Raw genomic sequence first — 49,065 nt, forward strand, 5'->3', positions numbered from 1 at the left:
ACGCTGTACTGGTTTTTGTTAATTCACTATAAAATCCAAGCTGCAGCCCACACCCAACCGACACTCCATGAACCTCCCCATCCCCTTCCGCCACTCCATCCAGCTGCGCCTGGCCGCCGCGCTCAGTGCTGCCCTGCTGCTCGCCGCTCTGCTGGCCGGCGGCTTTGCCTTTTACGACAGCTACCGCAGCACCAACAAACTGCAAGACGACCTCCTGCGCCAAATCGCCGCCCACATAGACCCCAACAGGCTACCTGAAAACACCAAAAGCCAGCGCGACGCCCACATCCGCATCCAAACCCCCGCCGGCGACCGTGCTAGAGCCCACGATGACGATGACGACGATGATGACGACCACATCACCCTCCCCGCCAACCTGCCCGAAGGCCTGCACACCTTCCGAGAGCCCGATGGCAATGACACCTACCGCGCCTACATCCGCCACACCCCCCAGGGGCCCGTTGCCGTGCTCCAAGAAAACGACTTCCGCGAAGACATGGCCGAACACGCCGCCTGGAACAGCGCCATGCCGCTCATCCTGCTCGCCCCCCTCAGCATCCTGCTCACCATCTTCATCGTCCGCCGCACCATGCAGCCCGTGCACCGCCTTTCCCAAAGCATCGAAGCGCGCCGCAGCAGCGACCTCGCCCCGCTGAGCACCGAAAACATCCCCAATGAAATCCGCGGCTTCATCCAAGCCATCAACCGCCTGCTTGAGCGCACCCACCAAGCCATGCAGCAGCAACAGCGCTTCATCGCTGATGCCGCCCACGAACTGCGCAGCCCCATGACCGCCCTCTCCCTGCAAGCCGAACGCCTGGCCGCCAACAGCCTGCCCGAACCCGCTGCCGGCCAGCTCGCCAGCCTCCTGCAAGGTATCCACCGCAACCGCCGCCTGCTCGAGCAACTCCTCTCCCTCTCCCGCGCCCAAGCCCCCGAAGCCCAGCGCCCCCAAGAGCGCCTGTCCAGCCAAGACCTCTTCCGCAGCGTAATCGAAGACCTCCTGCCCCTGGCTGAAGCCAAAGAGCAAGACCTCGGCGTATCCAGCCCCGCCAACCCCGTCTTCCACGCCAACGAAGCCGACCTCTACACCCTTGTCAAAACCCTGGCCGACAACGCCATCCGCTACACTCCACCCGGCAGCCAAATCGACTTGAGTGCCGAAGAAACACCCAGCCATATCATCTTCCGCATCGAAGACAACGGCCCCGGCATCCCACCCGCCGAACGCAGCCGCGTGTTCGACCCCTTCTACCGAATCCTCGGCAGCGGCCAGGAAGGCACCGGCCTCGGCCTCTCCATCGCCCGCACCATCGCCGAACGCCACGGCGGCCGCATCGAACTGGCCCAAAGCCCACACCACCCCAGCGGCCTGCTCGTGAGCGTGTATCTGAGCAAACAATATTTGTAGCGTTTTTCAGGTAGCCTTGTTCATTAAAGGCTACCTGAAAAACGATAATTGCCGGATTTTTGCAGAATAGGCGTTTATGCCCACGCAGTTTTTAACTTCGTTGAAGCGGTGCTTTCAGGTAGCCTGAACGAGAGTATGTGGGCATAACTACCCACCCGATGCTGGCTGTAATTCGGTTTAGCCAAAAATACAAGGCCGTCTGAAAAACTCAGACGGCCTTTTGTTCTTGGCATCAATTATGTAGAGACTGAACCGGCTAAGACAGCACTCCTGCCGTGCCATAAGCCAAAACTTCAACCGTACCTACCACACCGCCTTGTTGCGGTTGATAGATGTTGTCCAAAGAGGCCGTTTCCAATTTGAAGTTCAACACGGCATTTGCCCCTTTCGCTGCAGCCTGTTCTTTTAGGCGCAGTACGGCTTCGCGCCGCGCACGGTCGAGCAAGGTTTCGTAGCTGCGGATATTGCCGCCGAAAAAATTGCGAAACGCTGCCAGCATACGGCGGAAATAATCACTGGAAACCACAACTCCCGCATAAACCAATTCCCCGCCGCTGAAATCCTGCGGCGGTTTTTTAACGGCAATGACCATGATATGCCGCAGCGCAGCTTCCCGCGCCTCTATATCGGCATAATGCTTCCGCTCAATATGGCGGCCGGGGAAATAGGTGATCAGCAGCAGCCAAATCGGCCACAGGTACACCAGCAGCAGGATAATGGAGAACCCATCGTTGTCGTTCGACATCGCAGCCCCCCTATTCCAAAACCACAGCTGTACCGTAGGCAAAGATTTCGGCAGCCCCTGCCGCTACGGATGCGGTGGAAAAACGCACATTTACCACGGCATTGGCTCCGGCCTGACGCGCCTGTTCAATCATGCGGGCAATCGCCTCATCACGGGCTTCGTTTAAAAGCTCGGTGTAGCCCTTCAGTTCACCGCCAACCAAGTTTTTCAAACCCGCCATAAAATCCCGGCCAACATGCTTGGCGCGCACGGTCGAACCCTGAACCAATCCCAAATGGCGGACGATGGTGCGGCCGGGAACGGTTTCAATATTGCTCAGTAACATCATATTTTTCCTTTTCATTACATTGATATTTTATGCAAGCTGACTTGGCAGAAACCTGCGGCAGCTCCGTTATGAACAACGGCTACACATCATATCATTTCCGCCAACGCGCAAACAATTCGGCCACCATCCTTGCTTCTTCTGTGCAGACTTCTCCGTTGAGCTGGGCAACTGCTTACCCACGCGGATCATCAATACCTCCTATCTGCACCCCAACGTATTTTTCAGGTAGCCTCCGACTCCTCCATAAAGCTCTCCTGCAAGATCCGCAACACGGCAGCGGTGCGGGCGGCTTGAACGCGGTGGGGCGTTACGGCATAGAGGGTAACGGCAGGCAGCTGCCACTCGGGCAGGAGGATTTGCAGCCGACCTTGGGCAACGGCATCACGGGTTTCGCCGGCAATAATCAGGGCAAGGCCGAGGCCGGCCTCGCACAAGTGGCGCACGGCGGCCAGCTGGTTGCACACCGTGCCGTGATCAATACTGAGCAGGTAGCGTTCGCTGCCGCGTGAGAGCTCAATGTGCGGCAGCAGGTGGTACACCCAAGGGTGGGCGGCTAAATCGGCAGGATGGGTAATGGCGGGAGCGGCTTTCAGGCAGCCCGGAGCAGCGCAAATTTGCCAGCGCCATTCAACCAACTTGCGGGCCACCAAGTCTGGCTCGTCCAAGGCGCGGTCGCCACCGCGCAGGGCGATGTCGATACTGCCTTCGCGCAGTTCGGCAACGGCTTCTCCAAAGTGCAATTCCAGACTAAGGGCGGGATGTTCGCGGCGGATGCGCCGCAAGGCGTGCTGAAAAGCGGCAGCATTCACTAAACCGGTGGGCGCGGCCAGGCGCACGCTGCCGGCAACATCGGTTTTCAGTCCGTCGAGCGCGGTGTGGGTATCTTGCACGGTGGCGAGCAGGCGGCAGCAATGCGCGGCTAGGGCTTGGCCGGCATCGGTGGGGGCCAGGCGGCGGGTGCTGCGGTGCAATAATTTCACGCCGTGTAGCTTTTCCAGCCGGCTGATGTGCTGGCTCACCGCAGACGGGGTCATACCCAAGGCTTTCGCGGCGGCGTTCATACTGCCGTGTTCGAGCACGGCGGCGAAAGCGAGCAGGGGTTTGAGATCATCCATAACAGTTTATTTAAACAAATTTTTTGTCTTCACCGCATAAGCGCTGCCTTCAAACACGCGTATTTCAAACTCAAGCTGTGTGCAGATGCTTTCCAAGGGACGGCGTTTTTTAGCACTGAGCGTGAGGCTGTCTTGCTCTGCAGCGAGCTCGACATTTTTGATATTTTCCTCCCGCATGATGCGGCGGATGATTTTGGCCAGCTCATGGCCGGTTGGGGCGTATTGCGAGAAAAAGCAGTGTTCATGGCCGCCTAAACCGGCAAACGACAGGCTGAAGCGGTTGCCGGCCTGAACAATTTGATTGTGCATGGTTTATGCGCCCAACAGTTGGTCGAGCAGCTCATCGCTCAGCAGGCGGTTGGGCTCGCACAGCCAATCACCGCTAGCCTCGGGAAAGGCGTTGCGGCAGTAGCCGGCATGGGCGGCAAAATCGAACACGGCGTGGATATAGCCGTTGATATCAAGCGCGACCAGGCCGAGGTCTTCGCTCCATAGGATGCTGATTTCGGATGGGATATGGCGGTCTGCCACGTCTTCCACGTTATAAATATGCAGCGCATCGAGGATACCTTCCTCTTGGTGCACGGCATAGAAATAGCCGGTGCCGCAATCGTCTTCAAACACCACGCCGTAGGGGCTTTGTTCGAAAAAAGATTCCAACACCAGCTCTTGGCCGGGGGTGAATTGCTCGGGCTCGCGGCCTAAATACAGGTTTTTTTGTGTCATGACGGCCTCCATTGTTTAGCTGAGCTTCATAGCGTAAACAGTTTACAGCGGATTATCAAGCGAAATGAACGCATTTAGAATGCGCTCCATCGTAATTAATCAACAAAACTTAAGGAGCTAAATATGAAATTCGCTGTAATCGGTGCAACTGGTTATGTGGGCAACGCCGTGGTGCGCGAGCTGGCCGAGCGCGGGCATGAGGTAACCGCCTTTGTGCGCAACACAGGTAAGGCGTTGGCCGCGCCAAATGTAACAGCCGTGCAGGCCGATGTGCATGCGGCCGATTTTGCCGCACAGCTCTCCGGCTTTGATGCGGTGGTGAGCGCGTTCAACCCGGGCTGGACCAATCCGAACATCGGCCGCGATTTCACCGCCGGCTACGCAGCCATCCTAGCGGCAGCCAAAGTGGCAAAAGTGCCCTATCTTTTGGCGGTGGGCGGCGCAGGCAGCCTGTTCGTGGCGCCCGGTGTGCAGCTGATTGATACGCCGGAATTCCCGAAAGAAATTTTCGACGGCGCCAACGCCGCACGCAACCTACTGCGCGACTTGCAAACCCAACACGCCGATGTGAATTGGGCGATGATTTCCCCACCCGCCCGACTCGGCGCCGACGGCGGCTTCAGTGAAGAGCGCACCGGCCAATACCGCCTGGGCGGCGATGAACTCCTGATGGCGGGCGAGATGCCGGCCGGCATCAGCGTGGCAGATTTGGCCATTGCGATTGCCGATGATGTGGAGCAGAAAGCGCATCTGCACCAACGCTTCACCGCCGCAGCCGTATAAATAATGCATACTAAAAGGCTACCTGAAAACCATATAGTTTTTCAGGTAGCCTTTATTTCATTCGATAAGTCTGGCACTCGCTGCCCGCACAAATGCTTTTCAGGTAGCCTTTGTCATAGCCGCCAGCCTCAACGCAGCCACTGCCAAGTGCTGTCCGGCGGCACGTGCGCCTGATGCAGCATGGTTTTGAAGTCCAGGCCGTATTGCTCGCTCAGCTTGGCAGCTTTTTTCTGCAGTGCCGCCAGCGGCTGGGGCGCTTGGTTTTGGAAGGCGAGCACGGCCACGTTGCCGTGGGTTTCGGCGGGCACGCACAACACGCGCTGTTCAAACACCTGCGCAAGCCGTTGCAGGAAAAGCGGATAGCGTCTGTCGCCGCTCCACCAGTTGGTGACGAAAATGCCGTTGTCGCTCAGGGCGGTGCGGCAGTCGGCAAAAAACGGCTCGGCCACCAGGGCATCGATAATCTGCACGCCGTCGAAGCCGTCCACCAGCAAAATATCCGTGCCGCCGCGCAGGGTTTTGATGTATTCCGCGCCGTCGGCCTCGATGATTTCAAATTTTTCGCCCTCAAACGGCAATTCAAACAGGCCGCGCGCCACGCTGATTACCTGCGGGTTGATTTCCACCGCCGTTTGCGCCACCTCGGGCAGGTGGGCATCGATCCAGCGCACAAACGAGCCGCCGCCCAGCCCGATTTGCGTGATGTGGCGCACGTTTTCGGCAAACAGGAGCCAGGCCATCATGGCGCGGCTGTAGGAGAGCACCAGCTCGGCGGGGTAATCCACATTCATCGAGCTTTGCACCGTTTCGCTGCCCAAATGCAGCGAGCGGATGTTGCCATGTTCGGAAATGCCCACTTCGGGCAGGGCGAAACGTGCCGAACGCAGGCGGCGGTAGGGATGACGTGCCATATCAACAAGCCTTTGGCCAAAATGCGAAAGGCGGGCATTCTAGCACGGTTTTCAGGTAGCCTTATACCGCCGCCCACCGCTATTGGGCAGAATACTGCACTCCGCCAAAGGCTACCTGAAAATATAGTGGATTAGAAATAAGAATGGGACAAGGCGGCAAACCGCAGACAGTACAGCAGTACGGCAAGGCAAACCAACGCTGTAGCGAAAGTTAAGTTGGTTTGCTCAGCCTTGCTGCCATTTTAAAGCTGCCGGCAAGCTGCCGGTGTTATACTATTGCTTTTAGCCAAAGCCGTTATTTATTCCTGCCAAGCGAGCCAATGCCGCAGGTATAGAGGAGCACCCCGGCTATATCGAGCAATCCAGCACAACGGAGGCAATCATGAGCATTTTGGTCACCGGCGCATCGGCCGGTTTCGGGCGGGCCATCTGCCGCACGCTCGCCGCAGCGGGCTACCGCGTGATCGGCGCGGCGCGGCGTGCCGACAAACTGGACGAACTGCGCGCGGAATTGGGCACCAACTTCCTGCCGCTGCAAATGGATGTGGGCGATACTGCCTCGGTAGATGCCGCGCTCAAAGGGCTACCTGAAAACTTTGCCCAGATCGACTGCCTGGTGAACAACGCCGGCCTGGCATTGGGTTTAGACCCGGCCCATCAAGCCGATTTTGCCGACTGGCAAACCATGATTCAAACCAACATCATCGGCCTCACCTACCTCACCCGCCAAGTGCTGCCCGGCATGGTGGCGCGCGGCAGTGGTTATATAATCAACCTCGGCTCGGTGGCCGGCACCTACCCCTACCCCGGCGGCAATGTGTATGGTGCCACCAAGGCCTATGTGCGCCAATTCAGCCTGAATCTGCGCGCCGATTTGGCCGGCACGGGCGTGCGCGTGAGCAACATCGAGCCCGGCCTGTGCGGCGACACCGAATTTTCCAACGTGCGCTTCAAAGGCGACGACCAACGCGCCGCTGATTTATATAAAAACGTGGACTACATCCGCCCCGAAGACATCGCCGACACCGTGCTGTGGCTCTACCAGCGCCCCGCGCACATGAACGTGAACAGCATCGAAATCATGCCGGTGGCGCAGAGCTTCAACCCGCTCGCCGTTGTGCGCCACCCCAGCCAATAATAATAGGAAGCAGCCATGACCAAGCACTCTGCACCCGACTACAAAACCGCCATCATCGCCCGCGCCCGCGAGCAAGGCCTGCAGATTACCGCCCTGCGCGAGCAGGTGTTGGATATCGTTTTGCGGCAAGAAGGCGTGATTAAGGCCTACACCGTGCTGGCGCAAATGCAGCAGCAGAGCAACGGTGTGGTGGCGCCGCCCACCGCCTACCGCGCGCTCGATTTCTGGGCCGAACACGGCGTGCTGCACAAAGTGGCCGCAGTAAACGGCTATGTTTTATGCAGCCATGCCCGCCACCATTGCGACGACCACTGCCACAGCAGCGACGAGCGGCAACACCACCATAGCGCCTTCATTTTGGTGTGCACCGAGTGCGGCAACACCGATGAGCAAACCCTCTCCCGCGAATGGCAGGCGCTGTGCGCCGGCGTGGCCGCAGGCGGGTTTAAACTAAAAGAAGAACATGTTGTTTTAACAGGAATATGCAAACAATGTCAGAAATAAAGAAAGCAAAAGTACATCTGTTTTCCGGCTTTTTGGGAACAGGCAAAACCACCGCCCTGCGCCACCTGATGGAGCAGAAAAGCCCCGATGAAAAATGGGTGATCGTGGTGAACGAATTCGGCGAAATCGGCATCGACGGCGCCGTGTTGAGCGACAACGGCATTCCCGTGGCCGAAATCGCCGGCGGCTGCCTGTGTTGCGTGGCCGGGGCGCAGATGGGCACCACCATCAACCGCATGGTGAGCGGCAACAAGCCCGACCGCATCATCATCGAAGCCAGCGGCCTGGCACACGCCGCCAGCGTAATCGACGAGCTGCGCGCCAAACCCTTCGACCAAATGCTGGATATCGGCGCCGTATTTACCCTGGTCGACCCGCGCCAATTCACCAACCCCGACTACGCCAACCAGCCGCTCTACCGCGACCAGGTGAGCGTGGCCGACGTGCTGATCGCCAACAAAACCGACGTGTGCAGCCCCGAAGAAATGGCCGCCTTCCGCAGCAAAGCCGCCCAGCTCTTCCCGCCCAAAGCCGCCGTGCTGGAAACCACCGATGCTTATTTAGACATCGCCCTGCTGGAAACCCCGGTGGTGGAAAAAAGCCGCTACCGCATCAAAGAGCTGCCCGACAACAGCATGGGCCTGCAATCGCAAGGCTACACCTTCCCCGCCGGCAGCAGCTTCGATGGCGAAAAGCTCACCAAATTCTTCAACGACCTGCCCAAACTGTGCGAAGGCCTCATCCGCGCCAAAGGCGTGTTCCAAGTGCTCGGCAGCTGGGTGTGGCTCAACTGGAGCGAAGGCCAATGGGGCGCCAACCAAGTGGCCTGGCGGCGCGACAGCCGCTTTGAAGTGATCGCCAAATCCTTCGACAGCGACGTGCTGGAACAGAGATTGCAAGCCGCGCTGGAGAAATAAAACGGAAAGGCTACCTGAAAAAGGTTTCAGGTAGCCTTTTATCGTATGTCTAATAAAACACGGATGCCCGTTCCCATTTCCCGTTCAAAAACCGATTTCAGGCAGCCCCAACATTCATTGAGGCTACCTAAAACCCCATTTTTCAGGTAGCCTTTCCACCTTTCTTGCCAGCCGCCACTCCATCATGCTCACCCCGCAAAGCTGCGACCTGTTCCAACGCCCGTTTTTCCAGTTCGCCCAAATCCGCCAATACCAGCCCGAAACCGAAGCGCAAACCAAGGCCGACTACAAAGCCGCGTGGCAAGTGTGGCGCACGTTGATTTTGCAGGTAGCCGCCGAATTGGGCGCAGGCTTTGCCCCGCCGCATATCGAACGCTGGTGCAACGGCTGGCAGGTGCGCGCCCACTTTTTCGCCTATTTCAAATATCAAACCCATGCCGATACGGCGGTCATCCTCTCGCTGCTGCTCAACCGCCGCCGGCTCACCGCCAGCCTCGAATGGCACGAATACCGCGCCGCCCGCTCCACCCTACCGCTGGCCTGCTACCAACAGGCTTTGGCCGATTTCCCGCATGCCGAATTTGCCGACTTCCAAATCTGGCATGGCAACGACAGCGAATACGCCGACTACCCCGCCATCGCCGCCGCCCCGCCCGAAGCCTTCGCCCTGCGCAGCCCGCAGGACTTCCTCTGCCTCGGCCGCCACTTGGAGCGCGACCAACTGGGGCAGGCCGACAGCACGGCCTGGCTAGTCGAAACCCTGCACCGCCTGCTGCCAGTGTACGAAGCCTGCCACAACGTGCGGCTGTGAGCGGAAGCAAGCGTTCCCCCCCGGCGGCCGTTAAGGCTACCTGAAATCTAAAAGAGACAAATAAAACGGCAGCGTCGCAACGCCGCCCTGCCCCATCATCAACGGAGAAACCCATGGAACTTCCCTTTATCCTGCTGCTCATCACCGGCTTTTTAGCCGGGCTGATGGATGCGGCCGTTGGCGGCGGCGGGCTGTTGCAGCTGCCCGCGCTGTTCGGCGTGCTGCCGCCCGCCACGCCCGTGCCCACCGTTCTGGGCACCAACAAGGCGGCTTCGTTCGCCGGCACCTTCACCGCCGCCGGCCAATTTGCCCGCCGCCTGAAGCTGCCGTGGAAAATGCTGCTGCCCGCCGGCGTGCTGGCCTTTGCCGCCTCGTTCGCCGGCGCAAAGCTGGTGGCCTATGTGCCGGTGCAATATATGAAACCGGGCATGCTGGTGATTATGGTGGCGATGTTTGTGTACACCTTCTTCCGCAAAGATTTGGGGCAAACCGAGCGCACCCACGCGCTCACGCGGGGCGAAATGCTGCTGGGCATGGCATTTGGTGCGGCCATCGGCTTTTATGACGGCCTGTTCGGCCCGGGCACGGGCAGCCTGCTGGCCTTCGTGTTCGTGCGCTTTTTTGCCTACGATTTCCTCACCGCCACCGCCTGCGCCAAGGTAATCAACCTGATGACCAACCTGGCCGCACTGAGCTTTTTCATCCCCAGCCAACATGTGCTGTGGCATTGGGCGCTGCCGCTGGCGGCAGCCAACCTAACCGGCGGCTTCTGCGGTGCAAAGCTGGCGGTGCTCGGTGGCAGCCGCTGGCTGCGTTATGGCTTTATGGCTTTGCTGTGCCTGCTGATTGGCAATTTTGCCCGCCAGCTTTGGTTATCTTAGGCAGCGGGTTTTCGGCGGCAGGCAAAAAGAGTATGCTTAAGGCCGTTTATCGCATTGTTTATTTGCTATCGTGTTTCCAACCGCACGAAAATTGCTTTTCAGGTAGCCTGATCAGGCAGAATTGAGGCTACCTGAAAACCCCATCCTCCCTATTCATTCACTTGGAAAAGACACCATGACCCAACCGCTTCATCCGCAAACCCTCGCCATCCGCGGCGCCAAAGAGCAAACCGACTACAACGAACACAACCAAGCCCTGTTCCTCACCAGCAGCTTCATGTTTGATTCCGCCGCCGACGGCGCCGATTTGTTTGCCCACAGAAAACCCGGCTTCACCTACTCGCGCACCGCCAACCCCACCGTTTCCGCCTTTGCCCGCCGCATCGCCCTGCTCGAAGGCGGCGAAGCCGGTATCGCCACCGGCACCGGCATGGCCGCCATCCAAGCCGCCCTGCTCACTTTCCTCTCCGCCGGCGACCACCTCGTCACCAGCCGCAGCCTGTTCGGCACCACCCTGGGCTTTATCCAAAACCACATCACCCGTTTCGGCATCGAAGTTACCCTCGTGCCGCAAACCGACCCCGCCGCCTGGCGCGCCGCCGTGAAGCCCAACACCAAAATGCTGTTTGTGGAAACCCCGTCCAACCCGCTCAACGAAGTTGCCGACATCGCCGCGCTGGCCGAAATCGCCCACAGCAACGGCGCCCTGCTCACTGTAGACAACTGCTTCTGCTCCCCCGCCCTGCAGCAGCCGCTCAAATTCGGCGCCGACTTGTCCGTGCAATCCGCCACCAAAGCCATCGACGGCCACGGCCGCGTGATGGGCGGCGTGGTGTGCGGCCGCGCAGAGCTGATGGAAAAAGTGGCGATGTACACCAACTCCGCCGGCCTTTTGCTCTCCCCGTTCAACGCCTGGGTGCTGCTCTCCGGCTGCGAAACCCTGCCGCTGCGGGTCGAAAAACAAAGCGCCCAGGCGCAGGCTGTGGCCGAATGGCTGGAAAAACGCAGCGAAGTGGCCAAAGTGTATTACAGCGGCCTGCCCAACCATCCTCAAGCCGCGCTTTCCGCCAAGCAGCAATCCGGCGGCGGCATCGTGGTGGCCTTCGAGCTCAAAGGCGGGCAGAGCGCCGCCTGGCAAGTGATCGACCGCGTTAAAGTCTTCTCCAAAACTGCCAACCTCGGCGACGTACGCTCCACCATCACCCACCCTTGGACTACCACCCACTGCCGCCTCGAGCCCCAAGCCAAACTCGAAGCCGGCATCCGCGAAGGCCTCATCCGCCTATCTATCGGCCTAGAAGACACCGCCGATCTGATTGCCGACTTGCAACAGGCATTGGAAAGCATCCGCTAAGCCCAACGCAGTGCAGCATACAAAAGGCTACCTGAAAACGAATAAAGATTTTCAGGTAGCCTTCAATCTGGCGGCTATCTATAGCCTGAATAATGATTTCTTCATCCCAAGCAGCGCACCGCAGCCAGCACGGCAAGTTAAGCCAACGCGATATGAAAACGAGGCATTTCAGCCATAGCCCGTCCGCTTCCCCGCCCGATCACACCTGTTCATCCCCCGCCATATCAGGCACAATAGCGCAGTTTTTCATCCATCCCGCCTCCTATAGCGGAAACACTTATTTCCATGCCGGGCAACAACCAACGGCGTAGGAAGTAAGCAGCATTTTCGATATAAAGGCTACCTGAAACCCTCCAAACACACATCATGACCACATTCACCCCGCCCCCCTTCGCCGGCCACAGCCCCCTGAGCTGGTATCAGGCCGCGTCCAAGCAGCCCGGCTTCATCCGCGATGCCGCCCAAGAAACCGCCATCCGCCGCCTCGACCAGCTCTGGCACGAGCTCAACGCCCACCGCCAACAGCGCGGCCGCCTGCTGGGCAAACTCTTCGGCAAAAAAGCCCAGCCGCCTAAAGGCCTCTATTTCTACGGCGGCGTCGGGCGCGGCAAAAGCTTCCTGATGGACGCCTTCCACGGCTGCCTGCCGCCCGGCACCGCCCGCCGCGTGCACTTCCACGCCTTCATGGCCGAAGCCCACCGCCGCATGCGCGAACACAAAAACCAAGCCAACCCCCTGCAAGCCGTGGCCCGCGACATCGCCCGCGATGCCCAAATCCTCTGCTTCGACGAATTCCACGTGAGCGACATCGCCGACGCCATGATTCTCGGCCGCCTGCTCGAAGGCCTGCTGGCCGAAGGCGTAGTGCTCGTCGCTACCTCCAACTACGAGCCGGCCGGGCTCTACCCGCAAGGCCAAAACCGCAGCAGCTTCCTGCCCACCATCGCCCTGCTCGAAAAAAGCCTCGACATCCTCAACGTGGACGGCGGCCAAGACTACCGCCAACGCAGCCTCAGCCCCGCCGACATCTTCTTCATCCCCGACGATGCCGCAAGCGAAGCCCAGCTCGCCGCCCTGTTCGAGCGCCACACCGGCCAAGCCCCCCTGCCCGGCAGCCTGCCCCTGCTCGGCCGCGAAATCCCCACCCAAGGCCAGGCCGACGGCGTATTGTGGTTCCATTTCGACGCCCTGTGCCGCGGCCCCCGCTCCCAAGCAGACTACCTCGCCCTGGCCGAAACCAGCCGCATGATTTTCGTCTCACACATCCCGCAGCTCAACGAAACCGAACGCGCCGAAGCCCGCCGCCTCACCTGGCTCATCGACGTACTCTACGACTACCGCGTCAAACTCAGCGCCAGCCTCGCCGTGCCGCCCGAACAAATCTATACCCACGGCGACTTCGCCAACGAATTCGTGCGCAGCGCCAGCCGCCTCACCGAAATGCAGTCCGAAGCCTACCTCGCCCTGCCGCACCTCACACTAGACAAAGAGGCTACCTGAAAGCGCAGCTTCAGCCACGCCAAAACAGCCCACTCTTTTTCAGGTAGCCTGAACCAACAAGGAAAACCCATGCCCATCAAACTCATCGTCGGCCTCGGCAACCCCGGCCCCGAATACGAAGACACCCGCCACAACGCCGGCTTCTGGCTGCTCGACCAACTCGCCCAGCAATGGCACAGCCATTGGCAAGACGACAGGAAATTCTTCGGCCACCTCATCCGCAGCACCCGCCCCAGCGGCGAAATCCGCCTGCTCAAGCCGCAAACCTATATGAACCTCTCCGGCCAATCCGTGCAGGCCGTTGCCTCGTTTTATAAAATCCAGCCGCAAGAAATCCTCGTCATCCACGACGAACTCGACCTCGAACCCGGCCGCATCAAATTCAAACTCGGCGGCGGCAACGGCGGCCACAACGGCCTCAAAGACATCCAAGCCCGCCTCGGCAGCCCCGACTTCTACCGCCTGCGCCTGGGCATCGGCCACCCCGGCGACCGTAACGAAGTCGTGAACTACGTGCTGAAAAAACCCCGCCGCGAAGAAAAGGAACTGATCGAAGACGCCATCGACAAATCCATCGCCACCCTGCCTGACATCCTCGCCGGCAAAATCGAAGCCGCCCAGCGGGTGTTGCACGGGAAATAGGCTATAAAGGCTACCTGAAACGCCATCCACATTTTCAGGTAGCCTTAAATTAGAAAGTAACCCAATGAAATACAAAGACCTACGCGACTTCATCGCCATGCTCGAGCAGCAGGGCAAACTCAAGCGCGTCGTGCATCCCGTTTCCCCGCATTTGGAAATGACCGAAATCGCCGACCGCGTGCTGCGTGCCGAAGGGCCGGCGTTGCTGTTTGAAAATCCGATTAAGCCCGACGGTACGCGCTACGATTATCCCGTGTTGGCGAACCTGTTCGGCACGCCCGAACGTGTGGCGATGGGCATGGGTGCGGACAGCGTGTCCAAGCTGCGCGAAATCGGGCAGACGCTGGCGTATTTGAAAGAACCCGAACCGCCCAAAGGCATTAAAGACGCGTTTTCCAAGCTGCCGCTGCTGAAAGACATTTGGAGCATGGCGCCGAACGTGGTGAAAAACGCGCCGTGTCAGGAAATCGTGTGGGAAGGTGAAAACGTTGATTTATATAAACTTCCTATTCAGCATTGCTGGCCGGAAGACGTTGCTCCGCTGGTAACATGGGGCTTGACCGTCACGCGCGGCCCGCACAAAAAACGCCAGAACCTCGGCATTTACCGCCAGCAACTCATCGGCAGAAACAAGCTGATTATGCGCTGGCTGTCGCATCGTGGCGGCGCGTTGGATTATCAGGAGTTCCGCAAACTCAATCCCGATACGCCGTATCCCGTCGCCGTCGTGCTCGGTTGCGACCCCGCCACCATTTTGGGCGCGGTAACGCCCGTTCCCGATACTTTGAGCGAATACCAGTTTGCCGGATTACTGCGCGGTTCACGGACGGAACTGGTGAAATGTATCGGCAACGATTTGCAAGTGCCTGCACGCGCTGAAATCGTGCTGGAAGGTGTCATCCATCCGAACGAAACCGCGTTGGAAGGCCCGTACGGCGACCACACGGGCTATTACAACGAGCAGGACCATTTCCCCATGTTCACGGTCGAACGCATCACCATGCGCGAAAACCCGATTTACCACTCCACCTACACGGGCAAACCGCCCGATGAACCTGCCGTTTTGGGCGTGGCGTTGAATGAAGTGTTCGTACCGCTCTTGCAAAAGCAGTTCCCCGAAATCACCGATTTCTACCTGCCGCCCGAAGGCTGTTCCTACCGCATGGCGGTGGTCAGCATGAAAAAACAGTACACCGGACACGCCAAGCGCGTGATGATGGGCTGCTGGTCGTTCCTGCGACAGTTTATGTACACCAAATTCATCATCGTGGTCGATGATGATGTGAACGTGCGCGACTGGAAAGAAGTCATCTGGGCTGTAACCACGCGCATGGACCCCGTGCGCGACACTGTGTTGGTGGAAAACACGCCCATCGACTATCTCGACTTCGCCAGCCCCGTCAGCGGACTCGGCGGCAAAATGGGCTTGGACGCAACCAACAAATGGCCGGGCGAAACCGACCGAGAATGGGGACGGGTAATCAAAAAAGACCCTGCGGTTACGGCTAAGATTGATGAGATTTGGAGGGAATTGGGGTTGTAAGGGACTGAATCTTGCCGGGCATTTGGGGACTTTTTAGGTAGACTTTGCCATGCTGAAGGATCGGCTTGGGAAATAAAATGAACAATAACGAATTGATTGAACAAATCAAAAATCCACAAACTCCGCTGCGGAACAAAATCCCACTGATTTTAGACCTTGCCGAACAACGCAATTGGGAAATCTACCCGTTGATTTTGGCCGCACTAAACAGTGCGGAATATGCCAAAGTTCGCGGTACGCTGATTTATGCATTGGCAAACTATCCGGCGAAGCCTTTGTTTGAGAAAGCCATCGGCTGGCTGATTGACGGCAATTTCGAAATGGCGCATGAAGCAGCGGGCATTCTCGATAAAATTGAAAAAATAGAAGGTGTACGCGCAGAAAAAGCATATACCGCCCTCACTGCCGCGCTGAATAATCCCGCCAACGAAATATGGCGCATTGAGCTGTTGGAAGAAGTGCTGAGGATGTTTGAATAGCAAAGAGAAATACGTCGATAAGCTCTCCATCGCCTGATAAAGGCTACCTGAAAACCTAAAAAGCAGCCTGCACTTGGTAAATTCAAAGTGCAGGCTGCTTTTCCACCTCCGCCTTCACGCCGCCATTCCTTGCCACATCCCCCAACCCCCTATACCATTCAATCCACTAACCATCAACACAGCCGAACATCATGCCCGCATCCCTCCCCTTCTCCCCCGCAGAACTCTGGCAAATGCTGCTCACACATTTATGGCTCTCCGGACTGGCTTTGCTCGCGGCAGTGGCCATTGCCGTGCCTGCCGCCGTGTTGTTTGCGCGCAGACAGCGGGCAGCGGAAGCGGTATTGCAGTTCACCAATATATTGCAAACCATCCCGTCTTTGGCGCTGCTGGGCTTGCTGATTCCATTTGTCGGCATCGGTTCGCCGCCCGTCTTGATTGCGCTCACGCTATACGCGCTGTTGCCGATTTTTCAAAATACCTATTTGGGGCTGACCCAAATCGACCAATCGATTCAAGATGCGTACACCGCATTCGGGCTGTCGCGTTGGCAGTCGCTGTGGCGGATTGAGCTGCCGATGGCTTTGCCTGCCATGATTTCGGGCATTCGCACGGCGGCGGTGCTGATTGTCGGCACAGCAACTCTTGCTGCGTTAATCGGCGCAGGCGGCTTGGGTAACCTGATTCTGCTCGGCATCGACCGAAACAACATGACGATGACGTTTACCGGCGCATTGCTCTCCGCGCTGCTGGCGGTCGGCGTGAGCGGCATCATTGGCCTGTTGCGGAAATCGCGGCGCAAGTTGCCGATGATTCTTGCATTGGCTGTGGGCTTTGGCGCACTCGGCCTGTCGCAGATTTCATTTACACCTGCCACAAAAAACGTAGTGATTGCCGGCAAAATGGGCAGCGAGCCTGATATTCTGATTAATATGTATAAATTATTGATTGAACGTGAAAATCCGAATATCAAGGTTACAGTCAAACCTAATTTCGGCAAAACCACGTTCCTGTTTAACGCACTGAATAGTGGTGAAATCGACATTTACCCTGAATTTACCGGCACGGTGCTGGAAACCTTGGTGCAAGTGCCGCCCGAGCAGAAAAACCGCCATCTGTCGCCAGATGAAACCTATCAACGGGGCAAACAATTATTGGCGGAACAATATCAGTTAGAGTTTCTACCACCAATGTCTTATCAGAACACTTATGCGTTGGCGGTCAAAGAAAGTTACGGCGCGGCGCACCAATTGAATGCCATCAGCGACTTAAAGCAGGCTGCACCCGATATCCGAGCAGGTTTTTCACTGGAGTTTACCGACCGGGCGGACGGCTACAAAGGCATGCAGGCAGCCGGTATCACGCTAAAACATATTGTCAGCTTGGAACCAGCCTTACGTTATACGGCATTGTTGAATGACAAAATCGACTTGGTGGAAGCCTTCTCCACCGACGCCGAATTGAAGCAATACCAGCTGCGCCTGCTGAAAGACGATATCGCCCTGTTCCCCGCCTATCAGGGCGCACCGCTGATGAAAGCGGAATTTGCCACGAAGAATCCGCAAATCGTGGCCGCGCTGAACCGCTTGGCCGGCAAAATCAGCGAAGCGGAAATGAGCGAAATGAACTACCGCGTGAAAGTGCAAGGCGAAAGTGCGGAAAATGTAGCTCGGGATTATTTGGAGAAGAATGGGTTGTTGGCGAATTGAAATGAGCGGCAGGCTACCTGAAAGCATCAGAAGCAGCCTGCAAGCTCTCTCCCAATAAAAACAACTTCTTAGGAAAACGTTATGAAAGCCGTAAAAATCTACCAAGCCGGCGGCCCGGAGCAACTGATTTATCAAGACGTGCCGACACCTGATATCAAAGAGGGTTGGTCACTGGTGAAAATCAAAGGCTTCGGCATCAACCATTCCGAGATTTTCACACGCGAAGGCAAATCGCCATCGGTCCAATTTCCGCGCATCTTGGGCATTGAATGTGTGGGCGAAGTGGCGCAAAGTTCCACGCCCGCGCTGGCGGTCGGACAAAAGGTCGTCTCTATTATGGGCGAAATGGGGCGCGCCTTTGACGGTAGCTACGCCGAATATGTGTTGCTGCCCAACGAGCAAATTTACCCCGTTCATACCGATTTGGATTGGACAACCCTTGCCGCAATTCCCGAGACCTACTACACCGCATTCGGCTCATTGCAGCAGCTTCGTATCGCGCCGCAAGATCGTGTGCTGGTGCGTGGTGCAGGCAGCGGCGTGGGCGTAGCCTTTGCACAGTTGCTCAAAGCGCAGTTTCCGCATGTCGTACTGCACGGTTCAACGCGTAATCCTGCCAAAGCTACCCGTTTGCAAGCAGTCGGATTTGACGAAGTGATTACTGAAGCCGATGGCAAAATACAAACCGACCAAAGCTATGACAAAATTCTGGAATTGGTCGGGCCGGCAACTTTGCGTGATTCCTTCTCCCACATCAACGAACACGGCATCGTTTGCAATACAGGGCAGCTTGGTAATATATGGTACGTGAACGATTTTGATCCGATTATCGAACTCAAAAACAACAGCTATCTCACCGCCTTTTATTCGGGCAATGTCTCGCAAGCTAAGCTGGATGCGATGTTTGACTATATCCGGCAGTTTAATGTGAAAATCTTCATTGAACGCGTGTTTGCATTGGAACAAGTTCCCGAAGCCCACCGTTTTTTGCAAAGCGCGGACGGATTTGGGAAAGTGGTGGTCATGAACGAATAGGCTACCTGAAACCCTACAGGCAGCCTGCACATGATTTGGTATCAATTTGGAAGCCATCATTAAGGCACAATATGCAAAATAATCTTGTCCCCTTTATCGAATTTCGCGGCACAGGCAAGCAATATGACGGCAAATATGCTGTGCACGATTTGGATTTGACCATTTATCAGGGTGAATTTTTCGTGTTGGTGGGCGGTTCGGGCAGCGGAAAATCCACCACGCTGCGCATGATTAACGCGCTGATTGAACCGACCGACGGCAACGTTTATCTGCACGGCAAACGGATTAAAGACTACGACATCCGCCAGCTCCGCCACCAAATTGGTTACGTATTGCAGCAAATCGCCCTGTTCCCCACTATGACTGTGGCGGAAAACATCGCGCTCATGCCCGACATTTTGGGCTGGCCGAAAGCAGAACGCAAAACGCGTGTGAATGAATTACTGGAGTTGGTGGAACTTGACCCTGCGCACTACCGCGACCGCTACCCGCACGAACTTTCCGGCGGCGAACAGCAGCGCATCGGCATTTTGCGCGCCATTGCCGCCAAACCCCAAGTACTGCTGATGGACGAACCGTTTTCCGCGCTCGACCCGCTGGTGCGCACCGTGCTGCAAGACCAAATCGCCATGATTCACCAGAAATTCGGCACCACCATCGTGTTTGTGACCCACGATATGCAGGAAGCCGCCAAACTCGCCTGCCGCATCGGCGTGATGCACAACGGCCAGCTGGTACAAATCGGCACGCCCGAAGCCATCAAAAAGCAGCCTGCAACCGATTACGTGCAATCGCTGTTTTCCGCCGCCGACGCACCCGATGCCCAACGCATCATCCACCAATTCCTGCGGCTGGACCAACGGGGACAGGAGGCGGTGAGACGGGCGTTGCTTTGATGCGTGTTTGAGGCTACCTGAAAACCTAAAAAGCAGCCTGCACTTTAATGTGCAGGCTGCTTTTTCATGTTCAGACCGTCTAAAACGCTCAAATATCCACAATCTGCCGTTCCATCCCCTTCACGGGCGGCAGCCACGGCGAGTTGGTCAGGCAGCGTTGCCACAGCGCATCGGGCAGGCGGTAGTGGTCGGCGTGGTCGGGGTCGAATTCGGTTTGGATGTCGGCATCACGGCCTTCGCGCACCAAGTCGGCCAAATCAGGGTTAATCATCACGGTTTTACCCAGCGCGATAAACTCCGCCCAACCCGTTTCAAACGCTTGGGCAATGTCGCTGCCGGTGTAAAGGTTGCCCACGCCGATTAAGGGCAGGCGGCCGGCGATGCGTTCGTGCAGCAGTTCCATGCGGGCGCGGTGGGTGTCTGCGCCGCGTCGGGCTTTTTTGTAGAAATCGTGCAGGGAAACATGCAGATATTGCAGCGGTTTTTGCACCAGCGCGTCCACAAGGGCGAAAGTTTCCGCCATAGTGATACCGTGTTCGCCCGGCTCTTCGGGCGAGAAGCGGTAGCCCAAGATGAAGTCGGGTTTGGCGTGTGCTTTGACGGCGGCGGCGACGGCATCAACCACGGCCAGCGGGAAGCGCAGGCGGTTTTGCAGGCTGCCGCCCCATTCGTCGGTGCGGCGGTTGGTTTGGGCGGACACGAATTGTTGCAGCAAATAGCCGTTTGCACCGTGGATTTCCACGCCATCAAACCCGGCCTGCACCGCGAGGGTGGCGGCATTGGCATAGGCGGCGATGAGCTGCTCGATTTCGGCGGCGGTCAGCTCGCGCGCGCCCGTGGCTTCATCGGCGGACGGGGCGACGATGTCGGCGGAAAGTTCGGCTTTCAGGCCGCCGTGGTGGATTTGCAGGATGGCTTTCGCGCCCTGTGCTTGGGCGATTCGTGCAACTTCGCGCAGGCTGGGCAGGTCGTCCTCGTTGATGGCATACGGTTGGCCGTGGAAAGTTTTGCCATCGGCCTGCACCAGCGTGGCGGCGGCGATAAACAGGCCGAAGCCGCGGAATCGGTTTTGCAAAAACGTGCGCTCTTGGTCGGTAATGTGTCCGTTTTCATCGGAAGCGAAGTGGGTCATAGGGGCGACGGCGAGGCGGTTGGGAACGGTGGCGCCGTTGTTGAAGGTGTAGGGCTGGAAGACGGGGTTCATGGGGATTCCTTTGCGGGATGAGGTTTTCAGGTAGACTGAAGCAGCAGGCGCATTCGGTATACACGCAATTACCGCATCAGCAGCACTTTGCTAGTTGGGCGGTTTGGCTTGGTTTTCAAGCAGACAGACTACCTGAAAACAGCACGAAGCAGCCGGCGTCCCCCTGATATAGCTGCTTTAACTATCCGGATGAGCCACTTTAGAGCTTTCAGGTAGCCTTTCACATCATCTCAAGCTGCTTATTCAGGTGTACAATCTCCTCTGTAAGATTCTCATTTCTATTTAGCCCAACAGGCTACCTGAAAGCAGAGCTGCAACCCAGTTTCTGTACAGCTCAAATCTTCATTTGAGGAAACGCCTGCAGGCAGCCCGGTTCAGGAGAGATGTCATGCTAAAAATCCAAAACGCCGTCAGCGAAACCCTGCTGATTCCGCTCTACATGAAATACCTCGACGCACAGCAAAGCCGGCCGATACTGAACGACCCCGCCGCCCTGCGCCTTGTGCCGCAAATCGACTACGACTTCACCCGATTCCGCTCCGCCCGTAACAGCCGTGTGGGCACAGCCCTGCGCGCCCGCTATTTCGACCAAGTGGCCGCCGATTTTATCCGCCGCCACCCCGAAGGCATCGTTGCCATTCTCGGCTGCGGGCTCGACGGCCGCCGCGAGCGGCTCGGCAGCGCCGCCGACCACACCCCCTTCTACCAGCTCGACCTGCCCGACGTCATCGCCCTGCGCGAAACACTGCTGCCGCCGCAAGCCAACGAAACCCTCGTCCCCGCCTCCGCATTCGACACCGGCTGGATGGAACGGCTGCGCCAAAGCCACCCCGCCGCCCCCGTGCTCTTTATCCTCGAAGGCGTGCTGATGTATTTTGCCGAAGTCCAAGTGCGCGAACTGTTCCAACAGCTTGCCCAACGCTTCCGCGGCGAAATCGCCTTCGACGTGGCCGGCACGTTTATGGTGAAACATTCCGACCAACACGACGCCCTCAAACACGCCCGCGCCCGCTTCGATTTCGCCTGCGACGACGACCGCCAAATGGAAAGCTGGGCCGCCAACCTCCATCTTGTGTCCGCCAAACACATGACCGATTTCCCCGAAGCCAAAGACATCGGCCTCAACTACTGGCTCATGCGCCTATTTCCCAAAATCCGCCATGCCTACCGATTACTGCACTACCGGATTGATTAGGGCAAACAGAACAAAGGCTACCTGAAATTTCAGGTAGCCTTTTCAGCCCGACAGGCAATGTCACAAATTCAGGCATCCGGGCATTGGCGTTTGAAAATTGACAGCCCAAACCTAGATGCCCGATAAAACCTTATAATCGAGCTACCAACTTTTCAACCAGTCTTATCCCAACACACCACAGAAAGCCCGCCATGCTCATCCTGCTCGACCAAGACAACGTGCTCGCCGACTTTGAAAGCGGATTCCGCCGCCATTGGCGCAGCCGCTTCGGCGAAGACGCACCAATAAAAGGCAAAGAACACCTTTTCTACATCCGTGACCGCCTGCCCGAGCACCTGCGCCCGCACGCGACCGAACTCTACGGCGCAGTCGGTTTTTTCGAAAGCCTGCCACCGATGCCCGGCGCAGTGGAAGCTGCCCACGCCCTTTTGGCTGCCGGCCACGACGTGCGCATCTGCACCGCGCCGGTCAACCAATACCGCTACTGCGCCGGCGAGAAAATCGCCTGGGTGGAACAACACTTGGGCGCAGAATGGACACGGCGCGTGATTATCGCCAAAGACAAAACCTGGGTGCGCGGCGACATCCTCATCGACGACAAGCCCACTATCGAAGGCAGCCTGCCGCCCCTGTGGCAACACCGCCTCTACGATGCGCCGCACAACCGCCACCTGAACGTACCGCGCATTGTGTGGACACAGCCGGAAACCTGGGCTGATTTGCTGGATAATTGATGCCGTCGGCTTGAGGCTACCTGAAAAATGGATGCGGCCATTTTTCAGGTAGCCTTTCTTATGGCAGATACCGACCCACCCTGTTTCTCGATCGATAAGCATCTTCCTATTCCACCGCACTCAATCCCATAACTCCGCTTATGCAGAAACTATTTCCCTGCTTTTCAGGTAGCCTCCCCTATTCTGCTGAATCGGCGGGGGAATTTATTCACAGCCAATCAATTTGCCTGTTGCCCGCCGCTTTTTCCGTTGTTATACTGATTTCCCGACTAATGAAATAAATCTGCGGCCAATGTCCATCCGGCCACACACAGCTAAAGCGCTTATTTCTCCACCTCGGGCAATCATACGGAGAAATCGGGCTTTGGCTTTTGCTTTTGGCGGATGCGGATCAGGCGCAAGAAAGGAGAAAGTAAAATGAATGCCGTAGTGTTGGCTGTGCTGGTGATGCTGATTTTATCGGCGGCACGGGTACACGTTGTGTTGAGCTTGGTGATTGGCGCATTTGTGGGCGGCCTGGCTGCAGGGTTGCCGCTGGCGGATATTACCGACCCGGCTACCCAAGAAGTGATTACCAAAGGCGTGATTACCCATTTCCAAAGCGGTTTGGCCGGCGGCGCGAAGATTGCGCTCTCCTATGCCATGCTCGGCGCGTTTGCCATGGCGATTGCCCACTCCGGCCTGCCCTATCAGCTGGCCGGCATGGTAGTGCGCAAAATGGGCGGCAATGCCAGCCGCGACCAAATCCCTTCCAGCGTAAATGGCCTGAAATGGGGGCTGATTGGCGCGCTCTTGCTGATGAGCATCATGAGCCAAAACATCATCCCGATCCACATCGCCTTTATCCCGATGGTGGTGCCGCCGCTGTTGCTCGTGTTCAACCGCATGCAGATCGACCGCCGCCTGCTGGCCTGCGTGCTCACTTTCGGCCTGGTAACCACCTATATGTTCCTGCCTTATGGCTTTGGCGCGATTTTCTTAAACCAAATCCTGCTGGCCAATATTCAAAAAGCCGGTATGAACGTGCAGGGCGTCAACGTGATGGAAGCCATGGCGATTCCCGCGGCCGGCATGCTTGTGGGGCTGCTGCTCGCCTTCGTCCACTACCGCAAACCGCGCCACTACACCAATAATCAGGTGGATTTAAGCTCCGAGCAGGCTGCGGCCAATGCGCCGAAAATCTCCACCTACCGCAGCGTGGTGGCCGTAGTGGCGATTGTGGCCTCCTTTGTGGTACAGCTGGTATACGACGACGCGCTGCTCTTGGGCGCGATGATCGGCTTCGGCGTATTCATGGCCACCGGCGTGGTGCGCCGCCGCGAAGTGGATGCGGTATTCGACAGTGGTCTGCGCATGATGGCGATGATCGGCTTCATTATGATTGCCGCCCAGGGCTTCGCCGAAGTGATGCAGGCCACCGGCCAGATCAAACCCTTGGTCGACACCAGCGCCAACCTGTTTGCCGGCAACAAAAGCATGGCTGCTCTGGTTATGCTTGCCGTCGGCTTGTTGGTAACCATGGGCATCGGCAGCTCCTTCTCCACCCTGCCCATCATTGCCTCCATCTACGTTCCCCTGTGCGCCAGCATGGGCTTCTCGCCGCTGGCCACCGTGGCCATCATCGGCACCGCCGGCGCGCTGGGTGATGCCGGGTCGCCTGCTTCCGATTCCACCCTCGGCCCAACTTCCGGCCTGAACGTAGACGGCCAGCACGACCACATCTACGATTCGGTTATCCCCACATTCATCCACTACAACCTGCCGCTGATGGCCGCAGGCTGGGTGGCCGCCATGGTGCTGTGATGACGCAGAACGACACCGAAGCGCGGCTGGCCGAACTGGAAATTCAGGTAGCCCTGCAAAACGACCTGCTCGACAGCTTGAACGACACCGTCGCCCGCTTGCGGCAAGCCTTAGACTTGCAACAAGCCCAGCTGCGCCTGCTCTACGGCCGCTTGCAAGAAAAAGACGGCGGTGGGGCGAATCAGCCCTTTAATCCCGCCGCCGAAATCCCACCGCATTATTAAAGGCCAAGTGTGTATCAACCAAGAGGCTACCTGAAAACGTTTTATGTTTTTCAGGTAGCCTCTTGCCAATTTGCCTACTCCTTTTTTATCATTCCGCCCCTCATTTCCACCATCAGAAAGCACATCATGCCCTCCCCAATCTCCATCGGCAGCACCGCCCTCCTGGCCGGCCTCGTTTGCCTCACTGCCGGCTGTGCCAGCCTAGACACACGTATGAAACGCTTTGTTGGCAAACCCATCGATGCCGTTATCAAATCCTATGGCGTCGAACCGACAGAAGGTAGAGTCAAATCGGGAAACAATCGCTATGCCTACCTCTGGCGCTATACTTACTACTCCTACGGCGGCCATGAATACGAAGGCAGCAGTCAAAACGGCCCCATCATTACCAACTACTATAGCGACGTCTGCTACGGCCAAAACCAAGACCGCATCTTCTACACTGATAACCAAGGCATCATCGTGGATTATTATTGGCAAAACAGCAACAAATGGCGCGTGAATTGCCGTACTCACCAAATTGGCCGGTATTTCCGAAGATCTCTGTAATCAACCACATCCTTCAAACTGCATCACGCGTTTGGCATAAAGAAAACGGTTTGGCCGCAGCAAAACCTTATCCAACCGAATAGAGGAAAATGAGGATGGAACAAAGCGGCCAACCGCAGACAATACGACTAGTCGAGCCAACGCAGCAGCATTCTTAGTTTAATTCACTAAAAAAAGGCTACCTGAAACCTTCAGGTAGCCTTTTTAAAACCGCCAAACACTTCTAGTACATAAAAACAGCAGCCCGAAGGCTACCCAAACAAGTTTTATGAAAGGAAATCTGGTGGCGGAATACGGAACCGAACCCGCGTCCGCAAGGCCATCCGCCGCAAGGCCGAGATCATGGTCGATCACTTCATAGCGCAGGTGGCGGGTAAACAGAAGATCGGTGGCAAGGCGCGGGCGATGATCGTGTGTAACGGCATCGCGCGGGCCATTGACTACTGGCGCGAGGTGTCGGACTACCTCACCCAGATCAAGAGCCCGTACAAGGCGATCGTGGCCTACTCGGGCGACTTCGAGATTGGCGGGCAGAAGAAGACCGAGGCTGATCTCAACGGGTTTCCGAGCAAGGACATTCCGGCCAATCTCAAGCAAGACCCGTATCGATTCCTGATCGTTGCCAACAAGTTCGTCACCGGCTTTGATGAACCCTTGCTGCACACGATGTACGTGGACAAGCCGCTGGCGGGCGTGCTGGCGGTGCAGACCCTGTCACGCCTGAACCGGGCGCATCCACAGAAGCACGACACCTTCGTGCTCGACTTCGCCGACAATGCCGAGGCAGTGAAGGCGGCGTTCCAGGATTACTACCGCACCACCATACAGACCGGCGAAACCGACGCCAACAAGCTGCACGACCTGAAGGCTGAACTCGACGGGCAGCAGGTGTATAGCTGGCAGCAGGTGGAAGACTTGGTGACGCTTTACTTGAGCGGCGCAGACCGGGACAAACTCGATCCGATCCTCGATGCGTGCGTGGTCGAGTACACCGACCAGCTCGGCGAGGACGATCAGGTCAAGTTCAAGGGAAAGGCGAAGGCCTTTGTGCGCAGCTACGGTTTCCTCGCCGCGATCCTGAGTTACGGTCACCCGATGTGGGAGAAGCTGTCGATCTTCCTGAACTTCCTCATCCCGAAATTGCCCGCGCCCAAGGAAGAAGACCTCTCCAAGGGGGTGCTGGAGACCATCGACATGGACAGCTATCGGGTTGAGGCCAAAGCGGCGTTGAAGATGGCGATGGACGATGCCGACGCAACCGTCGAGCCAGTGCCGCCGGGTGGCGGTGGCGGCAAGGGCGAAGCCGACATCGACAGACTCTCCGCGATCATCAAGACCTTCAACGACCTCTTCGGCAACATCGAGTGGAAGGACGAGGACAAGATCCGCAAGGTTATCGCCGAGGAGATCCCGGCACGTGTTGCGCAGGACAAGGCCTACCAGAACGCGCAGGCGAACTCCGACAAGCAGAACGCCAAGTTAGAGCACGACAAGGCGCTCAACCGTGTGGTGTTGGAGCTGCTGTCCGACCACACCGAACTGTTCAAGCAGTTCAGCGACAACCCCAACTTCAAGCGCTGGCTGACGGACACCGTTTTCGATGCGACCTATCAGCAGGGCGCGATTCCGCCGAAGGCTCCGCCACAGACTGGAGCATCAGCATGAGAACGAATTGGTGCGGGAGGACGTGATGACTGGGACATCGCCAGAGGATCAAGCCAAGATTTCTGCGCTTTGCAGAGAGGCTGAGCGACTGGAAGAAGACGCCCTGTATTCGAGCAAGGGGCATTTCAACGCCGAAGATACATGGGTTCGGCGCAACTACTGGCTTGGTGTGCCTGCAACCGCTCTTGGTGCGATTGCAGGTGCCACTCTGGTTAAAAGCCAACCCGAGTGGGCCAGTGCCTTCACCTTGCTGGCGTCGCTGCTGACGGGATTGATGACCTTTCTCAAGCCGAACGAGCGCGCTGCAATGCACCGGGCAGCTGCCGGACAGTTCTTGGCTCTTCGAAATGAAGCCCGCTTTTTTCGTGAGATCGAACTGCTTGAGACAGATCGGCTGGACGAACTTCCTGAGAGATTGAAGGCGCTTTCCTCTGCACGCAATGAGCTGAACCAGAAGAGCCCGAGTATTCCAAGGCGCGCATTTGTCGCAGCTCGCAAAGGGATCGAAGAAGTCGAAGCCACCCACAAAGTAGATAAGGAGAAATGACAGAATGTCGGTATTGAGTTTTCTGACGGACACGGCCAGTAGTGCCGTGCTCTCCACAGCTGAGCAGTCGTTGATCACGACATCGATCTCCACGTTGCAAACCCGGCTTGGCCAGCATTTCAGCAGTGGCGTAATCAAGCAGCACTTCCGCTTCGGTTCGTCGACTCGAGGCACGATTCTTCCGCGCTCTATGGATGAGCGTTCGGATATTGATTACATGATCGTGTTTAGCGAGAACAACGCCACGCCTCAGACTTATCTGAATCGGCTGAAGGCTTTTGTCGAGAAGTACTACAAATCTTCGGATATCCGTCAGTCCAGTCCGACCATTGTCCTGGAGCTGAACCACATCAAGTTCGACCTCGTTCCCGCAACTACGACCTGGCTCGGCGAGCTGCAGATTCCGGATGGCTCTGGCAGTTGGATGACGACCAACCCGAATGATTTCAACGCAACGCTTGAGGCAAAGAACAAAGAGAACAAGTCGCTGATCAAGCCATCCATTCGGTTGTTCAAGTATTGGAATGCGACCGCAGGGTTTCCGTTTCGATCTTCCTTCGAGATGGAGAAATGGGTCTGCAGCCTGAGCTTCTGGTTTCAGGCAAACCAGAAGGACTATTTCTTCACGGTTATCGATAATCTGAATACAAGTTCTTCATACGCTCAATGGGTGAACGACGAGATCACCCGAGCAAAAACCATCGTGGCCAATGTTCGTCAGTATGAGAAAGATGAGATGCCGGTAACGGCAGAGAACGAAATCAAGAAACTTTTCCGGCTCTGAGGGGGGGAGACATGACACTCAATCTTGCAAAGGCCGTCATTGGCTACCTGAAGGATCGGCCCGAGCAGAAATTCACTGCACGGCAGATCGCCGAGTGGGTGTTCGCTTCATACCCGGATGAGTGCCAGGAAAAGCGTGCTAACAGCCGTGGCGACTACATAAAGTCCGATGCGGATTTGGTGCAGCAGCTAGTTGCTGAAATCAGCTCGCAGCGCCCGCGTATGCAAACGAAGCATCCGGGACTCAAAACGACAGAAGGACGGCCGCGCCGTTACTACTTTTCGGAACGCTCGGACAGCGCCGAAGTGGCGGCTGCCGAAAGCGAGGGGACATCGACGACTGCAGATGCGAGTATTTTGAAAATTGACGAGCACGCGCTGTACCCGCTGCTGTCGCAATACTTGTGGGAGGAGTTTAGCGTATTCTCCAAGCGCATCGATGAGAAGCGTTCATCGAATAAGCGCGGCCCGAACGGGAACCGCTGGCTTTACCCGGACGTGGTTGGCATGGAAGACTTGGGTGCGGACTGGCATCAGGAGGTGCGGGACTGCGTCAACCAGTATTCCGACAAGCGCACCAAGTTGTGGTCGTTCGAGGCCAAGCTGTTGATCAACCGTTCGAACGTGCGCGAGTGTTTTTTTCAGGCAGTGTCGAATTCTTTGTGGGCCAACTTTGGCTATCTGGTGACGGCGGAAATCGGCGGCACCGATACTCTAAAGGAACTGCGGATGTTGTTCGCCGCCCACGGCATCGGTTTCATCAAGCTGGACGTGGACAACCCTGCCGACAGTCAGGTCCTGATACCGGCCCGCGAGCGTGACGAAATCGATTGGGACATGGCCAATCGACTGGCTACAGAGAACCGGGATTTTCTGGAATACGTGAAGCTGGTGAAGCAGTTCTACCAGACCGGCGAAGCGCGCCCGGCGGACTGGGACGTTCCGAAACTGGACGATTGATCATCTATAGTCAAATTGCTAATAAAGAGTAACGAGAGTAAAGAACCAAAACAGCAGGGCATTCACATCAGCCAACCGCCATTGTTTCCTCAACCGTTTGATCCATGCCCATGTCTTCTCTATCGGGTTGAAATCCGAGCTATAGGGTGGAAGCCACAGCACCCGTATGTCCCTCAGTCTGCAACGCATCCAGCTACCCGGGTGAGCGCGTTGCACCCAGCGCCAGCAACCGCCTGCGGACGGTTTTTTTGTGGCCGCTTGGCACTCGGTCGCCACCGCTACAGGAGTTGCTAACCACAAACGACCGCCTCTAAACCTGCGTCAGCAAAGGAAATAACCTTGGGAACGATCGCGTGGCCACCAGAGAAAACGGAGAACAGAGAGGCGTCGGTGGGGGGCAAAAACGTCGACTTCGCAGGGGCGGCGCTCGCAAGGCAAGGCCCGGAAACCGCGCCAACACTGGGGGAACGGGCAAAAAAATCCCAGCCGATGAGGGTTGGGATTTTGGGTATTGGTGGAGGCGGGGGAATCGAACCCACCTAGCCCGTAACCAGTAGTATGTGTATAGACAAACGCCCTTGATTTAGGGCGTTTTTTATCTGTTCATATACTACTGGCTGCGGTCATTTGTGCCACGATTTGTGCCAAAGCCAACGAGGGTATTCCCATTGATACTCAAACCAACTAATGCAAAAAAACAAACAGCTCGATACCAATGCGCCACAGATATTCCGAGAAGAAGGTGTTATCGGCACTTCATCTATGAAATGCTAGACATTCCTACGTGTTATTCATTCTGCGCGGTAACCGATGTGGACTATTTCATTATAGCTTCGTCCACAACAAGTCAGACGCTGCCAACTATAAACTGCTACTACACGAAAACGGCACTATCTAGTGTATGCCTCAATTATCGTAACTCAGCTCGTTGTTTATACTTTTTCACCACTGGAAGCTTTCATTTCTGTTTAATTGCTTTCAAGAAACTTTCTTCCACTATCAAGAACAGAGAGAGTTTCCTATATCTATTATTCTTTACTATGTTATATAGCTACACAACCTATCATCAAGAAGAAAATTATGCCTGATAACATTGTTTATACAGACAATCTAAGCAGTTATAGGACTCAAGTCATTTCCTACACAATCTCCCACTTGACTGCGAACAAAGTCTCGATGTCTTTTTCAAATACCGTCTGATGGCGCAATTCTTGGATTAAAGCTTCGTGTTTGTCGTCAATCTCATCTTCTTTGTCGTCCAATGTGTTTCTCAGGCGGCGTTTTTGTTGTTCCAGTTTGCGGATTAGGTCTTCGTATTGTGCCAATTCGGCGGTGTTTTGTGCTAAATCACGTTCCCGTTTGGCATTTTTGATTTTTATTTTGACTTCTTCTAATTCGTCGCCCAAGGCGGCTTTTTGGTCGTCTGCCCAGCGGTCGAACTGTAAAACGCGCTCGCGGTAGTGGCGGCTGTTTTGTTCTTGGTAGCGGGAAAAAAAGCTGTCCTGTTTCAAGGAGGCGCTTTCGGTGATGTCTTGTGGAACGCTGTCTGTATGGCTGTTTTGCCGTGCGTCAAGCAGCAAAAGTTTTTGGCAGAAATCGTCGTCCAGCCATTCGCCGCCATCGGTACGCGCGGTAAAGAGCAGGGTTTCAAAGGTATCGGCTTGTGAAAAGATTTTGAGTTTTGCCACCAAAAGCCAGCCTGATTTACCTTGGTTTTGGGCAAGGATGCTGATTTTGCCGCCATCAAAATTGCCGTAGTCAAACATTATTTTGGCAGCGGGTGTCGGGACGTTTTGGCATCGGGCTAGACACCATTGCCCCAAATCGGTATTGGGACGGTGCAGGGCGGCAGTATCGTTTGTGCCACTCTCTTTGAGCAGGCGGTATCTGCCCAAATGCAAATGCGGCTCGGGAGCGGTTTTCAGGTCGAAGCGGTAGCTTTGCGGATTGAAGTCGGCGTAGTTGTTTAAGGCGAAGCGGCTGGCCAGCCAGAACCAGCGTTGAAAATCGTCCAGACGATCGCGGGTTTGCTGCAAACGGGTTTTGAATCGGTCGTGCACGTCGGTATCGAAATATTCCAACAGCCGCTCTTCCGCCAGTTTCCGCGTCTCGGCAATTTGGCTTTCCAGCTCCTGTTGCAGCCGGTCGAAGGCCGTCTGAATCGCTTCGGGCGTGCGGCAGGTGTCGTAAATTTCCAATATTCTCTTTTCAAAATCCAGGCCGTCTGAAATCTTGCCCAGTATTTCGTCAGATGCGCCGAATACGCCGTCAAACAGTTTGAATTTGTCGGTTAAAAGCTCCAGCACGCGACGGTCGGCATCGTTGCGGGTATTCAAAAAATTAATCACCACGACATCCGATTTTTGTCCGTAGCGGTGGCAGCGGCCGATACGCTGTTCGATGCGCTGCGGATTCCACGGCAAATCGTAGTTGATGAGCAGCGAACAAAATTGCAGGTTTACGCCTTCAGCAGCGGATTCGGTAGCAATCATGATTTTTGCCTGATTTTTAAAGGCATCAATCAATGCAGTGCGTTTGTCCACGGCGGGTGAGCCGGTGTGGTGCGGGCTGCCCGCGTTTTTATCCAGCCACGCCTTATAACGCCGTTGGCTGTCGGGATGTTTGTTGCTGCCGGAAAACAGTACGATTTGCCCTTCGTAACCGTTTTTGCTTAAAAATTCAAACAGGTATTCTTGGGTGCGTACCGATTCGGTAAAAATCACCGCCTTGTCCGCCGCACCTGCTTCCTGCATTTTTTGCAAACCGGTTTTCAAGGCTTGCAGCAGTGCTTGAGCTTTGCTGTCATGTGTTAGGGCACGGGCATGTTTGATGAAACCATCCATTTCGGCGATTTCCGCCGCCAACAGTTTGAAGTCTATGGGTTCTGCATCGCCGTCGTTTTCGTCATCGTCAAACGCTTCCCAGTCTTCCAAATCTTCGCCCAAGGAGGCAAGCAGGCTTTCAGATGGCCTTTGAGCCGTTTTTTGCATTGTATCCAGCCTTTGTCGGATAACGCCCAGCGTCCCGGAAAGGGCGGGTGTGGAAGATGCTAAAAGTTTGCGCAGTACCAATCCCGTCAAATGCCTTTGCCGCTTGGGCAGAGCGTAGGATTCACCTTTGGCCAAAAAATCCGAAACCGCTATGTAAAGCGCGTATTCGTCGTCGTTCAGGCGGTAATTTTGCGTGATGGTGTGGCGGCGGGTGTATCGGATATATTCCAACACATCCTTGCGGAGCGTGCGTTTCACATAAGGCGATAAGCGCGTCCGCAATTCGTCCGTATCGCCACGATTAATAAAACACTTTTGAAATTCCTTTTTGCTGCCGAACAAATGTTCGTCCAGAAAAAGCGACAAGCCGTAAAATTCCATCAGTGAGTTTTGCAGCGGGGTAGCGGAAAGCAGTAGTTTTTGACTGCCTGCAAACGCATTTAAAAGCGTTTGCGTCTGCTTACTACCGCTTTTATAGACATTGCGTAATTTGTGCGCTTCGTCAAACACCACTAAATTCCAGCCGGCGGCATTGATTTCAGAGGCACATTTGGCGGCAAACTCATAGGAAACCACCAAAACCTGCCTGCCCGCTTGCGAAGTCAGAAAATCGGTCAGACTGCGGTTTTGCTGCTTTAAAACTGCTTTATCCAGCACCAAAGACGGCAACGAAAATTTTTCCCGCAATTCCGCCTGCCATTGCTTTCTCAACGCGGCGGGGCAAACCACCAACAGGCGGCGTTTGCGTTCCGCCCAAAGCTGGCACAATACCAAACCCGCTTCTATGGTTTTGCCCAAACCCACTTCGTCCGCCAGCAACACGCCTTCGCGCAGAGGGTTTTCCAAAGCAAACAATGCGGCATCGATTTGGTGCGGCTGCAAATCCACCTGCGCTTCAAACAAAGCCTGCGACAGCCGCTCGTCGCCGCTTTTTTGGCACAAAAGCTGGTGCGCGTAATATTTGGCCTGATGCGGCGTGATGTTCATACTTTATCCCCGTTTAAAATCATGTCGAACATGGTTTGCAGATAATTTTCGTCTTCCATAAACAGGATATGTTTTTCGCGGAACTCGTCTTCGGTTTTGTCGAACACGGCTGCCGCGCCATCGTCCAGCAAGCCCTTATACGACGTAACGGACAAAATAAAGCTGTTCAACGTCAAATCTTGCAGCTTCAAAGACTGTTCCAGCTTTTTCACTTCATCCGCCAAACCGAATTTCGGATGTTCCCACGTCATGTGGCGTATGCCTTTGGGGTCGATGAAGGTCAGCCACTGCCTGCCGCTTTCCCTGTCCACCAGCCACAACAAAAAATCGGGATAGAAATTGCCCGCCAGCGCAAAACCCAAACCCTTGGCTTTGTTTGCCGCGTTTCGCAGGAGATACAAATCCTTGTCCCCCGTCCATTCTTTCAGACGGCCTTTTTCCCCCGCCGCCTTTTGCAAATCCTTCACAAACTGAATTTCGCTCTCTTCATTCATGGACAGCGGCTTCATGGTAAAGGGCAAAGCCTCTTTGTTTTCCAACACCATAATCGGGTAAAACAGATGCGGGTCAAAGCAGATGGCTTCCACATTCGGTGCAGTCCAGCCCACCATCTCCGCCAATTCGCCCGATTCCACGCGGCGTTTCAAATCGTTCAATTTGGCTTCATAGCCGCCGCCGTCTTCTGTTTTGTTGATGGAGAACAGATAGCTGTCGAGCATGGAACCGTTTTTTTCGTCCACGATTTTCTCGCGGTAAAACTGCCCTTCGTAGGCGGCTTTGAGCGACTTGTAAAACGCATCGGCATAGTCCAGCAGCAATTCGATCAAAAGACCTTCCTGTTTTTTCACGTCGGCAAAGGATTGCACTGCCAATTCGGATGATGGGATATAGAGTTTGTACCAGCCGGTTGTTTCGGCGAAAGTTTTCAGACGACCTTTGTCCAAACGAAGATTGTTCCAAGACTGCAAAAGCTTGTGCTGCTGCAATTTCAGGTAAATCCTGTCCCAGTCGAACAGTTCAAACAGATTGCTGTTCAGCGCAGCCGTCTGTTTCTGCCTGTCTTTGGATTGGGCAATCTGATTGCCCTTGCTGGCAAGTGCCTGAATGCGCGGATAACAGTCCAACACGGCAAAAGGCGGCTTGATTTTGCCGCGCCATTGTTCGGGGATTTCAAACAAATCCACATTCATGCTGCGCTTGAAACTTTTTTGGCGGTTGCCCTTGTATTCGTCGTCCAAAGCCAAAGTCCGCAATTTCACGCCCTGCGGCAGATTGGGCTGAACTTTAAAGTCCAGCGTGATGATGTCTTCGGTATCCACGCCTTCTTCCGCCAAATATTCGCGGAATTTTTCCATATAGTCGGCGTTGATGCCGAAAATATTGAGCGTTTCCAGCTTTTCCAGATGCACGCCGTACGGACGTTCGCCCGGCAGGCTGCGCTTGAGCGAATAGCCCTGTCCCTTGAGGCGCACGCCGCGACCGAAAAGCTGGATAATCTGGCTACCTTCGCTTTTGCCCATGTTTAAAAGCCCCATGGTGGAAACGCGCCAGCTCGACCAGCCTTCGGTGAATTTTTTCGAGCCGATCAAGAAATTGATATTGCCCGAAGGCGTATTAATCGTATCAAACAGGCTACCTGAAAATTCATCGCCCGAAGTATCGAATTCATCGCGATAGTTTTCACCCGATTTGGCAAAATCCGCAGCATTGCCGATATTGATGACGCCGAACGCGGGGAAACCGCCGACCGACAGCGACAATTCACCCTCTGCCTTTTTAAGCTGCTTGAGCTGTAAGCGTCCGCCGCTTTCGGCATTGAACACCAAACGCAGAATATCGTCGTACAAAGCCGCCGAATTACCCGCAAAATCCATCAAGGGCGCAAAGCGACGCAGGAAGATATTGTTGTCTTTATCGTCCAAAAGCCTTGCCTTGTCCGCCACCAAATCCGCCAGATAGCCTTCCACTTTTTCCCGCTCGTTCAGGAAAAACGCCAAAAACGACAACACATGGAACACGTCCGATTTTTCCGTTTTCTGTTCGGCGGTTTCGCTGCCGCTGGTTTTATCGGCAACGCTTTTACCGACAAAAATCATCAAAGGTTTTTCGATGTTCCAAGTTTTCAGACGACCCGTATGCTTCTGATACAGATACATCTGCTGGTAAAACGACAGCAGGCAGGCGGTGAAATACAGCTTTTCATGTTCGGCGAAATACGCGCCTTTTTTCAGGTTTAGAATCAGGCTTTCCTTGCCGTAGCCGTCGGCGTAGAAATATTTGTAGGAATAGTCGAACAAAATGGATTTGGCGTATTTTTCGCGCAAGGCATTCTTTTTGCCCGCCACTGCCTGCCCCAAAGTGGCCGAATATTCAAAGGAAAAGCCGCCTTTGGTTAAGGCTTCACGCCGTTTCAGCCATGCGCCGTCGGTTGCACTCGAGCCGCTGTGTCCTTCATCCACCAAAACCAGATTACTGCCCGCAAAGGCTTCTACCGCCACGGTTTTTTCACCCGATTTGTCGCCCAGCTTGTTGATGTCTATGACTTCTACTTTTATGTTCAAACTGTTGCCATCAAAATCAAGGGAAGGATAATTCGATGTGCCGTTTTTATCGAACAGAGCCGCGCCGAAACCCGACAAAGCCAAATCCGCGACGTGTTGCCTGCTCAAGCCTTCTCGCGGGGTCAAGACGATGATTTTGTCCGGTTTTTTGTCCGAATATTCCAGATACTGCAAGATATTGACGTGCATTAACAGCGTTTTGCCGCTGCCCGTGGCATTCCAAAAGGCGGTCATATTCAAATCTTCCGCCTGATAGGGCGCGAACTTTTCCGCAGCCTTACCCGTTTCGTTTTGATATTGTTCAAGCTGTTCGTTCAACACCTCCAGAAGCGCATCTCGGCGGTTGAAATACCAATCCAGATAAATCTCGGTAAAAATCAGCGACAGATATTGGAAATATTTGAGTTTCAATTCCTGATGGTAGGTTTTATTGCGCTTTTGCGTGATTTGCCGCCAATGGCGCAACACGTTCAAATCGTAGCGGCGCAAATCGTTTTCCGACAAGGCAGAGCCTTCGCCGAAAAACAAAACGCCCGTCAGTTGGTGGAAGAAGCCGCTTTGTTCATCTTTGGCTTCGCCCTCGTATTCATCGCCGCCCATCTGCGCCTTGAGTGTTGCCAAATCTTTTTTGTGGAACAGCGAGAGCAGCCAGCGGTTTAAAATCAGATGGTCGTGGAAAGTCGGTTTTTTCGCCATTATTGCGTCTCCCCAAACATCAACGCCATAAATTCGCTTTCAATCTGGCGGATTTTCAGACGACCCGAAACGCCGTTTTCGTTTTCCCACACCGTGGCGATGTTGTGGTCGCCGTTGATATACACCGTATCGTATTCCGAATCTTGCGGGTTGATTTTCAGACGGCCTAACAGCGCATCCAAACCTTCGTATCCTACCTTTTCGCAATCGCGCCAAAGCACCAGCGCGGTTTCCCCGTCCGGCAGCGTGCCTTCCACGGCCAAATAGCCGTCTTTTTCAATGCGGTCTTTGACGGCATGGACGCGCAGGCCCAGCAGGTAATTAAACGTTTCCACCAAGTCGATGTCCATCCGTTCGGTTGCGCCTGCCGAATTCGTGGCGATGTCCATTTGGTAATTGAAAGGCCGTCTGAAAACATCGGTATTGAGCAGCGAATCGCGGCTTTGGTCGGCCAGCATATAGCGCAAGAGATAATCTTCCTTCGCGCCGTCATTCAATTTGGCAAACAAATCGCCGTTGTCTTTTAACACCAGGTTGTTCAGCGTGTCTTCGTAGCTTTCCAGTTTTAAGACTTTGACGATTTGCGGCACACCGTTCAGGCTGCTTTCTTTATCGGCTTGCGGCTTGCCGTCTTTCCAATTTTCGGCATAAACCACTTTCTGCACGCGCGGCTTCAACACCGTGTCGAAATATTCGCCTTGTTCGACCAGGATGTATTTTCGCCTGCCGCCGTCTTCGCGGTTCAGGTTGATGACGGCATGGGCGGTTGAACCTGAACCGGCGAAATAATCCAAAATCAGGCTATCGTTAGCTTTTGCGCCAATTGTCAAAATGCGGTTTAGCAAACGAACAGGCTTGGGCGTAGCCTTGCTAAGTAATTCTGTTGAAACTTCTTGTCCGACATTAAAACAGGCAACCATTTCTTTTTTGGCTTCCTGATTGTGTCCGACTTCTTCGTAAGTCCATACAGTCAAAGGTGTTACGCCGTCTTTAACTTCAGAAAGGAAACGTTTAACAGATGGAACGTTATTTCCTGTTTCTCCAAACCAAATACGATTATCTGCAACTAATTCTTCAAATTTTTCTTTTGATACGCGCCAACATCTACCTGCTGGCGGATTAACTATACGTCCTGATGGCGTGGCAATTGGATAATCTGTTGATGGTGAATATGTTTTTACTGACATATCCCCAGATTTCCAAACTCCACGTTGGTCATTATCTGGGTTTTTATACATTGCTTGCGTTTTTTCTGAACGTGGCAATAAATCAGGTCGCCAAATTTCTTTGTTTTTAGCAAACGCAATAATGAAATCATGATTATCTGAAAGCCATTTTGCGTCATTGGACGGGGAATATTTCTTTTGCCAAATCACGTTATTGATGAAATTCTGTTTACCGTAAGTCAGTTCGGTAATTTGGCGAAGCAAAACCTGTTCATCGTCATCAATACTGGCAAAGAAAACGCCGTTATCAGGCTGCAAAGAATGTGCAAGGGGAGTGGCGTTTGAAATCAGGCTAGCCCAACTAGAATGCTGGTAATTGTCCTTATAAACAAACCCGTCGCCGCCCGTGTTATACGGCGGATCAATATAAATACATTTCACCTGTCCGCGATAACGCGCCTGCAACAGGTTCAGGGCTTGAAAATTGTCGGAATGGATGAGCAGGCCGTCTGTGGCTTCATCTAAATTATGGTCGTTGGAGAGGGCGGCAAGGAGCGCGGTTTGAAAGGAGGTAGGGAAAAGGGACGTATCAACCGTCAGATAAGGGTTTGATTCGACAAAGGAATCCGGATTTTTATCGGGGGGGGTAAATCATTGATTGCAAAAAGATTTTTCCATGTTTCGCGCTGTTTGGCATTGGCAAACACGGTTTGTAGCATTTCTTGGGGAATATGGTTCAGCGTGATGAGCCAGTGGCTTTTGGCAACGAATTTCTTTTTCAGCCACAGCTTTTTCTGAAAATCTTCCAGTTGGGCGAGGAAATCGATGATTTCGCGGGCGATGGCGCGCAGGGTTTGGATTTGGTGCAGGCTGCCTTCGATGTTGGCGAAGGTGGGCGCGTCTTGGATGTTGTCCAAGTCCATCACTTCGTTTTTGATGTAAAAATCCAATTCGCGGCGCAAAAAGCCGCCCAAGTCTTTGTGGATGAAATAATCGGCGGTGTTTTTGGCGGTATAGTCGGCAAGTTGCTTTTCCAACAGCGTGCGGTTTGGGTTTTTCTCGGTCGGTGCAGGCTGCCAAACGGCTTGCCAATCTTCGCCGATGAGTTTTTTAAGCGCGACGATGGTGTTTTCGTTGGCTTTTTCCTGCGGCTTTTTCTCGCCTTTGGGCGCAACGATGTATTCGAAGCGGATTTCCAGCGTTTTGCCGCCCGAAGCGTCTGAAATTTCGCGGACGGGATAAACCGCTTCTTCGTAAATATCGCCGTTGTCGTCTTCTTTTTCAATCACGCGCTCTTGTGCCAGCGCAAATACGCGGGCGGCATCGTTGTCTTTGCGGTTGTCTTTGGCGGTGTCGGCTGCGGTCAGGCGGAAAAATACTTCGCAGCCGTCTGAAAGTTTGAAGCGGTAGTTGCTGAAGTTCTCGCCCGATTTGGTGTAATACTGGTCTTTATTAGCCCAGTGCAGCAGCACTTCTTCGCCGCTGTACGGCACGGCGTAGGTATCGCCCTTGTAGCGGCGTTGGCTGATGAAGTCGCCTTCTTCGTAGTAGCGCGAAAAGAAGGTGAGCAGATGGTTGTAAACCGCCGCTTCACCCGCCGCCCCGCTTTTTTGCGCGATGGCGATTTTACCTTTTAATTCCTTGACTTTGGGCAGGTCGGCAGGGTTTGCGCCCAAGTCTGCGGCGGCTTTTTCGGCTTCTGCCAATTCCCGTTTCCAGCCGTCAATCTGCGTTTGGCCGGACGCGGAAAACGCAGCCTGAATTTTGGCGGGCAATTTGTTTTGCAAATAATCGCCGATTTCCTGCGAACGGCTGTTTAAAATACGGTAAATACCGAAATCAAGGTCGGCTCGGTCGATTTGGAAGATTTCCTGAAGTTTCTTAATCAGCTCGGTTTGGTGGGACATGGGGAGTTCCTAGGATTCATCATGTTAAATCAAGTAAATTTGGTTATTCTAGCAAACGTAAGGATATTTTGCTATTCATAATAATTTGTTATGTAATCGTTTTACCTGAATTTAGTTGCTAATACAAAAGCAATAATCAGAATTATCGAAAGATATTATTTGCTTCCTCTATCTTTCGCCAATAACCAACAAACCAAAGCAACTAACAAGCCGTAATAGCTTACAGATAGCAACAGCCTCTACCTACTCTTCATTACCACCCAATGGCTCAAAACTATAGTGCTACAGTTTCTGAATGGACGTTAAAGAGACCGTTTCCTCTATTGGCTCCTACCCAGTATCAATCTAGCCCACGCCTGCTCCGCTAGAGATGCCACCCGCAAATTGGTCAAACAAGATATTAATTCCATACTCAACCGAGCAGTTATGCTTGCCGAGCTGATTTCCGACACTAGTATATGTCGAGATTAACAGTATTGTTTACACTTTTGATTTTTGCTTGAAGACCCAATTAAGCAGCTACCCGGCATTATCAAGAATGTCGATAGGTACAGGAAACCCACTCTGTTCTTGACAACACCGGATAACTACTCAAAAACTATTTCAGCAAAAATGGAAGCTTTCAGTAGCGGAAAAAGTGTAGAAACGCTACTGATTTCTACAGCCTTTCGGAGGGTGGCATACTTTTTGTGATTGGAGTAACAAAGCTAAAAAAGCCACCTTTCAGAAATGAGGCAGCTTTTTTGATACTTTACTCTTTTTCAAGAGACATCGGGGCTTGTTGCAATTGCTGGGAAACCGTATCTAATGCGGTTAGGATGTCCGCATAATACAAGCTGATGAACTCTTTCACGGCAGAGTTATCTAACAATCTTTTCAAATAACCGCCAGCCACAATCAAAGACAGATTGGTATCACTAATTTCTTTCTCTGTCCGGGTATAGTCCTCCTTCAACCTGTCCATTTCTTGTTCCAACAGTGAAAGTTTTTCTAGACTATCCGAGTGCTTTTTCTTTTTCTGAGCATGATCAACCAAGTCTTCCTGGGAGGAGGCCACCAAGATCATCTCCGCATAGGACTTGGTGAACTTGTTGGCTGCAATCATCATATCTGCAGCTTCCATCTGTCGGATGGGTTTCATTTTTCGGAGAATCCGAAACGTATCTTGTGCCAGATGCTTGTCTGCGAGTTTCGCGGCTACTTCGGGCGCGATATCATTCAGCAAATTCAACTTGCTTTCGATTCCGGATAAGTTGATATTCAGGGTTTTGGCAATTTTCTCCCTTGATATGCCTTTGCCAATTGCACGGCTGATCATCCGGTATTCCTGAATTGGGCTTAACCGGTTAATTTGCCGGTTATAGGTAAATCCTTCATCGTCTGTGGACAGCAGACATACTACCGTGTCGATTCCTAGTTCTTGTAAGGCAAGCAGACGGAGATGCCCGTCCAGTAAGAGGTACTTACCGTTTTCTTCATAAACAGCCAGCGGCTCAATAACACCAATTTCCTCTACTGAGGCCAAGATGCTTTTGAACTTCACGCTCTCCCGTATCCCTTCGGGGAAGGGGTGCATGGTTTGAATATCTTTGAGCGCGATGTTCTTCAATGATGCTTGAAAAGCATAAGCGATGTGTTTAGGCTGATTCATTGATATATGTTTCCCTATAATGGCTCAGACATTTACTGAGGTTCTCAGGCATATCTACGATTCTCTCTGCCCGAAGCAGTGTTTTGAAATGATTATCCTCAAACAAACGATTTAACCCAGAAAGAATGATCAGCAGCTGTTGTTGGCAAAATTCAGCCTGTGTTGCCATCAACTGTCTTCGCTTAATCTCATTCTCATACATTTGAAGTAGCTTCTCCTTATTGATAGGTGTATTACGCCTCGGAGTGAAGTGGTAAGTTTTACCATCACGCTTTCTCTGTTGGATCAGTCTCCTGATTTTGGCAATATCTCCGCGCTTTAGCTTCTGTTGTTGGTAGAGATCGGATAAAGCCGTTTGAACTTCTTTTTCTTTTGCACGGGAAATATCGACAGCAACGTCAATCGGCAAATAGCCTTTTTCTACGCCTGCAATCAGGCGTACCTCACCTTCTCGCAACAAATGTAAAATTCCCCGTATGTATGCTTGATGCAGGCCAATTTTTCGTGAAATATCTTTTTCGGAATATCCACGTTCATACAACACCCGAATGGCAGACAGTATTTCCAAATTGGTGTGCTTACGTCTAGCAATATTTTCAGCCAGGCTGATTAAAAATCCTTCGTCACCACTAACCTCCACAATGTGACACGGTATGTACTCTTCACCTAGCTCTTGGCAGGCGGTCAATCTTCCTTCGCCGCATAATAGGCCATACCATTGTTCTCCATCCAATATTTCCGATTTGGTAACGGTAATCGGACGCTTTAGACCGACTGCCGCGATGCTGGCGACCAATTGGTTAAACACTTTGGGGTTCCTACTGCGTGGATTCAGGACCTTGATTCGATTGATCGGTAGTGTTTGAATCACCATCCTCATAAAATTGCCTCCTTAATCAATACCCGTTTACTCATGGCAAAAAAACGACTCAAATCTTTATGGCGATAACAATCCCAGTCAATTGGGTTTTGTTCCATCAATCTCACTTTGGCACAATGGGTTTTTTCGGAAGGAAGTAGATAGTAATCTACTATTTTCTCCGCCGTTTCATCCAGCCGCACAGCTATGGTCAAATCAGGAGCAAGGCTACTGTCAAAACGTATAAACCAGCGTTTGGTACCAGCATCGGTTATCCGACAGCGTGCCAGCACTAGAGAAACAAAAAACTCCTGATTAATATGGAGTAAATCGTTTTCCGGAATGCGGGATACCGCTCCCCCCAGCCGCTCAATTTCTGCAATCGTCTGCTCAACCAGATCTGCATGAGTCCGTCTCAAGGCACGATTGATTTTCAGATAGCGATAGTCTCGGCTGGGTGTATAACCTACTTCCCGATAGCTCTTAAGTAGGCTTCCGAAGCGGCTACGGAACATACTGCTGGAAGGGCAATCTGCGGCTTCATCAATGATCAAACCAGACAGCTTGCCATTAATTCGGAGTAGCTCCTTTAATTTATCCAGCATTTCTTCATTGCTCCAATGCCGGCTTCTTTGGTGGATAATGCTTTGGGCGGCATTGAACAGTACGGTGGAAACAATGGGTTGAAAGACTGAATTAGCCCGTACCCATTGTTCGGAGGCATTCTTGCCTTTATGTGGCTTGAAGGGCGAATAGCTGCTTTTGTTCCAGACATTATTGCCGATGTATTTTTCGTTAATCAGGATTTGATGCACAACACCTCTAGTCCAAGAGGTGCCACGGTCGGTCAAAATGTGCTGTCTGTTTAAATCATCAGCTATCGCCTGTTCGCTCATTTTTTGGTAAATGAAGTCCTCGTAAATTTTCCGGATAACGGCCTGTTCATGTTCCGGGCCGGGAACCAGAATTACCCTGTCGGTTTGGATACTCTTATGTTCCCCGGCCTTAAGCTCAAATTTTGGCTGCCTATTCTCGTCTACCAACAAGCGGCGCAATCCGTACCCTGCAGAGCCACCTTGTCGAAAACCGAGCCTGATCAAGTTTTCTTGCCCGAGAAAAACCTTCTTTGATAGTCCCTTGCTAAAGAGACCGGCGGAAGTTTGCTGGAATACATCTATGATACCTGTTACTACCGGATCCAACTCTTCTGTTGCCACTGGAATCGGTTCCGCACATTTGTGCAGAATGATGTTTTGCTGCTGACAGAGGTATTGGTAATAACTAGATTCTTGCGGGTCAATAAAGCGTCCCCAGCGACTCGCGTCATAAACCAAAATATGACCGAAATCTGCTTTGCCGCTTCTGACCAAATCAATTAAGTTCAAGAACTGATACCGTTTTTGCGTCACGACTCCGCTGATGCCTTCGTCAATAAATTCACCAACAACGGTCAGTCCATTCTTATTGGCATATTCCAGCAAAAAAGCTTTCTGGTTATCAGGCGAATATTTCTGATGATCCGTGGACATACGGATATACAGAACCGCTTTTTGCTGTTTTGATAACTGTTCCTTTGGATCCATAACAAATGGTAGGTAATTTATTGATTAACAAAATATAAAGGAACAGTTAGGAAAAATGTTGCACTCAAATGGAAAAAAACTTCCCTTGAAGAATATCAATGAAGATATGTGGAAAGAGTTACTCTCAAGCGCTTTATACAAAGAATTGCAGAAAAATCATGTCAATGTCAAAAACCTTGCACATTGGACAGGTGTATCAGAGCGAACAGTCAAAAACTGGTTGGAAAAAAGGTTTATGCCTGACAGCTTGGCTATGATCAGGTTGATGCAGCATTCAAGCTTTGTCCGTCAAATCGTACTCACTCAGATCTGTTTAAGCGAAAACTTGAAGGCGGCAATGTTCGTGTGTGAATTCAAAAAGTTTCTTGCTTCATCAGAAGCATATCTGAGAGACTGATACTAGTAAAACAGGCATCTCCTGAAGGATATGCCTGTTTTGATTTCATAATGCAGATCACTCAGAGCGATCTAGTGTCGAGAATGTCATCTCAGGGAACTTTTCTCGTGCAAGCCGGCGTAGATTAGTTTGATGCTCGGCACCGAACGGGGAAATAAAAAATAGTTTGCTGTTTGCTGCTAAAATATTTTTTCGATTGACCGAGGCGCCACCGTCTCTGCGTTTTGTTTCCATCACTCAACTGCAACCGTTCCCATGATCCGCCTTGCCCTGTTCGCCGACATCCACGGCAAATTCCTGCTCCCCTTCAAACTGGCACACCACTACCAGCAAACCACCGGCAAATCCATAGACTTAATTGTCCAATGCGGCGATATGGGCGCATTCCCGGATAAGGGCCGTATGGACAAGGCCACGCTGCGTCATGCGGCAAGAGACCGCGATGAGTTAGGCTTTGTGGATGATTTTGTGCACGCCAAGCCGCCAATCGCCCAATTCCTCGAGCGGCTCAACCTCAATATGCTCTGTGTGCGCGGCAATCATGAAGACCATGAATTTTTGGATGAATTGGAACGGCAAAGCGTGCAGGCTGCTTTTCCGATTGATGTTTATCGGCGCGTTTGGGTGCTGAAAACGGGCGAGCCGTTTGTGTTGCAGAAGGATGGCGAGTCGCTGGAAATTCTCGGCATCGGGCGCATTGGCGATAGGAAACAGCGGCCGCACGGCGAATTTATTCAGGAGTATGAACGGCAAACCCTGCGCCGCCTTGTTAAAGACTACCTGAAAAACAAACATGATCCCGATCTGCTGATAACGCACGACCAGCCTGCCGACAGCCAAAGCGGTTACGGCGCGGAAGAGATTGCTGATGTGCTGGACCAGCTGGCGTTTGCCTACCATTTTTACGGGCACACGGGCGAGGCATACCGGCAGAACTTGGCGGACAACGGCATCACCCGGTCGGTCAAAATCAAAGAACTGGAATTTGACGGAGAGGGCAAGTTGTCGGAAGACTGTATGCTGATTTTGGAAGTGGAGCAGCAGAAAGGGGGCAAGCAGTTTACGCTTTCGCCCGTGCCGCTAAACGAGATCATTCATTTTATGCGGGACACTTGGCGGTATTGCTGATGCGGAAAGGACGGATTGAAAAACCGTCCTTTTGTTTTGCCGACTGTTTTTCAGGTAGCCTGCACCATTCAAGGCTACCTGAAAATTCATCTCTAAAATAAAAGCTCATTCATTCAATGCTGCCAATCTCGCCCGAACTTTTGCAGCCGCATCTTCCGTGCTGTTGCCAACGATAACGTTTTGCTTGTCATCGAAATACTGCACGGCAGGGAGGTCGCGCAGGAAGCCGTCAATATCTTGTGCGGTCAGGAAACGGCCGTGCATATCCCAGCCGACATTGAGGGCGCGTCCTTTGACGGCAGCCATGCGGTCGTGCAGATGGCCGTAGAGGTGGTATAGGCCGTGGTGGATGCCGTCCCATTCGTATAAGGGATAGTGGCACAAAATCGCGGTATTGCCGATTTCGGGCAGTTTGAGCCGTAGGTAATGGCTGGCGGACGAGAGCAATGGATGGCCGTCGGCTTTGCGCGTGTTGAGGAAATGTGCTTCGTTTTGCCGAATCAGGTAGTCGTGGTTACCGTAGATCAAATGATGCTGCCCGTTAAGCCGTTGCAGCACGGCTTCGATGTGTGCGGGCTTTTTGGCAAAGCAGACATCGCCGAGGTTGTACACAGTGTCTTGCGGGGTAACGACGCGGTTCCAGCAGTCGATTAGGTATTCGTTCAGCTCGTCGGCGTTATCGCTTTGTAGGCGGAATTGCGGGCAGTATCGGGCGATGTTGGGATGAGAGAAGTGCCAGTCGGCGGTGAAATAGGTTTGGGGCATGGGATACTCGGTTTCTGGTCATCTGACAATGAAAAATAAGGTGCAGGCTGCTTTAGAGGCCGTCTGAAACAGGGTTGGGGCGATAAAAAGCAGCCTGCACTTTTTTTGCCCGCCTATCTGCCGGTCAAGACCAACCGTCGGCAGAAGGCTTCCCAATCGGCAAGGGGCACAACGCGTGTGCCGTCTGCTAACCGGTGCACATCGGAAGCGCAGGCGGTGTGCCAATAGGTGTAAAACGGTAGTTTGGCGATGTCGGCTTCCGATATGGCAGGGGCATTATCCTGTTCTGGCGTATGCACAATCGGCAGGCCGAAATAGCTGTATTGGCCGTCTGCGGATTTGTCACCTGTGTGGCCGGTTTGGCCGCGGTGTCTGCCAGTACGAACAAACCGGCGGCAGAATGCGTTCCAATCGTGCAGAAAAACGGCGGCTTGTCCGTCTATCAGGCTTTGGGCCGAACCGATGCTGCTGTCCCGCCAAAACAGGTAGAACGGCAATTCGGCGATGTGGCACTCCATGACGACTGGACAATCGCCCTGTCCTGCCGGTCGCATTACCGGAACGCCGAAACAAGCGGTTTCAGGCAAGGCATGTGCAGGCTGCATGAAGGCGTTTTGTAGGATAACGGCCGCTTCGGCAGGGTCGATACCCAAACTATCTATGGCAGGCTGTAAGGTTGCAGGCAGGTCGCAAAAGCAGCCTGCACCTTCCGGCAGGCAATACACCGAGTTGTGCGTATGGGCCAGCGGTGCCGACCATTGGGTAACGGGCGAGGTGCGGATTCGGCTGCCTGCGGCAAAACGCCCCGAACCGTCTTGGGCGACTGTGCCGTACACCACGGCATACCCTGATTTGCCGGGCGTGTGGTAGCGGGTGAAGGTCCAGTCGGTGAGCGTGCAGGGGGAGAGGGTGCCGTCGTGGGGATGTGCGGATGGGATGGTGTTGTCGGGGGTGTTGGGCATGGTTCATTCCTTGAAGGGCGGTTTCAGGTAGCCTCAAACATAGGCCGCAGGCACGGCAACCAAATTCTCCGCCAACCAGATTTTTTGCGGATACTGGTTGATGATCGTGCCGTGGGCGATGCCCAATTCGTTTGCCGGCAGCGTGTTGCGCAGCAGGTTGAAAGCGGCGGCCATTTTTTTATTGGGATTGGCGGTAGCCTTGATTTCAACGGGGTACAGCATCTGCCGATGTTCGATCAGTAGGTCGATTTCTTTTTGATTGGTGTCGCGGTAAAAATAAATCGGCGGTTCTTGGCCTTGGTTGTGGAAGGATTTGATGATTTCGCCTACCACGAAGGTTTCAAAAAACTGCCCGCTCTTGGCTCCGTTTTGAATGGTTTCCGGCGTCAGCCATTTGGTCAGGTAGGCCATCAGGCCCGTGTTCAGCATATAGACTTTCGGGGTTTTGATGGCGCGTTTGAGGTGGTTGTTGCCATAGGGTTGCAGCAGATAGACGATGCCCGATGTTTGCAGCACGGTGAGCCAACGCTTGACGGTATCCACCGATACGCCGATTTCCTGGGCTACGCTGCTGTAATTCAATAGCTCCCCGCTGCGTGCAGCAACGGCAATCATGAATCGAGTGAAATCGCCGCTGCTGCCTACATTGACCAATTGGCGCACGTCGCGTTCGATATAGGTGGCGACATACGAGGCATAGTAAACCTGCCAGTCGGTCTCGGGCTGCTCGTATAAGCGCGGCATATCGCCACGGTGGATAATCTGCCAGATATTTTCGTGTTCGGGTAACCTGGATACAGGGTTTCGGTCGGCCAAATAGCCTTCATCCGGCACAAAGGCCGTCTGAAAATCATCGCCGCGCATTTCGCGCCACGACAATCCGTTTAATTTCAATACCGCAATACGCCCGGCCAGGCTTTCGCTGACGTTTTGCATCAACTCAAAAGCCTGCGAACCGGACAGCAGATACAGGCCGTTCTGCTTGCGCCGGTCTATATCCATTTTCACCAGGGGGAACAGCTCGGGGGCGTATTGGACTTCGTCCACAATCAGCGGTGGCGTGTGGTTCAATAAAAACAGTTGCGGCTCGTTTTTGGCTTGGTCGAGCAGCAAGGGATCGTCTAAGGTAAGGTATCCGTATTCGGGCGCAATGTGCTGAAGCAGCGTGGATTTGCCGACCTGCCGCGCACCGGTCAGTAATACGGCGGGAAATTGGGCGGACAGCTTTTGCAGGACGGATTGCAGGTGACGTGGGTAATACATAACAAAATCCAGTTTAATTTAAGACTGTATCTTAGATCAAACTGGATTTTTGTGCAATACGTCTTATTTGTGCGTAGCGATGATGCCGTAGGCCCCACCGCAAAACTACCGGCATATACACTCCTCGTTATACAGAAGGACATAGCCCTCGGGTGTGATGCGCCGCTCGTTTTGGCTGTTGGGCAGGTCATCGATAATAGAGACCGGGCTGCATGAAACGGTAGATTCTCCAGCAGTACAAAAGGTGGGTGAAGAGTGAACAGCATTGAGCGATCAGCAAGAATAACAGGAAGTAGCTGCTGATGGTGACGCTTACCGATACGCTAACCCGATTAACAAAGAACCGCTCGTTCCAGTTAGGCAAGCTGACCGACAAAGGCTTGTCCGAACCACTGCTGAAACCAGAACATGCTCTTTCGCAGCTACAGAGCGTTTTTGACGCGATTCAGATGGCGCTAAGGGGTGAGCTTATGGAGTACGACACACAAGCCTCCCTGCTTCAAGCACACGCAACAGAACAGCAACGGATACTGCGTTCGACCCGTGTCGACATCAATGTAGTCTTGGAAACGGTACAAGGAACCCAAAATCCTTCCCATAATCTACTACACCCAGCCGGAGATATTCAGCCCCGCCCAGCCAAAACACCATCGGTATCCCCGGCCCCCAACTACAACCCTGACGATTATTGGTGGAACCGATATTAACTAAACACCCATCTAAATAAAACAAGCCGCCCTGAGTTTGGGCGGCCTTTTTGTCATCGAGTGGACAGATACATCTCGCGAATCTGTTCCTGGGTGGGTTTGGTTAAACCCCATTGGTCATTGACACAGTGCAGGATATGTTTCCTGCTTCGGCAGACATAACGTTCCATGCGCCAACTCGCATACATCTCCATGTCGGCGTATTCGACCATTTCCCTTTTCACCATTAGCCTACCTACCAACCCTAAGGCCATCGAGTCAACCCCGATGGCATAAAACCAGCTTCGCCCTCGCTCGATTGAGGCCGAGCTCAGATCATGCCGACGGACTTCTCACCGAATCCCGTCTCAC

At 53.8% G+C, this 49,065-nt stretch carries 45 protein-coding genes and 1 pseudogene; 28 read left to right on the top strand and 18 right to left on the bottom strand.

Annotated elements, in window-relative coordinates; genetic code table 11:
* Positions 1–67 precede the first annotated feature (67 nt).
* Positions 68–1,411, top strand: a complete 1,344-nt coding sequence (locus HMPREF2541_RS08550; RefSeq protein WP_023887319.1) for an ATP-binding protein — start codon at positions 68–70, stop codon at positions 1,409–1,411.
* 256 nt (positions 1,412–1,667) lie between these two features.
* Here HMPREF2541_RS08550 and HMPREF2541_RS08555 read toward each other — a convergent pair whose 3' ends face one another.
* The 5 genes from HMPREF2541_RS08555 to HMPREF2541_RS08575 all read right to left on the bottom strand — a co-directional run bounded on the left by HMPREF2541_RS08555 (position 1,668) and on the right by HMPREF2541_RS08575 (position 4,325).
* Positions 1,668–2,156, bottom strand: coding sequence for a YbjQ family protein (locus HMPREF2541_RS08555; RefSeq protein WP_070543113.1), 489 nt, complete (start codon positions 2,154–2,156; stop codon positions 1,668–1,670).
* 10 nt (positions 2,157–2,166) lie between these two features.
* Positions 2,167–2,484 (bottom strand): YbjQ family protein, encoded by a 318-nt coding sequence (locus HMPREF2541_RS08560; RefSeq protein ID WP_234404255.1) that lies wholly within the window; start codon positions 2,482–2,484, stop codon positions 2,167–2,169.
* Between the two features lie 221 nt (positions 2,485–2,705).
* The gene (locus tag HMPREF2541_RS08565) at positions 2,706–3,599 is read right to left on the bottom strand and encodes a LysR family transcriptional regulator (RefSeq protein ID WP_070543116.1); all 894 of its coding nucleotides are present in this window, start codon (positions 3,597–3,599) and stop codon (positions 2,706–2,708) included.
* Between the two features lie 6 nt (positions 3,600–3,605).
* Positions 3,606–3,908 (bottom strand): hypothetical protein, encoded by a 303-nt coding sequence (locus HMPREF2541_RS08570; protein ID WP_070543119.1) that lies wholly within the window; start codon positions 3,906–3,908, stop codon positions 3,606–3,608.
* 3 nt (positions 3,909–3,911) lie between these two features.
* Positions 3,912–4,325 (bottom strand): DUF2251 domain-containing protein, encoded by a 414-nt coding sequence (locus HMPREF2541_RS08575; RefSeq protein WP_070543121.1) that lies wholly within the window; start codon positions 4,323–4,325, stop codon positions 3,912–3,914.
* 123 nt (positions 4,326–4,448) lie between these two features.
* On the opposite strand from HMPREF2541_RS08575, the gene HMPREF2541_RS08580 reads away from it, so the two are divergent.
* Positions 4,449–5,108 (top strand): NAD(P)-dependent oxidoreductase, encoded by a 660-nt coding sequence (locus tag HMPREF2541_RS08580; protein ID WP_070543123.1) that lies wholly within the window; start codon positions 4,449–4,451, stop codon positions 5,106–5,108.
* Between the two features lie 128 nt (positions 5,109–5,236).
* Here HMPREF2541_RS08580 and HMPREF2541_RS08585 read toward each other — a convergent pair whose 3' ends face one another.
* The gene (locus HMPREF2541_RS08585) at positions 5,237–6,019 is read right to left on the bottom strand and encodes a polyamine aminopropyltransferase (protein ID WP_070543126.1); all 783 of its coding nucleotides are present in this window, start codon (positions 6,017–6,019) and stop codon (positions 5,237–5,239) included.
* A 382-nt stretch (positions 6,020–6,401) separates the two neighbouring features.
* Here HMPREF2541_RS08585 and HMPREF2541_RS08590 point away from each other — a divergent pair, with 382 nt between their 5' ends.
* From HMPREF2541_RS08590 to HMPREF2541_RS08650, 13 genes are all read left to right on the top strand, one after another.
* A complete protein-coding gene (locus HMPREF2541_RS08590) occupies positions 6,402–7,157 on the top strand; it encodes an SDR family oxidoreductase (RefSeq protein WP_070543129.1) in 756 nt (251 codons plus the stop codon).
* A gap of 15 nt (positions 7,158–7,172) precedes the next feature.
* A complete protein-coding gene (locus tag HMPREF2541_RS08595) occupies positions 7,173–7,661 on the top strand; it encodes a Fur family transcriptional regulator (protein ID WP_070543131.1) in 489 nt (162 codons plus the stop codon).
* Positions 7,649–8,578 (top strand): CobW family GTP-binding protein, encoded by a 930-nt coding sequence (locus HMPREF2541_RS08600; RefSeq protein WP_070543134.1) that lies wholly within the window; start codon positions 7,649–7,651, stop codon positions 8,576–8,578. Before HMPREF2541_RS08595 ends, HMPREF2541_RS08600 begins: the two co-directional genes overlap by 13 nt.
* Positions 8,579–8,762: 184 nt before the next feature.
* Positions 8,763–9,389: an HI_0552 family protein gene (locus HMPREF2541_RS08605; protein ID WP_070543137.1), complete on the top strand. Its 627-nt coding sequence runs from the start codon at positions 8,763–8,765 to the stop codon at positions 9,387–9,389.
* A 113-nt stretch (positions 9,390–9,502) separates the two neighbouring features.
* Positions 9,503–10,270 (top strand): sulfite exporter TauE/SafE family protein, encoded by a 768-nt coding sequence (locus HMPREF2541_RS08610; RefSeq protein ID WP_070543138.1) that lies wholly within the window; start codon positions 9,503–9,505, stop codon positions 10,268–10,270.
* A 175-nt stretch (positions 10,271–10,445) separates the two neighbouring features.
* Positions 10,446–11,624: an O-succinylhomoserine sulfhydrylase gene (gene metZ, locus HMPREF2541_RS08615; RefSeq protein WP_064087809.1), complete on the top strand. Its 1,179-nt coding sequence runs from the start codon at positions 10,446–10,448 to the stop codon at positions 11,622–11,624.
* A gap of 366 nt (positions 11,625–11,990) precedes the next feature.
* Entirely contained in the window at positions 11,991–13,124 is a 1,134-nt protein-coding gene (gene zapE / locus HMPREF2541_RS08620; protein ID WP_064086272.1) for a cell division protein ZapE, read from the top strand.
* A gap of 69 nt (positions 13,125–13,193) precedes the next feature.
* Positions 13,194–13,766 (top strand): aminoacyl-tRNA hydrolase, encoded by a 573-nt coding sequence (pth, locus tag HMPREF2541_RS08625; protein WP_003823982.1) that lies wholly within the window; start codon positions 13,194–13,196, stop codon positions 13,764–13,766.
* A gap of 64 nt (positions 13,767–13,830) precedes the next feature.
* On the top strand, positions 13,831–15,309 hold the full coding sequence (ubiD, locus tag HMPREF2541_RS08630; protein ID WP_064103269.1) for a 4-hydroxy-3-polyprenylbenzoate decarboxylase: 1,479 nt from the start codon (positions 13,831–13,833) through the stop codon (positions 15,307–15,309).
* A gap of 77 nt (positions 15,310–15,386) precedes the next feature.
* A complete protein-coding gene (locus HMPREF2541_RS08635) occupies positions 15,387–15,788 on the top strand; it encodes a HEAT repeat domain-containing protein (protein WP_049257657.1) in 402 nt (133 codons plus the stop codon).
* Positions 15,789–15,979: 191 nt separating this feature from the next.
* Positions 15,980–17,497: an ABC transporter permease/substrate-binding protein gene (locus HMPREF2541_RS08640; protein WP_070543141.1), complete on the top strand. Its 1,518-nt coding sequence runs from the start codon at positions 15,980–15,982 to the stop codon at positions 17,495–17,497.
* 81 nt (positions 17,498–17,578) lie between these two features.
* A complete protein-coding gene (locus HMPREF2541_RS08645) occupies positions 17,579–18,532 on the top strand; it encodes a zinc-binding alcohol dehydrogenase family protein (protein WP_064086275.1) in 954 nt (317 codons plus the stop codon).
* Between the two features lie 71 nt (positions 18,533–18,603).
* Positions 18,604–19,428, top strand: coding sequence for an ABC transporter ATP-binding protein (locus tag HMPREF2541_RS08650; protein ID WP_064086276.1), 825 nt, complete (start codon positions 18,604–18,606; stop codon positions 19,426–19,428).
* A gap of 88 nt (positions 19,429–19,516) precedes the next feature.
* On the opposite strand, the gene HMPREF2541_RS08655 is transcribed toward HMPREF2541_RS08650, so the two are convergent.
* A complete protein-coding gene (locus tag HMPREF2541_RS08655) occupies positions 19,517–20,632 on the bottom strand; it encodes an NADH-dependent flavin oxidoreductase (RefSeq protein WP_070543144.1) in 1,116 nt (371 codons plus the stop codon).
* 388 nt (positions 20,633–21,020) lie between these two features.
* On the opposite strand from HMPREF2541_RS08655, the gene HMPREF2541_RS08660 reads away from it, so the two are divergent.
* The 9 genes from HMPREF2541_RS08660 to HMPREF2541_RS08700 all read left to right on the top strand — a co-directional run bounded on the left by HMPREF2541_RS08660 (position 21,021) and on the right by HMPREF2541_RS08700 (position 29,092).
* A complete protein-coding gene (locus HMPREF2541_RS08660; protein ID WP_064086278.1) occupies positions 21,021–21,827 on the top strand; it encodes a class I SAM-dependent methyltransferase in 807 nt (268 codons plus the stop codon).
* Positions 21,828–22,018: 191 nt separating this feature from the next.
* Positions 22,019–22,561 (top strand): 5' nucleotidase, NT5C type, encoded by a 543-nt coding sequence (locus tag HMPREF2541_RS08665; RefSeq protein ID WP_003823971.1) that lies wholly within the window; start codon positions 22,019–22,021, stop codon positions 22,559–22,561.
* Between the two features lie 417 nt (positions 22,562–22,978).
* Positions 22,979–24,364: a Na+/H+ antiporter family protein gene (locus HMPREF2541_RS08670; RefSeq protein ID WP_023887343.1), complete on the top strand. Its 1,386-nt coding sequence runs from the start codon at positions 22,979–22,981 to the stop codon at positions 24,362–24,364.
* Positions 24,364–24,588, top strand: coding sequence for a SlyX family protein (locus HMPREF2541_RS08675; protein ID WP_064086280.1), 225 nt, complete (start codon positions 24,364–24,366; stop codon positions 24,586–24,588). Before HMPREF2541_RS08670 ends, HMPREF2541_RS08675 begins: the two co-directional genes overlap by 1 nt.
* A gap of 126 nt (positions 24,589–24,714) precedes the next feature.
* Complete coding sequence (locus HMPREF2541_RS08680; RefSeq protein ID WP_070543146.1) at positions 24,715–25,137, top strand: hypothetical protein; 423 nt, start codon at positions 24,715–24,717, stop codon at positions 25,135–25,137.
* Between the two features lie 342 nt (positions 25,138–25,479).
* On the top strand, positions 25,480–26,802 hold the full coding sequence (locus tag HMPREF2541_RS08685; RefSeq protein WP_210387152.1) for a type I restriction endonuclease subunit R: 1,323 nt from the start codon (positions 25,480–25,482) through the stop codon (positions 26,800–26,802).
* Between the two features lie 25 nt (positions 26,803–26,827).
* Entirely contained in the window at positions 26,828–27,349 is a 522-nt protein-coding gene (locus HMPREF2541_RS08690) for an SLATT domain-containing protein (protein WP_070543176.1), read from the top strand.
* A 4-nt stretch (positions 27,350–27,353) separates the two neighbouring features.
* On the top strand, positions 27,354–28,133 hold the full coding sequence (locus tag HMPREF2541_RS08695) for an SMODS domain-containing nucleotidyltransferase (protein WP_064103315.1): 780 nt from the start codon (positions 27,354–27,356) through the stop codon (positions 28,131–28,133).
* Positions 28,134–28,144: 11 nt separating this feature from the next.
* The gene (locus HMPREF2541_RS08700; RefSeq protein ID WP_003823956.1) at positions 28,145–29,092 is read left to right on the top strand and encodes a COG2958 family protein; all 948 of its coding nucleotides are present in this window, start codon (positions 28,145–28,147) and stop codon (positions 29,090–29,092) included.
* Positions 29,093–29,110: 18 nt separating this feature from the next.
* Here HMPREF2541_RS08700 and HMPREF2541_RS12600 read toward each other — a convergent pair whose 3' ends face one another.
* Entirely contained in the window at positions 29,111–29,281 is a 171-nt protein-coding gene (locus HMPREF2541_RS12600) for a transposase (protein ID WP_080543247.1), read from the bottom strand.
* A gap of 870 nt (positions 29,282–30,151) precedes the next feature.
* Between HMPREF2541_RS12600 and HMPREF2541_RS12605 the strand changes: the two are divergent.
* Positions 30,152–30,247, top strand: a pseudogene (locus tag HMPREF2541_RS12605) (IS1595 family transposase); the annotation flags it as partial.
* On the opposite strand, the gene HMPREF2541_RS08710 reads toward HMPREF2541_RS12605, so the two are convergent.
* The 7 genes from HMPREF2541_RS08710 to HMPREF2541_RS08735 form a co-directional block, all read right to left on the bottom strand.
* The gene (locus tag HMPREF2541_RS08710) at positions 30,232–33,069 is read right to left on the bottom strand and encodes an SNF2-related protein (RefSeq protein WP_070543152.1); all 2,838 of its coding nucleotides are present in this window, start codon (positions 33,067–33,069) and stop codon (positions 30,232–30,234) included. The pseudogene HMPREF2541_RS12605 and the gene HMPREF2541_RS08710 sit on opposite strands and share 16 nt — an antisense overlap.
* A complete protein-coding gene (locus tag HMPREF2541_RS08715) occupies positions 33,066–36,326 on the bottom strand; it encodes a DEAD/DEAH box helicase family protein (RefSeq protein ID WP_070543155.1) in 3,261 nt (1,086 codons plus the stop codon). The genes HMPREF2541_RS08710 and HMPREF2541_RS08715 overlap by 4 nt, the downstream gene beginning before the upstream one ends.
* Positions 36,326–37,957 (bottom strand): site-specific DNA-methyltransferase, encoded by a 1,632-nt coding sequence (locus HMPREF2541_RS12025; RefSeq protein ID WP_246824983.1) that lies wholly within the window; start codon positions 37,955–37,957, stop codon positions 36,326–36,328. Before HMPREF2541_RS12025 ends, HMPREF2541_RS08715 begins: the two co-directional genes overlap by 1 nt.
* 131 nt (positions 37,958–38,088) lie before the next feature.
* Positions 38,089–39,399: a restriction endonuclease subunit M gene (locus HMPREF2541_RS12030; protein WP_210387153.1), complete on the bottom strand. Its 1,311-nt coding sequence runs from the start codon at positions 39,397–39,399 to the stop codon at positions 38,089–38,091.
* A gap of 751 nt (positions 39,400–40,150) precedes the next feature.
* Positions 40,151–41,050 (bottom strand): plasmid partitioning protein RepB C-terminal domain-containing protein, encoded by a 900-nt coding sequence (locus tag HMPREF2541_RS08725; protein WP_070543158.1) that lies wholly within the window; start codon positions 41,048–41,050, stop codon positions 40,151–40,153.
* Positions 41,037–41,930, bottom strand: coding sequence for a plasmid partitioning protein RepB C-terminal domain-containing protein (locus HMPREF2541_RS08730; RefSeq protein WP_003822224.1), 894 nt, complete (start codon positions 41,928–41,930; stop codon positions 41,037–41,039). Before HMPREF2541_RS08730 ends, HMPREF2541_RS08725 begins: the two co-directional genes overlap by 14 nt.
* A complete protein-coding gene (locus tag HMPREF2541_RS08735; protein ID WP_070543161.1) occupies positions 41,927–43,492 on the bottom strand; it encodes a recombinase family protein in 1,566 nt (521 codons plus the stop codon). The genes HMPREF2541_RS08730 and HMPREF2541_RS08735 overlap by 4 nt, the downstream gene beginning before the upstream one ends.
* Positions 43,493–43,547: 55 nt before the next feature.
* Here HMPREF2541_RS08735 and HMPREF2541_RS08740 point away from each other — a divergent pair, with 55 nt between their 5' ends.
* Together HMPREF2541_RS08740 and HMPREF2541_RS08745 are read left to right on the top strand one after the other, a co-directional pair.
* The gene (locus tag HMPREF2541_RS08740) at positions 43,548–43,889 is read left to right on the top strand and encodes a hypothetical protein (protein ID WP_041961345.1); all 342 of its coding nucleotides are present in this window, start codon (positions 43,548–43,550) and stop codon (positions 43,887–43,889) included.
* Between the two features lie 255 nt (positions 43,890–44,144).
* The gene (locus HMPREF2541_RS08745; RefSeq protein WP_070543163.1) at positions 44,145–45,017 is read left to right on the top strand and encodes a metallophosphoesterase family protein; all 873 of its coding nucleotides are present in this window, start codon (positions 44,145–44,147) and stop codon (positions 45,015–45,017) included.
* A gap of 105 nt (positions 45,018–45,122) precedes the next feature.
* On the opposite strand, the gene HMPREF2541_RS08750 is transcribed toward HMPREF2541_RS08745, so the two are convergent.
* The 3 genes from HMPREF2541_RS08750 to HMPREF2541_RS08760 all read right to left on the bottom strand — a co-directional run bounded on the left by HMPREF2541_RS08750 (position 45,123) and on the right by HMPREF2541_RS08760 (position 48,007).
* Entirely contained in the window at positions 45,123–45,782 is a 660-nt protein-coding gene (locus tag HMPREF2541_RS08750) for a phosphoesterase (RefSeq protein WP_070543166.1), read from the bottom strand.
* A gap of 113 nt (positions 45,783–45,895) precedes the next feature.
* The gene (locus HMPREF2541_RS08755; RefSeq protein WP_210387154.1) at positions 45,896–46,744 is read right to left on the bottom strand and encodes a hypothetical protein; all 849 of its coding nucleotides are present in this window, start codon (positions 46,742–46,744) and stop codon (positions 45,896–45,898) included.
* A gap of 33 nt (positions 46,745–46,777) precedes the next feature.
* The gene (locus HMPREF2541_RS08760; RefSeq protein ID WP_070543168.1) at positions 46,778–48,007 is read right to left on the bottom strand and encodes an ATP-binding protein; all 1,230 of its coding nucleotides are present in this window, start codon (positions 48,005–48,007) and stop codon (positions 46,778–46,780) included.
* Between the two features lie 302 nt (positions 48,008–48,309).
* Between HMPREF2541_RS08760 and HMPREF2541_RS08765 the strand changes: the two genes are divergently transcribed.
* Positions 48,310–48,714 carry a hypothetical protein gene (locus HMPREF2541_RS08765; RefSeq protein ID WP_070543171.1) on the top strand — a complete coding sequence of 135 codons (405 nt, stop codon included), beginning with the start codon at positions 48,310–48,312 and terminating at the stop codon, positions 48,712–48,714.
* Positions 48,715–49,065: the final 351 nt, after the last annotated feature.

Origin of the sequence: Eikenella sp. HMSC061C02 (genome assembly GCF_001809035.1) — a bacterium.
GTDB classification, from domain to species: domain Bacteria; phylum Pseudomonadota; class Gammaproteobacteria; order Burkholderiales; family Neisseriaceae; genus Eikenella; species Eikenella corrodens.

Coding starts and splice junctions, on each gene's coding strand:
- HMPREF2541_RS08570 (WP_070543119.1), bottom strand. CDS start 3,908: ATGCACAATCAAATTGTTCAGGCCGGCAACCGCTTCAGCCTGTCGTTT.
- HMPREF2541_RS08660 (WP_064086278.1), top strand. CDS start 21,021: ATGCTAAAAATCCAAAACGCCGTCAGCGAAACCCTGCTGATTCCGCTC.
- HMPREF2541_RS08750 (WP_070543166.1), bottom strand. CDS start 45,782: ATGCCCCAAACCTATTTCACCGCCGACTGGCACTTCTCTCATCCCAAC.
- HMPREF2541_RS08710 (WP_070543152.1), bottom strand. CDS start 33,069: ATGAACATCACGCCGCATCAGGCCAAATATTACGCGCACCAGCTTTTG.
- HMPREF2541_RS08580 (WP_070543123.1), top strand. CDS start 4,449: ATGAAATTCGCTGTAATCGGTGCAACTGGTTATGTGGGCAACGCCGTG.
- HMPREF2541_RS08555 (WP_070543113.1), bottom strand. CDS start 2,156: ATGTCGAACGACAACGATGGGTTCTCCATTATCCTGCTGCTGGTGTAC.
- HMPREF2541_RS08740 (WP_041961345.1), top strand. CDS start 43,548: ATGTTGCACTCAAATGGAAAAAAACTTCCCTTGAAGAATATCAATGAA.
- ubiD (WP_064103269.1), top strand. CDS start 13,831: ATGAAATACAAAGACCTACGCGACTTCATCGCCATGCTCGAGCAGCAG.
- HMPREF2541_RS08610 (WP_070543138.1), top strand. CDS start 9,503: ATGGAACTTCCCTTTATCCTGCTGCTCATCACCGGCTTTTTAGCCGGG.
- HMPREF2541_RS08585 (WP_070543126.1), bottom strand. CDS start 6,019: ATGGCACGTCATCCCTACCGCCGCCTGCGTTCGGCACGTTTCGCCCTG.
- HMPREF2541_RS08700 (WP_003823956.1), top strand. CDS start 28,145: ATGACACTCAATCTTGCAAAGGCCGTCATTGGCTACCTGAAGGATCGG.
- HMPREF2541_RS08670 (WP_023887343.1), top strand. CDS start 22,979: ATGAATGCCGTAGTGTTGGCTGTGCTGGTGATGCTGATTTTATCGGCG.
- HMPREF2541_RS08595 (WP_070543131.1), top strand. CDS start 7,173: ATGACCAAGCACTCTGCACCCGACTACAAAACCGCCATCATCGCCCGC.
- HMPREF2541_RS08725 (WP_070543158.1), bottom strand. CDS start 41,050: ATGAATCAGCCTAAACACATCGCTTATGCTTTTCAAGCATCATTGAAG.
- HMPREF2541_RS08685 (WP_210387152.1), top strand. CDS start 25,480: ATGGTCGATCACTTCATAGCGCAGGTGGCGGGTAAACAGAAGATCGGT.
- HMPREF2541_RS08565 (WP_070543116.1), bottom strand. CDS start 3,599: ATGGATGATCTCAAACCCCTGCTCGCTTTCGCCGCCGTGCTCGAACAC.
- HMPREF2541_RS08755 (WP_210387154.1), bottom strand. CDS start 46,744: ATGCCCAACACCCCCGACAACACCATCCCATCCGCACATCCCCACGAC.
- HMPREF2541_RS08695 (WP_064103315.1), top strand. CDS start 27,354: ATGTCGGTATTGAGTTTTCTGACGGACACGGCCAGTAGTGCCGTGCTC.
- metZ (WP_064087809.1), top strand. CDS start 10,446: ATGACCCAACCGCTTCATCCGCAAACCCTCGCCATCCGCGGCGCCAAA.
- HMPREF2541_RS08715 (WP_070543155.1), bottom strand. CDS start 36,326: ATGGCGAAAAAACCGACTTTCCACGACCATCTGATTTTAAACCGCTGG.
- HMPREF2541_RS08735 (WP_070543161.1), bottom strand. CDS start 43,492: ATGGATCCAAAGGAACAGTTATCAAAACAGCAAAAAGCGGTTCTGTAT.
- HMPREF2541_RS08590 (WP_070543129.1), top strand. CDS start 6,402: ATGAGCATTTTGGTCACCGGCGCATCGGCCGGTTTCGGGCGGGCCATC.
- HMPREF2541_RS08675 (WP_064086280.1), top strand. CDS start 24,364: ATGACGCAGAACGACACCGAAGCGCGGCTGGCCGAACTGGAAATTCAG.
- HMPREF2541_RS08635 (WP_049257657.1), top strand. CDS start 15,387: ATGAACAATAACGAATTGATTGAACAAATCAAAAATCCACAAACTCCG.
- HMPREF2541_RS08745 (WP_070543163.1), top strand. CDS start 44,145: ATGATCCGCCTTGCCCTGTTCGCCGACATCCACGGCAAATTCCTGCTC.
- HMPREF2541_RS08765 (WP_070543171.1), top strand. CDS start 48,310: ATGGTGACGCTTACCGATACGCTAACCCGATTAACAAAGAACCGCTCG.
- HMPREF2541_RS08655 (WP_070543144.1), bottom strand. CDS start 20,632: ATGAACCCCGTCTTCCAGCCCTACACCTTCAACAACGGCGCCACCGTT.
- HMPREF2541_RS08575 (WP_070543121.1), bottom strand. CDS start 4,325: ATGACACAAAAAAACCTGTATTTAGGCCGCGAGCCCGAGCAATTCACC.
- HMPREF2541_RS08760 (WP_070543168.1), bottom strand. CDS start 48,007: ATGTATTACCCACGTCACCTGCAATCCGTCCTGCAAAAGCTGTCCGCC.
- HMPREF2541_RS08640 (WP_070543141.1), top strand. CDS start 15,980: ATGCCCGCATCCCTCCCCTTCTCCCCCGCAGAACTCTGGCAAATGCTG.
- HMPREF2541_RS08730 (WP_003822224.1), bottom strand. CDS start 41,930: ATGAGGATGGTGATTCAAACACTACCGATCAATCGAATCAAGGTCCTG.
- HMPREF2541_RS08550 (WP_023887319.1), top strand. CDS start 68: ATGAACCTCCCCATCCCCTTCCGCCACTCCATCCAGCTGCGCCTGGCC.
- HMPREF2541_RS08650 (WP_064086276.1), top strand. CDS start 18,604: ATGCAAAATAATCTTGTCCCCTTTATCGAATTTCGCGGCACAGGCAAG.
- HMPREF2541_RS08645 (WP_064086275.1), top strand. CDS start 17,579: ATGAAAGCCGTAAAAATCTACCAAGCCGGCGGCCCGGAGCAACTGATT.
- pth (WP_003823982.1), top strand. CDS start 13,194: ATGCCCATCAAACTCATCGTCGGCCTCGGCAACCCCGGCCCCGAATAC.
- HMPREF2541_RS08680 (WP_070543146.1), top strand. CDS start 24,715: ATGCCCTCCCCAATCTCCATCGGCAGCACCGCCCTCCTGGCCGGCCTC.
- HMPREF2541_RS08605 (WP_070543137.1), top strand. CDS start 8,763: ATGCTCACCCCGCAAAGCTGCGACCTGTTCCAACGCCCGTTTTTCCAG.
- HMPREF2541_RS08600 (WP_070543134.1), top strand. CDS start 7,649: ATGTCAGAAATAAAGAAAGCAAAAGTACATCTGTTTTCCGGCTTTTTG.
- HMPREF2541_RS12600 (WP_080543247.1), bottom strand. CDS start 29,281: ATGCGTTGCAGACTGAGGGACATACGGGTGCTGTGGCTTCCACCCTAT.
- HMPREF2541_RS08560 (WP_234404255.1), bottom strand. CDS start 2,484: ATGATGTTACTGAGCAATATTGAAACCGTTCCCGGCCGCACCATCGTC.
- zapE (WP_064086272.1), top strand. CDS start 11,991: ATGACCACATTCACCCCGCCCCCCTTCGCCGGCCACAGCCCCCTGAGC.
- HMPREF2541_RS12030 (WP_210387153.1), bottom strand. CDS start 39,399: ATGTCCCACCAAACCGAGCTGATTAAGAAACTTCAGGAAATCTTCCAA.
- HMPREF2541_RS08690 (WP_070543176.1), top strand. CDS start 26,828: ATGACTGGGACATCGCCAGAGGATCAAGCCAAGATTTCTGCGCTTTGC.
- HMPREF2541_RS08665 (WP_003823971.1), top strand. CDS start 22,019: ATGCTCATCCTGCTCGACCAAGACAACGTGCTCGCCGACTTTGAAAGC.